This window comes from Sphingomonas sp. Leaf28 (genome assembly GCF_001421685.1).
Classification (GTDB): Bacteria; Pseudomonadota; Alphaproteobacteria; order Sphingomonadales; family Sphingomonadaceae; genus Sphingomonas; species Sphingomonas aurantiaca.
Window position 1 is genome coordinate 1,021,025 of the sequence record NZ_LMKX01000001.1, and the last position, 57,476, is coordinate 1,078,500.

The window sequence follows — 57,476 nt, forward strand, 5'->3', positions numbered from 1 at the left end:
CCATGATGACCGCGCGCTTGATCCGGTTTTCCAGTTCGCGGACGTTGCCGGGCCAGCCCCAGCCGTCGATCGCCGCGCGCGCGTCGGGAGCAAGACCGGTCACGGCGGGGTTCATCGACGCAGCGTAGCGCGTGACGAAATGACGTGCGAGCAATACCGCATCGCCGGTCCGGTCGGCGAGCGCCGGGATCCGCACGACGATCTCGGCCAGGCGATAATACAGGTCCTCGCGGAACCGCCCGTCGGCGACCATCGCGTCGACATTCTGGTGCGTCGCACAGACGATTCGCGTATCGACCGGGATCGCCTTGCGCCCGCCGACCCGCTCGATCACGCGCTCCTGGAGGAACCGCAACAGCTTGACCTGCAGCGCGAGCGGTACGTCGCCGATCTCGTCGAGGAACAGCGTGCCGCCCGCGGCCTGTTCGATCTTGCCCTCGGTAGTCTTCACCGCGCCGGTGAACGCCCCCTTTTCGTGCCCGAACAATTCGCTCTCGAGCAGGGTCTCGGGAATCGCCGCGCAGTTGATCGCGACGAAATTGCCGCGCGCACGCGGCGAGGCCTGGTGCAGCCCGCGCGCGAGCAGTTCCTTGCCGGTCCCGCTCGCGCCCAGCAGCATCACCGATACGTTGGCAGGCGCGACGCGTTCCAGCGTGCGCGTCACCACGGCCATCTCGGGCGACGCGCTGATCAGACCGCCGAACCCGCCCGAGTCGATCCGCGCGGCAAGACGACGATTCTCCGCCTCCAGCGCGTGGACGTGAAACGCGCGGCTGACGATCAGCCCCAGCGCATCGATATCGATCGGCTTGGCGTAGAAATCCCAGGCCCCGTCGGCGATAGCCTGCAGCGCACTTTCGCGCGCGCCGTGCCCCGAGGCCACGATCACCTTGGTATCGGGCTTCATCGCCAGGATGTCGCGCAGCGTGGCGAAGCCCTCGGTGACGCCGTCGGGATCGGGCGGCAGGCCAAGATCGAGCGTGACGACCGCCGGCTCGTGCGCGCGGATCGCGTCGAGCGCCTGCGTCCGATCGCTGGCGACGACGATCTCATAGCCTTCATACGCCCAGCGCAGCTGCCGCTGGAGCCCGAGATCATCCTCGACGATCAACAGGACGGGGCGGTCCTTGTCGCTCATGCGGCCACCTCCAGCGATGCGACGGCGGGCAGCAGGATGCGGAAGCGCGTGCCCTCGCCTTCGCGGCTGACGACGTCGAGCGCGCCGCCCATCGCATGGACCAGCTGCCGCGCCTCGAACGCGCCGATGCCGAAGCCCGCGGTCTTGGACGACACGAACGGGCGGAACAGCTGGTCGCGTACGAAAGCGGGGCTCATCCCGCAGCCATGATCGATGACGTCGATCGCCACGCGGTCGCCCACGGTCTCGATCGACAGCAGGATGGGATCCTCCGCGCGGCTCGCTTCGACCGCGTTCTGGACGAGCAGGCCGAGCACCTGTTCGAGTCGCGCGGCGTGGCCGAGCGCGCAGGCCGCCGCCCCTTGCGTGACGATCGGATGCTGCGCCCGGCGGGCGGTGGCGACGCGCGCGACGACCGCGGCGACGTCGACCGGCTGGAGCGGCTCGCCGCGGACGGGGCCGTGTTGCGAGAGGCGGGCGAGCAGCGCATTCATGCGATCGGACGAATCCTTGAGCGTGGCGACCATGTCGACGCGGAAATCGGGGTTGTCGGCGTGGCGCTCGGCATTGCGCGCGACCAGGGTCAGCTGGCTGACGAGGTTCTTGATGTCGTGCAGGATGAACGCGAAACGCCGGTTGAACTCGTCGAAGCGCGCGGCATCGGCGAGCGCCGCGTGTGCGCGATCCTCGGCGAGATAGCTTGCCGCCTGCCGCCCGGCGACCCGGAGCAGATCGAAATCCTCCCAGTCGAGCGCGCGGTCGACCGGCGGTCGCGACAGCACGATCGCGCCGACCAGCGCGCCGCCCATCGCGCCACCATGGACCAGCGGGACGATCGCCCACGCGTCCGTGCAGGCGCGCAGCCAGTCGGGAACGCTAGCCATGTCCTCGGGCGGCGCGGTGCCGGCGCGGACCCGGTCGAGCTCGACGATGCGCGCGTCGCTGGCGAGAAAGCTGGCCAGCCGCTCGTCCTGCTGCCCGGAGGCGTCGGCGCAATCCCAGTTCCAGGTCGCCCCCGGTCCGAGCGATGCACCGTCGGGCACCAGCAACAGGCCGCCCGGCGAATCGGTCAGGTCCGCGATCGACTTCACGACGCGCGCCTGGAGCGAATCGGCGCCGGCACCCGGCTTGCCCAGCGTGTCGGTGAAGCGCTGCCATTCCGCGCGATAATCATAGCGGTGGCGGAAGAGATGCTTGGCGACCTTCACCTTGGTCCAGGCGCGCAGCCACGGGGTCGACAGCAGCGTCAGCACGCCCGCGGTCGCGCCGAACACGATCGCGGTCTGCGCGACGCGGACATAGGGACCGGCATAGGTGGCGGCGATGCTGGTCGCGAGCGCGGTCAGTCCGGCGTACAGGATCAACGCCACCGCGGAGAGAGCGCGGACCGCGATCGGCCGCGACAGCGCGATCGTCCAGTCGCCGCTGCGGTGCACGGCGACCACCAGCAGCGCCGCGACCCCGGTCATGATCACGCCGCGCACGACGATCGACACACCAATCCAGCGCATCTCGAAATAGATGCCGGCCGCGACGATCAGGTCGATGCTCCACATCGCCGCGAGCGCGAGCACGACCAGCCGGACGCCGCCGCGCGACGGGGGCGCCGCCTGGTAGAGGTGATGGACGAGCACCAGGCCACTGACCGCGCTCATCATCAGGAAGACGGTGCGCGCCGATTCGACCGCGGCCAGCGCATCGGCGTCGAGCCCCATCCGGCCTGCGACCGCGAGCAGCGCGGCGGTCCCGGCGAGCGCCATCACGACGAAATACACGGCCCCCAGCGCATAATTGCCCGCGCGATCGCGCCGGACGAGCGCGAGCATGAAGCCGAGCCACGCGATGTCGCGCACGCTCGCGACGATCCGGGTCGCGACGTCTCGCGAGTCGATCCCCGCGACCGCAAGCGCCCACAGGCTGGTGATCGCGAGCGCGAGGACGAACGGCGCGTGCGGCCATGGCACGCTCGGCCGCCGCATCTGCGTCAAGGCGAGCGCGCCGAACAGCAGCGCCGCCAGCGCATAGCTCCAGAGCACCAGCGTGGTGATCATGCGCCGCTCATCGCGCGCCGGTCGGCCACAGCACGACGCGCAACGTCTGCAACAGGATCAGCAGGTCGAGGAACGGCGAGTAGTTCTTCGCGTAATACAGGTCGTATTCGAGCTTGTGCCGCGCATCCTCGACCGAGGCGCCGTACGGATAGTTGATCTGCGCCCAGCCGGTGATGCCGGGCTTCACCATGTGCCGCTCGGCATAGAAGGGCAGATGCTCCTCGAGCTGCTCGACGAATTGCGGCCGTTCGGGGCGCGGGCCGACAAAGCTCATCTCGCCCTTCAGCACGGTCCAGGTCTGCGGCAGTTCGTCAATCCGCACTTTGCGGATGAACCGGCCGATCCGCGTGATCCGGGGATCGTCCTCCGCGGCCCACACCGCCTTGCCCGACACCTCGGCGTCCTGCCGCATCGAGCGCAGCTTGAGGATGTCGAACCCCTCGCTATACAGCCCGACGCGGCGCTGGCGGTAGAAGGCCGGCCCCTTCGACTCGAGCTTGATCGCGATCGCGGTGACCAGGATGATCGGCAGCGTGAGCGCCAGCAGCAGCCCACTGGCGATGATGTCGAACGCGCGCTTGAACACGCTCGACAGCATCCGGCTCGAGGCGAACCCGTCGGAGAAGATCAGCCAGGACGGGTTGACGCTCTTGAGATCGATCCGCCCCGTCTCGCGCTCGAGAAAGCTCGATATCTCGCTCACCTGGACGCCGGTGGTACGGACCCGCAGCAGATCCTTCATCGGCAGCGCGTTGCGGCGTTCGTCGAGCGCGAGCACGACCTCGCTCGCATTCTGGTCGACGATATAGGCCGCCAGGTTGGGAATGGCGCCGCGCGGCACCGCCCCCTGCACGACCGGCTCGGCCTCGCCCATCAGGACGAATTCGGCGACGACGAAGTTGACGCCGGGCTGTTCGGACAGCGCCTGGATCCGCGACGCGCGCACGCCCGCGCCCAGCACGACGATCCGCCGCTTGAACGTCTCCCCGCCCAGCGTCTTGCCGAGCAGCGCGCGGACCGACACCAGCAGCACGGTCGCGATGACGGTCGAGTAGAGAAGGTTCGAGCGCCACAGAGCGAGCGGCGGCACCAGGAAGAAGATCAGCGAGAGCACCATCACGCCGATCGACAGCGCGACCGCGAGCCGCGCGGCGGCAAAGCGCAGCGACAGGAACGAGGCCACGCCATACGCGCCGACCGCAACCAGCGACACCTGCAGGGCGATCGCGAACGTGATCAGCTGCGCGATCCGCGTCTGGATCGGCGCGACGGTCATGCCGATCTGGTGCGCGCGGACGACCCAGCCAATCTCTGCAGACGTGATGAGCAGCACCAGATCGACAAGACCGAGCATCAGGACCACATGAGGCACATAGTGCTTGAAGAGCCGTATCATCGTCCGTTTTTCCCGACGCCACTCTGTAAAATCTACCGACGCTAACGAACGTCTGGCAGCAATTCCCCAAAAAAGCCTGAAGAGCGCGCAACCGGTTGGGGCCCTCGACGATTGCGATCCTGGCTCGGGCACTATAGCGCGACCGTGGCAGGAGGCTTCATGACCGCACGTACGATCGTTCCCGTTATACTTTCAGGTGGTTCCGGCACGCGCCTGTGGCCGATGTCGCGGCCAGAGATGCCCAAGCAGATGCTGGCACTGACGGCAAACGAGACGATGCTGCAACTGACCGCGGGCCGCACGCAGGGCGAACGCTTTGCCGCGCCGATCGTCGTGGCGAATGCGCGCCATGCGGACCTGGTCGAGCAACAGCTTGCCGATGCGGGCGCGATCCCCCAGGCGCTCATCCTCGAGCCCGCGGGCCGCAACACCGCGCCCGCGATCGCGCTGGCCGCGATTGCCGCAGGCGGTGGCGGCGACGCGCTGCTGGTGATGCCGTCCGACCATGTGATCGACGACGTCCCCGCCTTCCACGCCGCGATCGAGGCGGCGATGCCGCTGGTGTCGCAGGGCTGGCTGGTCACGTTCGGGATCGCGCCGGATTCGCCCGAGATCGGCTATGGCTGGATCCAGATCGGCGACGCGCTCCAGCCCGGCGTCCACCGTGTCGCGCGGTTCGTCGAAAAGCCGCCGCTCGACAAGGCGGAGTCGATGTTGGCCAGTGGGGATCATGCGTGGAACGGCGGCATGTTCCTTTTCCAGGCGGATGCGTATCTGGAGGCGCTCGCGCAGTTCGATCCGGGCATCCTGGTCGCGACTCGCGAGGCGATGGACAAGGCGCGCACCGAGGGCACGCGAATCTATCCCGATGCGACGGCGTTCGCCACGTCGCCCGACGCGTCGATCGATTATGCGGTCATGGAAAAGGCCGAGCGCGTCGCCGTCGTGCCCGTCGCGATGGGCTGGAACGACGTCGGCAGCTGGGACGCGCTGCACGCGATCAGCGCGCGCGACGAGGTCGGCAACGCGCATCGCAGCGAAGGCGACGGCAATGTGCTCGCGATCGACACGCGGCAATGCTTCGTCCGGAGCGACGGGATCCGCGTCTCGCTGGTCGGGGTCGAGGACCTGATCGTGGTGGCGAGCGGCAACGACGTGCTGATCATGCCGCGCGGCCGCAGCCAGGAGGTCAAGAAGCTGATTGAGGCGATGAAGAACGACGCGGCGAAGAAGGACGCGCAGGCCCGCTAGGGCGGCGACATGCCCGGACGCACAGGCGATCCGGGCACCGCCTACTTGGCGTTGCGGCGAACCCTTGGCACGCGCGACAGGTGAGTCAGCAGCGTCGGGATATCGTCGGTGATCATCGTGTCCGTCGGCGTCTGCCAGGACGAACGCAACGTTTCGCCGACATCCTGCAAGCGGGCGCCGGCGTCACGTTTTGCTGTTTCGTTCTGCACTTCGACCTCGACTACGCATACGAAACCCGGCGGGTCCCTCGGGGGGGTAGGGACGCCGCCGGGCTCCCATCTCTAACCGATGATAATCGCTGTGGTTCCGGAGGAACGCAGGTTCCGACGATGCAGCGCACGAAATTAGCCTGCGCCCCGGCTCTGGCGATCCGTGCGGCGATAGGCTTAGATGCGTGACAAGTTCACGGGAGAGTTTTCGTCATGGATCGTCGCCAGTTCCTCGCATCGGGCGGCGTTGCCGCGCTTGCCACCAGTTTCCTCCCCTCTTCCGCGTTCGCGCAAGGCAGCAGCGACACCGCGCTCAACGCCGACTTCGAGCGGATCTTCCAGGCCAGCGTGGCACGGTCGCCCGAGCTCGCGACCTCGCTGGGGCTCGACAAGGGACCGCTCGCGCGCCTGAAGAGCCAGTTGTCGCCGCGCACGCCCGACCGGCGCGCACGTGACGTCGCCGAGACCAAGTCGGCGCTGGCGACGCTCGCCCGCTACGACGGCGCCGGCCTGTCGCCGGCGGCCAGGCTGAACCTCGAAGTGGTGCGCTATTCGCTGACCACGCAGATCGCCGCGCCCGAGAAGTTCGGCATGGACAGCCCGATCCGCCCCTATCGGATCTTTCAGCAGGGCGGCGCCTATTTCCAGGTCCCCGACTTTCTCAACACCGCGCACACGATCGCCGCGACGCCCGATGCCGAAGCGTATCTGGCGCGGCTCGACCAGTTCGGCACCGTGCTCGACCAGGAAAGCGCGATGCAGCAGGCCGAGGCGGCGCGCGGCCTGCTCGCGCCGGGCTGGTCGCTCGACCTGACGCTCGGCCAGATGCGCAAGCTGCGCAGCCAGCCGGCGGCGACGTCGAGCATCGTCCAGTCGCTCGTCAAGCGTGCCGCCGCCAAGGGCCTCACCGGCGACTGGCAGGCGCGCGCGACGGCGATCGTCGACCAGAAGGTCTATCCCGCGCTCGATCGCCAGATCGCGCTGATGGAGCAGCTGAAGCCGACCACCAGGCCCGGCGACGGCATCTGGCGCGTGCCGAACGGCGACGCGATCTATGCGATGGCGCTGAACCAGGCGACGACCACGACGATGAGCCCCGACGAGGTCCATCGCATCGGCCTGGCGCAGGTCGCCGAGATCACCGGGCAGCTCGACACGATCCTCAAGTCGCAGGGCTATACGACCGGCACCGTCGGCGAGCGGCTCGCCAAGCTGAACGTCATGCCCGATCAGCTCTATGCGAACACCGCAGCGGGCCGGACCGAATTGATCGGCGGGCTGAACGACGGCATCAAGGCGATGTACGCCAAGCTGCCCCAGGCCTTTTCGCAAGTTCCGACGCAGCCGCTCGAGATTCGTGCGGTGCCGGTCGAGATCGAGGACGGTGCGGCCAACGGCTATTACAACCGAGCCTCGCTCGATGGCAGCCGCCCGGCGATCTACTTCGTCAATCTGAAGGACGTCGGCGACTGGCCGAAATACACGCTGCCGTCGCTGACCTATCACGAGGGCGTGCCCGGGCATCACCTGCAGATCAGCCTGGCACAGGAATCGAAGGACATTCCGACGCTGCGCAAGATCGGCTTCTTCTCGGCCTATTCCGAAGGCTGGGCGCTGTATGCGGAGCAGCTCGCCGACGAACTGGGCGCCTATGCGTCGCCGCTCGAACGCGCAGGCTATCTCCAGTCCTTCCTGTTCCGCGCGACCCGGCTGGTGGTCGACACCGGCATCCATGCCAAGCGGTGGAGCCGCGAGAAGGCGACCGACTATATGGTCGCGACGACCGGCTTCGCACGGCCGCGGACGCAGCGTGAGGTGGAGCGCTATTGCACGCAGGCCGGGCAGGCCTGCAGCTACAAGGTCGGCCACATGGCGTGGACGCGCGCACGGGTGAAGGCGAAGGCCGCACTCGGCGACCGGTTCGACCTCAAGCAGTTCCACGACATCCTCAAGGAAGGCGCGATGCCGCTCACGATCCTCGAACGCCGCGTGGACGAGCGGATCGCCGCGTTGAAGACGCGGGGGTAATCTCGCCGATCCTCCCCCGCCAGGGGGAGGTGGCACCGAAGGTGACGGAGGGGGAGGACACGGAACGCCCGTCGCCCTTTCCTCTCCCCCCGTCTGGCAAGCACCAGCCACCTCCCCCTGGCGGGGGCGGATGCGTGGGTTACTTGCCCGTGCGATTCAGCGTCTGGGGCGCGACCTGCACCTTTACCGTCTGCACGACATCCGCCGCCGACGTAGCCAGCATCACGCTGTACTCGCCGCCTGCGATACGCCACCCGCCGCTCGCCACGTCGAACGTCGCGAGCAGGCGCGGGTCGATCGTGACCGACAGCGTCTGCTCCGTGCCCGGTGCGAGATCGACCTTGCGGAACGCGCCCAGTCGCTTCGGCGCTTCCCAACCCGCGCCCGATACATAGACCTGCGCGACCGCCTTGCCTTGCAGCGCGCCGGTGTTCTTCACCGTGAACGCGGCCTTGATCCCCTTCCCCTCCGCCGCGGCGGTCAGCCCGCTCATCGCGAAACTGGTGTAGGAAAGCCCGTAGCCGAACGGGAACAGCGGCTTGGCGCCGGTCTTGTCGAACCATTTATAGCCGACCGCCGCACCCTCGATGTCGTAATTGCCCATCGGGTGCGAATCGCGGTCGAGCTTGGGATCGCCCTCCAGCACCGGCCGCGGCGTCTGCGCGAGCGATGCGGGGAAGGTAGCGGGCAGATGACCCGACGGATTGACCTCGCCGGTCAGCACGCGCGCGATCGCCTCGCCGCCTGCCGTGCCCGGATACCACGCCTCCAGCACCGCGCCGACCTTGCCCAGCCACGGCATGACCACCGGGCCGCCGGTTTCGAGGACCACGACGGTCCTCTTGTTGGCGCGCGCGACTGCATCGATCAGCGCGTTCTGGCCATCGGGCAGGTTGAGATCGGGCACGTCGATCGACTCGCCGGTCCATTGCTCGCCGAACACGACGACGACGTCTGCCTTGCGCGCAGCGGCCGCCGCCGCCTTCACGTCCTTGCCGTCGAGATAGGTCACGGTCGCGCCGGTCCGCGCCTGCAACGCCTTCATCGGCGAGGAGGCGTGATAGGTCTTGGGGCCGGGGAAACCGCTCGGGAAGGCGTCGGGCACGACCAGCCCGTTGGTCGGTGCGTTGTGCGAATAGACCTGGCTCGAGCCGCCACCCGACAGCACGCCGACATCGGCATGTGCGCCGATCAGCAGGATCGACTTGGCGGTCTTGGCGATCGGCAACAGCCCGGCGGTGGCCTTGAGCAGGACGATGCCCTCCTCCGCGTCCGCGCGCGTGACGGCGGCGTGCGCGCTATAGTCGATCTTGGTCGCCTGGTCGCCGGTCACGACGGTGTCGAACGCGCCGACCGAGACCATGCCCCACAGCACGCGCCGTGCCATGTCGGTCGCGCGCGCCTCGCTGACATGGCCGTTGTTGACCGCCTCGCGCAGTGCATCGGCGAAGTAGGCGGAGCGATCGAACGCCCAGCCCGATTGCTGGTCCAGCCCGGCATTGGCCGCCTCGCTGGTCGAATGCGTCGCGCCCCAATCGGACATGACATAGCCCTTGAAGCCCCAGTCGCGCTTCAGGACTGTATTGAGCAGCCAGTCGTTCTCGCACGCATAATGGCCGTTCACGCGGTTGTACGAACACATTACCGATCCAGGCTGGCCGACCTCGTTGGCGATCTCGAATGCGAGCAGGTCGGACTGACGCGCGGCCTGTTCGCCGATCTTGTGATCAATGTTGTTGCGGTTCGTCTCCTGCCCGTTGAACGCGTAATGCTTCATCGTCGAGACGACGTGCTGCGACTGGATCCCCTTGATCTCATGCCCGGTGATGATTCCGGCCAGCAATGGATCCTCGCCGCCATATTCGAAATTGCGACCGTTTCGTGTCTCACGCGTAAGATTCATCCCGCCCGCGAGCTGCACGTTGAAGCCCGACAGGAACGCCTCCCGGCCGATCATCGCGCCGCCTGCCTGTGCGAGCTCGGGGTTCCAGGTCGCCGCGGTCGCGATGCCCGACGGCAGCGAGGTGCGCAGGCGCGGCGTCGGTCCGCGCTGGCTGGCGACGCCGACGCCGGCATCGGTCTGCCACTGGTTGGGGATGCCGAGCCGCGGGATGCCGGGCACGATCCCCGCGGAGGCGGGCAGCCCGTCCTTGGGATAGACCCAGTTCTTGATCGGCGTCTTCAGCCAGTCGGCGTTGGTCGCGAAGTAACCGAAGGTCAGCTGCAGCTTCTCGTCGAGCGTCATCGCCTGCAACAGCAACTCGACGCGGGCGTCCGCGCCGAGTGCAGTATTCATCCACGGCCGCGCCTTCGGCACCTCGGTCCGCGCGGCCGCTGCACCGGGCGCGTTGTTGGTCGTCTGCGCGGCGGCGGGCGATACGGCCACGACACCCATCGCGACCGATCCCGCAAGGAGATGGGCGAGAATGGCCTTGGGGCGAGATGCGATCATGAAACTCTCTCTTCTGGACTGACGTGTACGCGGGATACGGTCTGCCGCGCCCGTCGCCTAGTGTTGTCGTCTTGTCCCGGCCGACACAACGACCTGCAAAGTCATCGATCCGGGATATCTTCTTTGATCTAAAGCAATTGCGCGACCGTTTTCGACAATGCGCGGGACAATCCATGTACGATTTTACAAAATTTACAGCATAATTGCTAAACCAGCGGTTGAACCCAGTCCTGCAAATCGTTACGGCGCCCGGATTAAATGGAGTTGATCATGGCCGAAGATACCACAGACCTGAGCGCCGTCGAACTTGCGACCGAGCTGACGATTGCTTGGTTGGGAAATCCCAATACGCGGAGTTCGGCCGAAGACGTTCCTGCCTTTTTGGGCAAGATGCATGACACGGTCGCCGCGCTGTTGGGCGCTACCACGGAAGCACCGCCGGTCGAAGCAGCGACCGAATACACGCCTGCCGTTTCGGCGCGAAAGTCGCTGGCGTCGAAGGATCACATCATCTCGATGATCGACGGCAAGTCGTACAAGACCTTGCGCCGTCACCTGGCGACGCACGGCATGACGCCTGCCGAGTATCGCGAACGCTATGGCCTGAAGCCCGACTACCCGATGGTCGCCGAGAATTATTCGGAGAGCCGCCGCGCGATGGCCAAGAAGATCGGCCTGGGTCGCAAGCCCGGCGCACGCGCGACCGACGCGGCGCCAGCGCCCGCACCGACCCCGCGCAAGCGCAAGACGGATACCGCCGCCGCCGAATAAGCGCGCGCGTATCGGCTACGAAAAAGGGCCCGGCGCTGCGACGCGCCGGGCCCTTTTTCATGGTCGCATCAGTGAGGCTTATTTGCCGAAGAGTCCGCGGCGGTAGAGCAAGGTGATCGCCACACGCCGGTTTCGCGGATCTTCGGGATTCTTGACGATCAGCGGCTCGCGGTCCGCGACGCCTTCGATGCGTTCGAAGCGCGCTTCGGGCGTCCCCCCCGACAGCAGCCGGCGGCGAGTCGCCTCCGCGCGCCCCGACGACAGCATCCAGTTGTTCATCGCGCGCGGATCGCCGTAGGGCACGCTGTCGGTGTGGCCGCGGATCATGATCGGGTTCTGCATCCCCTTGATCGTCGTCGCGATCATGCCGATCAGGTCGGCTGCCTGCGTGTCGAGCGCGGTGGTGCCGAGCGCGAACATCGAATAATCCGCATCGTCGACGAGATCGATCCGCATCCCCTCGAGCGTGGGCACGAAACGGACATGGCTGGCGAGCCGCGACAGGTTTGCCGACGCGGTGATCTGGCGCAGCACGCGCTTGCGCATTGCCTCGAAGTTCTTGCGATCCTCCTCGGCGAGCGCTTGGCGGTTCCGCAGCGAGCCCTTGTCGCCGGTCCCGGTCGCCGGACCGCCCTGCCCCGCATCGGGGATGGCGATCTGCGGCAGGTTCGCCTGCCCCGAGCGCGGCCCGATCCTGCTCTTGTCGAGGATCGATTCGCCGCCGAACAGCCCGCCCCCGCCAATGCCCAGCGACCGCGTGTTGAGGATCGTCGGCGCGAAATAGTCGGCGATGCCCTTGCGCTGCTTCTCGGTCGTCGCACCGACGATCCAAAGCAGCAGGAAGAACGCCATCATCGCGGTGACGAAATCGGCATAGGCGACCTTCCAGGCGCCGCCATGATGGCCGCCATGCCCCTCGATATAGATCTTCTTGACGATGATCTTGGGCGGCTGGTTGGTGCCGTGCGGTGCGCGCGCCATGCTATCTGCCGCCCGCGCTACTTGCCACGCAGCCCGTCAAAGACTTCGGCGAAGCCCGGCTGGTTCTTGTGCGCGATGCCCGAGCGTGCAGCCTCGATCACCAGCGGCTGCGGGTGGCCGTGGAGCGAGGCGATGATGATCTGCTTGACGACATCGTAGATCGACGCGTCGGCATCGAGCACTTGCTTCAGCCGGTTCGCGAGCGGCGCGACGATGCCGTAAGCGAGCAGCACGCCCATGAACGTGCCGACCAGCGCCGAGCCGATCATCGCGCCCAGGATCGAGGGCGGCTTGTCGATCGACCCCATCGTCTTCACTACGCCGAGCACCGCCGCGACGATGCCGAGCGCGGGCAGCGCGTCGGCGAGGCTGGCGAGCGTGCCGTGCGCAGCCTCCTCCTCGTGATGATGCGTCTTGATCGAGTGATCCATGACTTCCTCGACCGCGTGGACGTCGAGCGTACCCGACGACACCACGACGAGGCGCAGCGTGTCGGCGATCAGGTTGACCAGCGCCTTGTCCTTGAGCAGCTTCGGATATTCGGCGAACACCGCGGAGGATTGCGGATCCTCGACATGCGGCTCGAGCGCGATCGGACCGTCCGTCCGCAGCATCTTCATAAGCTTGCTGACGAGGAAGATGACGTCGAGATAATCCTGCTTCTTGTATTTCGGGCCCTTGAAGACCTTGCCGAGGCCGGCGCCGAGCCCTTTGAGTTCCTTGCCAGAATTGCCGATGATCAGCGCGCCCGCAGCGGCGCCGCCGATGATCAGCATTTCGTGCGGGATCGCCTCCAGGACGGGACCGAGCGCGCCGCCGGTGAACGCGAACCCACCGAACACCATGACGAGAAGGACGACGATGCCGATGACCGGAAACATGGTGCTGGAAAATCCCTCTGGGCCGACGACGGTAGGTGTGTAGCCAGAGAATTAACCGGATTTCGTAGCCAACCCGTTACCACGGCGTGGCGCACGGCAAAAAAACTCTGCGGATCAGGGCCTCAGCGCAGGTAATCGAACAGCGACAGGGCAGACAGCTTCGTGAAGCTCGCCTGCGTGGCGGACAGGATCGTCATCGTCTTCTGCAACTCGATCACCGTGTTCGTGATATCGGTATCCTCGAGCCCCGACCGGGTCGCCTCGCGGTCCGTGCCGACATCCTTGAGCCGCGACGTCTCGAGATCGACTCGCGCCGCGCGTGCACCGAGCGACGCCTGGACGCTCGTCACCTGATCCGATGCCGCCTTCACGTCGGCGAGCGACGTATCGAGCGACCCCGGCTTGAAATCGTCCGACTGCAACGCGGTCGCGATCGCCGACAGCATCGCGAGCGTGTTGGTGCCCCCCTCGATGCTGCCATCCGCCTTGGTCTTGCCGCCGACCGTCAGGATCCGCGCCGCGGTCTCGTTCGCCTGAACGCTCTGGCCATCGCCGATCGGGATTCCCGAGACCGGCTTGGCGGCCAGCGCGAAGCTGCCGTCGGTCGCGACCGCGGCGGCGCCGTCGCCGCCACCGAACAACGCCTGTCCGCGCGCGTCCTTGGCATTGGCGATCGCCGTCAACGACGAGACGATCCCCGCAATCTGTTCGCCGATCGCCTTGCGGTCGGCCGCGTTGAGCGTGCCGCTCTTGGCCTGCGTCACCAGCGTCGTCACGGTCTGCAGCTGATCGGTCATCGCGGTGAGGCTGGTATCGCCCTGCTGCAGCACCGATTCCGCGGTGCCGAGATTGGCGGTGTACGTCTTGTCGTTCGCGGTATCGCGCGCGAGCCCCTGCAACCGCTGATACGCCACACTGTCGTCCGACGGCGCGGTAAACCGCTTGGTGCTCGAGATCTGCGTCTGGAGCAACTCGGCCTTGCTGCCGAGCGAGGCCAGCTTGCTCGCGCTGCGATCATAGAAGAGGCTGGTGGCGATCTGCATGGGCGTTACCGTAGATCGAGGATGGTCTGGAGCGTATCGCGTGCGGTCTGGATGACCCGGCTCGACGCCTGATAGGCCTGCTGGAACCGCAGCAGATCGACCGCTTCGCTATCGAGATCGACACCCGACGCGGCCGCCAGCGCACTGACAGCACCGTCGCGGATCGCGCTCTGCGCATCGGCGACGGTTTTGCGCTGCTCCAGTGCGGCGGCGTTCCCGGCGATCAGATTGGTCGTGCGAGTCTCGAACGCGCCACTGCCGCGGACGGCCTGCAACGCCGACAGGTTCGACGAATCGCGGACCCCGCCCGTCGCGCCCGCCGCGGCGATGCCGCGCGGATCGGTCAGCGCGACCGAGATGTCGGTCGCCGTTTCCCCGGTCGCGAACAGCGCGGTCCCGGCCTTGCCGTCGAGATCCCGCCCCTGCATCTGTACCGCGTTGACCTGCGCGGTGAAATCGCTGGCGATCGTGTTCAGCCCTGCGCGCGCCGACGCGATGCGCTGCGCACCGTCGGCGAACCCCGCGAGCGTGCCACCCGATGGCGAGAGCACCGATGCCTCGCCGCCGCGCGTCACCGCAAACTGCACCGCGCCGTCGTCGTTGCGCGCGAACGAGACCTGCCCGCTGTCCGTGCCGACGACGAAAACCGCCCCCGACGCGCCACCAAGACGCACGGTCGCGCGCCCGAGATCATCGAACGCGGTATTGACGTCGGTGAGCGTGCTCATCTGTTCGAGCACCTGGTCGCGCTGGTCTGCCAGCTGCGCCGCGCTCGACGAACCAGGCTGCGCGCGCGCGAGGCCGTCGTTGATCTTGGCAAGCGTGGTGCCGAGCGCGTTGAGCGACTGGGCACCTTGCGACGCCGACGCATCAAGCTCGCTTGCGGCGGCATCGAGCGCCTTGCCCGTCGCGGTGAAGGCCGCCGCGGCGGTGCTCGCGGTTTCGAGCATGGCGGCCCGCGCCGGGACGGAGGTCGGGTCGGCGGACAGCGCCTGCGCCGCGCCGAAGAAACTGGTCAGCCGGTCGCCCAGCTTGTTGTCGCCGAGCGATGATTCGATCCGGCTCATCCAGGTGACGCTGGTCTCGGTCTTGGCCAGATCGGTGCCGGCGCTGCGCACCGCCTGCGCGCGATAGGCGTCCGCGCTCCGTGCAATCCCACTGACCGCGACGCCGCTGCCGGTCGATACGCTCCGCGCGCTGACCCCGCCACTGATCGAACCGACCTCGCCAAGCGTGGTCGTCCGCCGGGTATAGCCCGCGGTACCAGTGTTCGCGATGTTCTCCGACACCGTGGACAACGCGGTCTGATACGCGCGGACGCCCGACGCGCCGATCGAGAGGAGATCGCTCATGGCGACGGGTCTGTCGCCGCCGGGTTAATATCCGATTGAGATTTGCTGAGAAAATCGGTCATCGCCTTGCCGATACCGAGCGGCGTGTGCTCGGCCATCGACTTGGCGACCAGCCCGTCCTGCATATCGGTGAAGGTGTCGATCGCCTTCGAATCGAACAGCGGGTCGGCGAGTTTGGCCTGGCGCATGCTTTTCAGCATCATGCCGGTGAAGACCGCCTCGAACTGCTTGCCCGCCTTGTCGAGATTGTCCTTCGACTTGAGCCGGCTCGTATCGGTCGAGATTCCCGTCGTGGCTGCGGGTGCCGAGATCGGGCTCACAGGACGATCAGCTCGGCCTTGAGCGCGCCGGCTTCCTTCAGCGCCTCGAGGATCGCGACCAGGTCGGCGGGCGAGGCGCCGATCGCGTTGACCGCCTTGACGATGTCGGCGAGCTTGGGGCCGGGTGCGAGCAGGAACATCGGGCGACGCTCCTCCTCGACTGCGACCGCGCTGTTGGGCGTGACGACGGTCTGGCCGCCGCTGAACGGAGCCGGCTGGCTGACCTGCGGCTTCTCATCGATCCGCACGGTCATCTTGCCGTGCGTGATCGCCGCGGGGCCGACACGGACTGCCGAGTTGATGACGACGGTGCCGGTGCGCGCGTTGACGATGACTTTGGCGGAGGGCTCGGCGGAGACGACGTCGAGATTCTCGATCGTCGACATCAGCGTCGCGCGGACGTCGGCACCGATCGGTGCGCGCACCGCGACGGAGACTGCGTCGATCGCCTGCGCACTGCCGAAGCCCAATTTCGAATTAATCGCACCCGCGACGTTCTGCGCGGTCGTGAAGTCGGCGCGCGCGAGGTTGAAGGTGAGCGTCGGCGCGCTGTCGAACCCGGTGGCGACCGCGCGCTCGACGGTGGCGCCTTCGGGAATGCGTCCGGTCGAAGGGACGTTGACGACGATCTTGGAGCCATCCGCGCCTTCGGCACCAAGCCCGCCGACCGCCAGATTGCCCTGCGCCATCGCGTAGATCTGGTTGTCTGCCCCCAGCAGCGGAGTCATGATCAGGCTGCCGCCACGCAGCGACTTGGCCTTGCCCATCGATGCGACGGTGATGTCGAGCCGCTGGCCGGGCTTGGCGAAGGGCGGCAGTTCGGCGGTGATCATCACGACCGCCGCGTTCTTCATGCCGGGGTTCGCGGCCGCGGGCAGCTGCAGGCCGAAGCGCGACGCGACCGCTTTGAGCGACTGGACGGTATATTCGAGATTGTCGTCACCGGTGCCGGGCAGGCCGACGACGATGCCGTAGCCGGTCAGCTGGTTCGACCGGATCCCCTGGAACCCGCCCAGATCCTTGATCCGGTCGGCAGACGCCGGCGCGGCGATCAGCAGCGATGCGAGAAGGGCGAGCAGGAAGCGCATGGTCACGGCCTTAGAACGGGCTGACGACGGAGAAGAAGCGGCTGAGCCACCCCTGGCGGCCGGCGCGGGCGACGTCGCCCTTGCCGGTGTACGAGATCTGCGCATCGGCCACGCGAGTCGACAGCACGCGGTTGTCGCGGTCGACATCGGCGGTGCGGACCAGCCCCTTGATCTTCAGGAACTCGTCGCCGCGGTTGAGCGTCACGCGCTTCTGCCCCTGCACGAGCATCGTGCCGTTGGGATAGACCGCGGCGACCGTCACGCTGACTTCGCCCGACAGAGAGTTCGCCTGGTCGGCGGCGCCGGTGCCGTTGAAGGTGCGGCCGCCGCTGAGCGTCGCATCGGTCTTGCTGAACAGGTTGAGCGCGCCGGTGGTCGGCGGCGTGATGCTGCCCGACCCATTGCTGTCGAGCTTCGAGCCCGACGACTTCGACGCGGCGGTCCGCTCGACCAGCACGATCGTCAGCGGATCGCCGACTTTGCGTGCACGCCAGCCTTCGTAGAGCGCCGCATAGCCGTCCTGCGCCTGGAAGATCGAGCCCGTTGCGACGACTGGCACCGGCTGGATCGGCAAGGGCCGCGCCACCGAGAAATCCTCGGCCGGTGTCTTCTTGCCGAAGATGCTCGCGTCGGCCGGCGACGGGGTGAGCCCGGCGGCGACGAGCGCACCGGCGACGGTGGCCAGCGCGATCTCGATCCAGTGATCGCCGATCCGCGACAGGCCGACGCGCAAGGAAGTGGATGCCTCAGATGCCATGGTGCAGATCAGACGTTCTGGTTGATGTATTTGAGCATGTCGTCAGTCGCCGAGATCATCTTCGAATTGACCTCATAGGCGCGCTGCGTCTCGATCATGTCGACGAGTTCCTCGACGACGTTGACGTTCGACGCCTCGAGCATGCCCTGCTTGATGTTGCCGCGGCCGTCCTGGCCTGCGACGCCGACATTAGCCGCGCCGCTCGCCGCGGTCTCGACGAGGTAATTGTCGCCGGTCGCCTGGAGCCCTGCGCCGTTAGGGAAGTTCGCGACCTGGATCTGGCCGATCTGCGACGCCTCGGTCTGGCCGGGGATAGTCGCGGACACGGTACCGTCGGAGCCGATCGTGATCGCGGTCGTGCCCTCGGGCACGGTGATGCCGGGCTGTACTTGATAGCCTTCGCTGGTGACCAACAGGCCTTCGGCCGAGCGCGAGAAATTACCCGCACGCGTATAGCCGAGCGTGCCGCCGGGCATCTGCACCTGGAAATAGCCGTCGCCGTCGAGCGCGAGATCGAGGCTGTTGCCCGTCGTCTGCATCGCGCCCTGCGTATCGATCCGCGCGGTGCCCTGGATCTTCACGCCGGTGCCGAGGTTGAGCCCGGTCGCGTATTTGGTCTCGGACGTGCTCTGCGCGCCCGGCGTCGTGACGGTCTGGTAGGCCAGCGTCTCGAACGCCGCACGGTCCTTCTTGAAGCCCGTGGTGTTCACGTTGGCGAGGTTGTTCGAGATGACTCGCATGCGCATGTCCTGGGCGTCGAGCCCGGTGCGCGCGATATGCATGGCGGCGGATGACATCGTTCCGTTCCTTCTAGCTCGGCAGGCGCATCAGCGATGCACCGCTTTCATCCATGTCCTTGGCGGATTTCATCATGTTCGCCTGGACTTCGTAGCTGCGCTGGTTCTCGATCATGTCGACCAGCGCCTGGGTCATGTTGACGTTCGATCCCTCGATCGCGCCGCCCTGCACCTTGGCGTCGAGATCCTCGGGCAGAGTCCCCCCACCGCGGACGCGGAGCAGGTTGTCGAGCCCCTTGACCGTGTCCGATCCCTTGGTGTCGGCCAGCTTCAGCTTGTCGATCACCTGCGGGTTCTGCGCGTCGCCGCCCTGCGGGATGATCGAGATCGTCCCGTCGCCGGCGATCGTCAGCGACTGGTAGGGCGGCAAGGTGATCGGCCCCCCCGAGCCGATCACCGGATGCCCGTCGCCGGTCTGGAGCACGCCCGACGGTGCGACCTCCAGGTCGCCGCGGCGGGTATAGGCCTCCGACCCGTCCGACGCCTGCACCGCGAGCCACGCGGTCGTGCCGGTGATCGCGACGTCGAGCGGACGCCCGGTCAGCTGGATCGCGCCGGGTGCGCGATCGGCATCCGTCACCTCTTCGCCGGTCGGCGCGCGCGCCTCGATCGTGGTGCCGTCGCCCTTCAGGTTCAGCCGGTCGAACACCACGCGATCGGCGCGGAACCCGGTCGTCGACGCGTTCGCCATGTTGTTGGCGATCGCCGCCTGCGCCGCCATGTGCGCGCGCAGGCCCGTCGCCGCGGTGTAGACCAGCTTGTCCATTCAGGTTCCCCCCGCCTTGCTGTCGATCAGCTGCGGATGTTGAAGATGGTCTGCGAAATCTGGCTCGCGGTATCGAGCGCCTTCGAGTTCGCCTGGAAGTTGCGCTGTGCCGCGATCAGGCTGACCAGCTCCTCGGTGATGTCGACGTTGGACCGCTCGATCATCCCCGATGTGAGGTTGCCGAGGCCCTTCTGCCCCGCGGATCCCGCGACCGGGACGCCCGAGACGCCGGTCGACGCCCAGCCGCTGTCGCCGATCTGGCGCAGACCCGACGGGTTCGAGAAGTTGACGAGCGCCACCTGGCCCAGCGCCCGGACGTCGCCGTTCGAGAAGCTCGCCTTGACGACGCCCGCATCGTCGACGGTCACGCCCTGCAACTGGCCGACCGCAAGGCCGTCCTGCGTCTGCTTGGCGACCTTGAACGGCGCGGAGGTCTGCGTGCTCGCGGTCAGATCAAGGCTGATCGCCTGCGCGGACCCGCCCGCCGTGGTGATCGAGTCGAACGTGGTCTTGGTCGTCGGGCCGGTCAGCGCACCTTTGCTGTCGAACTGCAGCTTCACATTGTCGCTGCCACCCGCACCGGCACCCACGGTCATCTTCTGCTCGCCGACATAGCTGTAGACCGACCAGGTGGCGGTCAGATCGGCGGCGGCGCCCGCGGTGGTCGGGGTCGGCGCGGTGTCGCGCACATAATAGCTCGTCATCGTCATCGGGTTGCCCTCGGCATCGAAGACGGACGTGGTCGTCGCCTGATTGTAGGACGACACGTCGAAGCGATCGAACGGCGTCTTGGCCGGCACCGCGGTCTGCGCGTTCAGGTTGACGCCGAGCGTGACGTCCTGTGTCGCCTTGACGGTGCCGCTGGTCGCGGGCAGCGTGAGGTTCTTCAGCGAGCCCATGCTCGCCTGGACGAGGTTGCCCGAGCCGTCGACCGGATAGACCTGGAGGAAGTTGCCGTTCGCATCGGTCACGTTGTTGTTCGCGTCGACCAGGAACGAGCCGTTGCGCGTGTAGTTGACCGTCGCCGAGCTGGGATCGGGCTTGACCGCGAAGAAGCCGTCACCCGACACTGCTAGATCGAGCGCGTTCGCCGACTGGAGCAGGTTGCCCTGGCCGAACTGCTGGCGATTGCCCTTGACCATGACGCCCGACCCGATCTGCTGCGACGGGGCGACCGTGACGCTCGACGCGATCACGTCGGCGAAATCGGTGCGGCTCTTCTTGAAACCGTTGGTCGAGACGTTCGCTAGATTGTGCGAGATCGTCGCCATTTCGGACTGCGATGCCTGGAGACCGGAAAGCGAAGTGTAGAAGGACATGGGTTAAACTCCTTGAAATCGAGGGGTGCGATCAGCCGATCTGGCGGACTGCGCTGACCGGCACTTCGCCGATCCCGGGAAGGGTGAGGATGGCGGACCCGGTGGTGGTCGAGACCGACTGGACGGGCGCCCAGACCAGGCTGGCGGCGGCGACCGAGGCGCCGCCATTCTGCGCGTCGATGCTGACCTTGAACGGGCCGGTGCCGGCGTCGGCCCCGGTGCTGTCCTTGCCGTCCCAATCGTAACCGACGGTCCCCTTGGCGTGCGCGCCGAGCTGCATCGTCTTGATCGCCACGCCGTTCGCATCGCTGATCGTGACGTTGACGCTGGTCACCGCGCTGGGGAGTTCGACCGATCCCGCAATCCCGCCGGTGTTGCGCCCATAAGCGGTCGATCCTTCGGTCAGCACGGTCTTGCCGACATAGGCCATCGCGTCGCTCGCGCTGGTCGCGCCCAGCTTGTCGGAGATCGACTTCATCGTCGTGTTCATCTCGGAGATGCCGGCGAGGCTGGAGAACTGCGCCATCTGCGCAACCATCTGCGTGTTGTCGACCGGGTTGAACGGATCCTGGTTCTGCATCTGCGCAGTCATCAGCTTCAGGAAATCATTCTGGTTCAGCGACGACGAATTCGACGTGGTGGTCGTGGTGGCCGCCGACGTCGTGGTGCGCTTGATGCCGAGACTGTTCAGCGTGGAATCGAAGGAGGTTGCCATGATCAGCGGCCTAGCTTGAGGGTATCGATGATGAGCGACTTCGCGGTGTTCATCACTTCGATGTTGTTCTGGTAGCTGCGCGCGGTCTCCATCATGTCGACCATCTCGCGGGTTTCATCGACCGCCGCCTCGAAGATGTTGCCATCCTTGTCGGCCATCGGATTGTCGGGATCGTAGCGCTTGGTCGGCGCATCGCCCGCGGTGACGACCCGCTCGACATCGACCGTCGACATGCCGCTGGCCGCGTCGAAGCTGGTGCGGAACACCGGCTTCATCGTCTTGTACGCGGTCTCCGCCGAGCCGGTGGTCCCGCCGGCATTGGCGAGGTTCGACGCGGTGGTGTTCATCCGGACGAGCTGCGCGGACATCGCGCGCCCTGCCACCTGGAAGATCGTCATGGGCTGATTGGACATCTTATTCCCCCTTCAGCGCGCGCGTGATCTGGCCGATCCGCCCGTTCAGGAACGACAAGGTCGTCTGATACTGGACGGCGTTCTCGGCAAACGCAGTCTGCTCCTGGCTCAGCTCGACGGTGTTGCCATCCATCGAGGTCTGAGTCGGCACGCGGTATTTGGTGGCGGCGCCGGTGCCGCCGTCATACTCGACCGATGCGAGCGCCGACTGGAAATCGATGTCGCGGGCCTTGAAGCCGGGCGTCGACGCGTTGGCGATGTTCGACGCCAGCACACCCATGCGCTGCGAGCGCACCTCGAGTGCTGCCCCATGAACTCCGAAAAGCGTGTCGCCTGACACAAGCCCGTCTCCTGGCGCACCATTGCGCAACCGATCATAAGCAATGGGCGTGCCAGTTTCCCCGGCGAGGGCGCAGGATGGCGATTTGCCGGGCGGCGGCAGGTGGGCGGCAAGCCGGGCGGCAACGGATTGCCGGTGCGGCAGGGGTGGGCGGCAAGGGGGTTGCCGCTTGGTGGGTTCAGGGTCGCAGACGGAACTGCGGGCCCTCGCCACCACGATGTTTCCCCGAGAAGGCGGGGACCGCTGGTTACGTCCACTACCCCGGCGAAGGCCGGGGTCCAATTGGGGAACGTTGCTGACGGAGGATGCGCTTCGTTACTGCGACCTTCCCAATTGGGCCCCGGCCTTCGCCGGGGTGGTGCTGATAAGACAGGCTAGTGCCTTCAGCGGCTGGCGCCGCACGATCTGGCCCATCCCTTGCATCACCCCACGCACATGATCACGCTCGCCCAACTGCTCGACCCCGCAGCGCTCGCCATCGTCGGCGGCGGTACCGCGCTCGCCATCGTCCTGCGCACCCCGTTTCGCGATCTGGGCCACGCGCTCGCCGCGGTGACTACGCTCGGCCGCGGCCGGTTCGACGCGGAGCCACTGCTCCAGCAGATCACCGCGCTGGCGCGCATCGCCAAGCGGCACGGCGTGATGGCGCTCGATCGCTCGGTTATCGCCGACGCCGATGTCGCCGCGGGGATCGCCGCGATCGTCGATGGCGCCTCGGCAACCGATGTCGCGACGCTCGTCCAGCACCGGCGTCGCGCGCGGATCGAGCGCCACGTCGCCGCCGCCGATGTATGGGCGGGGGCGGCCGAAGTCGCGCCGGCGATGGGCATGGTCGGCACGCTGATCGGCCTTGCGCAGATGTTCGCGACGATGAGCGATCCCGGCGCGATCGGCGGCGCGATGGCGGTGGCGTTGCTCGCCACGCTGTACGGCGCGCTGTTCGCAAACCTGCTCTTCATGCCGATCGCCAACCGGCTGCGCGCGCAAGGCCGCAACGAGGCGTTCGAACGCGCGCGGATCGAAGCGCCGCTCGTGGCACTCGCCGAACGCGAGACGCCGCGCGGCTATGTCGCCCCTACGCTGGCCCCGACCTTGGCAACGGTCGCATGACCGCCAGCGACTATCCCGACACGCCGACCGGCAAGCCGCTCTGGCTGATCACGCTTGCCGACCTCGCCTTGCTGCTGGTCGGCTTCCTCGTGCTGCTCCAGGCGAGCCAGCATATCGGCGGCAAGGATCTCGCCAAGGCTATCCGCCAGGGCTTTGGCGCGAACGATGCCGAGCCTGCGCCGATGCCCGTCGCCGCCGCCGGGATCCTGGATTTCGCACCCGGCTCGGCGATCCTGCCGACCACGCCCAGTGCGCTGGTCGCCTGGGCGCGCGAGGCCGCCCGCGATCCGCGCGTGATGCTGACCGTCACCGGATCAACCGACGGAACCCCCGTCGATATCGACCGCGCCACCGGCAGTCCCGCGATCCTGGCCGCGGACCGCGCGCGCACCGTCGCCGCAGCGCTGGCCGCGGTCGCGCCGTCGCGCGTCGCGATCGTCACCGCCACCAAACCCGGCCGCCGTGCCGCGATCGTCTCCGTCGCCTTTGTCGGCGAACCCGAAAAGGGCCAGATCCAGAGGATTCCGCAATGATCATCCCGTTCCTGCTCATCGCCGCCAGCTTCCAGGATACCGCCGCGCTCGACCGTTCGGTGGCCGCCTTTACCGGTCGCCCGACGGGTGCCGAAGGCGGTGCGCGGACGCCGGTCGACGCGCGGTTGCGGCTCGCGACGTGTTCGACGGTGTCGCTGTCCTGGCGCACCGAACAGCATGACGCGGTCGTCGTTTCGTGCGCGGGGCCGGCGTGGCGGATCTTCGTGCCCGTGATCCGGCCGGCCAACGCCCCCGCGGCGATCGCACCCGCGTTCGCCCCCGTCGCCAAGGTGGCGCCGGTCATCAAGCGCGGCGATCCGATCGTGATCGAGGCGGGAACCGAGGGCTTTTCGATCAGCCGCGAGGGCGTCGCGATGGGCGATGCCGCACCTGGCGGCCGGTTCATGGTCAAGGTCGACGACACGCGGACACCGGTCCAGGCGATCGCCGTGGAGGCGGGTCGCGCGACCCTGCCCGGCTGGTCCAACTAAAATCTGCCAAACAGATTAATTTTGCTAAAGCTTTTCGCGATGCGGCCGTTTCTCCTGATGTCAGCGCAAACCAGAGGATGCGGACATGGTGGACTCAATCGGTGCGAAGCCGTCAGTAGCAGGAGATCGCTCCGTCGCGCGTATCGCCGCCGCGACGCCGACGACGGCCGTGCAGACGCCCGTACAGCCGCAAGCGACACCCGCGTCGAGCCAGCCTTCGGTCCTGTCGGACTCGCTGGCGCTGGCGAAGACGATGGCATCGGCGCCCCCGGTCAACGAATCGCGCGTCGCCGAGATCAAGAAGGCGATCGCCAGCAACACCTTTCCGATCCTTCCCGCGACCATCGCCGACCGGCTGATGGCGCTCAAGCTCTCGTGGAAATCCAATGAAACGGCGTGATGCCCTGATCCGCGTGATCGACGCGCTCCATGCCGAGATCGCCGCGCTGAAATCGAACGACGTCGCCAGCCTCGAGCGCGCGACCGCCGACAAGCTCGCCGGGATCGAACAGGTCGCGTTGCTGGGCACCGGCCCCGCAGGCCCCGACATCCGCGAGCTCGCGGACGAGGCGAACCGGCTCAACGAGACGTGCCGCATCTATACCAACCTGATGGCGGCAAATGTTCGCCGCCGCCTGCAAACGCTGACCGGCGACGGTGCCGTTGCCGGTTATCGGCCGGGGTTGAGGGCGGCGTACGCGTAAGCCACACGTTCGACCTCCGTCATCCTGACAAAAGTCAGGACCCAGAGTAACAGAGCACCGTCCTTCACGGCCCTGGGTCCTGATTTTCATCAGGATGACGACATTCTCAGTCGTCAACCGTGCAATTGGCACGCACCTTGCTGAGCACCCCCTGAATCAGGGGCACCGCACACGGGCATGACCGTCAATTCTATCACTACCGGCCGGATCCAGTCCGCGATCGCGCTTGCGAGCAGCAAGACGGGCGTGGATTTCGACTATCTGCTGGGCCAGGCGAAGCTCGAAAGCGGGCTCAACGCCAACGCCAAGGCGGGCACGTCGAGCGCGTCGGGCCTCTATCAGTTCATCGAGCAGAGCTGGCTCTCGGTCGTCAAGAAGCACGGCGCGGAGCACGGGCTGGGCTGGGCCGCGAACAGCATCGGCACCTCCTCCAGCGGCCGGCTGTCAGTCGGTGACGCCGGCACCAAGGCGGCGATCCTCGCGCTGCGCAAAGATCCGGGCGCTGCCTCGCTGATGGCGGCCGAATATGCGTCGGACAACAAGGCGTCGCTCGAAGGCTCGCTGAACCGTCCGGCGTCGGGCACCGACCTCTACATGGCGCACTTCATGGGCCTGGGCGGCGCGACCAAGTTCCTCAAGACGATGCAGGCCAACCCGCAGGCGAGCGGCGCCGCGCTGTTCCCCGCCGCCGCGCGCGCCAACCACAACGTCTTCTACGACTCGAACAACCAGCCGCGCACGCTGTCGGCGATCTACGACCGGTTTGCCGACAAGCTCGGCGGCGCGGCGGCGGGCGCGAGTGCGACCGCAACGCCCACCAACTACGCGTCGCAGGCGCTCGACATGGACGGCACCACGGTCGTCACCGGCAGCAACGAAAGCGCCGACGACGCGCTCGCCTGGGCCACCACCGCAATGAACAAGTTCACCGGCAAGACGACGCAGGCCGCCGCCAGCATCCTGCGGCCGACGCCCGACACCGCGCGCCTCGCCTATATGATGCTCGCACGGTTGGGCGGCTAAGCGATGAACCGCCTGCTCTCCAGCGCGCGCGCGTCCGTCCTGCCGCTCGCGATCCTGATGCTCGTGCTCGTCATGGTCGTGCCGATCCCGGCGTTCATGCTCGACATCTTCTTTGTCGCGAATATCGCGATCAGCCTCGCCGTGCTGATGGTCGCGCTTAACGCGCAGAAGCCGCTCGACTTCTCCGCCTTCCCGACCGTGCTGCTGTTCGCCACGCTGTTCCGCCTCGGCCTCAACGTCGCGTCGACGCGTATCGTGCTGGTCCATGGCCATGAGGGCGAGAGCGCGGCGGGCCACGTCATCGAGGCGTTCGGCACTTTCCTGATCGGCGGCGATTACGTCGTCGGCATCTTCGTCTTCGCGATCCTGATGATCATCAACATGATCGTCGTCACCAAGGGCGCCGGCCGCGTCTCCGAGGTCAGCGCGCGCTTCACGCTCGATGCGCTGCCGGGCAAGCAGATGGCGATCGACGCCGATCTCAACGCGGGGCTCATCACGCCCGACGAGGCCAAGGCGCGCCGCGTCGAAGTCTCGACCGAGGCCGATTTCTACGGCTCGATGGACGGCTCGTCGAAGTTCGTGAAGGGCGACGCGGTCGCCGCCATGCTGATCCTCGCCGCCAACATCATCGGCGGGCTGATCCTCGGGCCCGTAAGCCACGGCATGTCGATCGCCGACGCCGCGCACAATTACATCCTGCTCGCGATCGGCGACGCGCTCGTCGCGCAGCTGCCCTCGCTGATGCTGTCGATTGCCGCCGCCTCGATCGTGACGCGCGTCACCTCGGACAAGGATCTCGCCGGCCAGATCGGCGGCCAGTTCGGCAGCCCCCGCACCTGGACGCCCGTCGCGGTCATCCTCGCGCTGCTCGGCATCCTGCCCGGCATGCCGCACATGGTGATCCTGCCCGCCGCCGCCATTGCCGGGTTCGCCGCGTGGAAGCTGCGCCAGATCGAGCGCCGCCCTGCCCCGGTCGTGATCGTGCCCGTCGAGACGATCGACCAGTCGAAGATCGGCTGGGAGGAAGTCACCGACGGGATGCAGGTCAATCTCGACATCGGTTACGGCCTGGTGCCGCTCGCCGACGAACGTCGCGGCTCGCCGCTGATGGGCCGGATCACCGGCGTTCGTCGCCAGCTGTCGAAGGAACTGGGCTTCGTCGTTCCGCAGGTGCGCGTCCGCGACGACATCAATTTGGCGCCGTACGTCTACCGCATCCTCGTCAACGGCGTGGTCGTCGGCGAGGACACGGTGTCGCCCGACGAAATGCTCGCGCTCGACACCGGGCAGGCTTACGGCGACCTCTTCGGCAAGAAGGTGAAGGACCCGACCTTCGGGCTCGACGCGACCTGGGTCGATGCGAGCGACGCGGATGCCGCGACGGGTGCCGGCTATCTCGTGGTCGATCCCGGCACCGTGATGGCGACGCATCTGAACCATCTGCTCGGCCAGAACGCCGCCGACCTGCTCGGCCAGGACGAGGTGCAGGCGCTGCTCGACGGCCTGAAGGAACGCGCCGCACAGCTGGTGGCCGCACTCGCGCCGCTGCCGATCACCACGCTGACGCAGGTGCTCAAGGGCCTGCTCGCGGAGAATGTGCCGCTCAAGGAATTCCGCCGCATCGCCGGCGCCATCGCGGTGGCCGCGCAGCGTACGCAGGACGCCGAGGAGCTCATCGAGACGATCCGTCCCGAGCTCGGCGCGCTCATCATCCAGAAACTGTGCGGCGTGCGCGAACCGCTGCGCGTCATGACGTTGGAGGGTCAATTGGAAGGTCTGCTCGGCCAGGCGATGCGCGCCGATCAATCGCGCCGCCACGTCATCGAACCCGATCTCGGCCGCCGCATCGTCGAGGCGCTGCAACGCGCCGCCGGGCCGCTGATCGCCGAGGCGAAGCCGTTCGCGCTGGTCGTCCAGCCGTCGATCCGGATCGCGATCCGCAAGCTGGTCAAGACCTGCCTGCCCGACACGCCGGTTCTGTCGTTCTTCGAAGTGCCCGAAGAAAAGGCGGTCGAGGTCGTCGCGGTCATCGGCGCCTCGCAACAGGCGTTGGCGGCATGAGCGCGCTTCCGCTGCGTGACGCCTTCGCGGACGCCCAACCCCTGACCTATCGCCCGCATCAACGCCCCGGCGGCGACGCGAACCAGCTGGTGAAGCAGCACCTTCCGCTCGTCCGCCGGATCGCCTGGCATGTGCATGGCAGCATGAGCAGCAGCGTCGAGGTCGAGGACCTGATCCAGGTCGGGCTGGTCGCGCTAGTCGAGGCCGCCGCGAACTTCGACGAGCGCGGCATGCCGTTCAAGACCTACCTGATTACGCGCCTGCGCGGCAGCATGATCGACGAACTCCGCCGCCAGGCGACATCGACGCGCGGCGCGATGCGTCGCCGCCGCCAATATGCCGACGCGATCTCGACGCTCACCGCCCGCACGGGGAAAGCCCCTGAAGAAGACATGATCGCGCAGCATATCGGCGTCACGATCGAGAAACTGCGGACCGATTATGTCACCGCCGACTCGATCCGCCTCGACTCGATCGACGAGATGTACGCCGACGACCTGCCTTGGTTCGCCGACGACACCCCGGACGCGTTCGAGCAACTCGCCGACAGCGACATGCGCGACGCGCTGATCGCCGCGATCACCGCGCTGCCCGAACGCGAGGCGCAGGTGATCCAGCTCTATTACGTCGAGGAACTCAACCTCGAGGAGATCGGCGAAGTCTTCGGCGTCGGCTCGGCGCGCGTCTGCCAGATCAAGGCGTCCGCGCACGCGAAGCTCAAAAAGGCGCTGGCGCGCGCGGTCTGACCGCGGCGCCGGCGATGTCTGGCTGGATCAGATCTCGGGTTGGATCCGCATGTCGTCGTCGCGGTGGGGCTGCACAACGCGCGTGCGCGGGACGCCGTCGTGGAGAGTCGCGGTGGGCGCCCCCAGCACCATCAGCCGCGCGCGCAGGCTCGCGCGCAGGAAGATCGTCTCCGCGGCGAGGAATCGCCGCGGCGTCGTACCGAGAAACGTCCCGGCATCGCGCAGAAAATGCGACGCGTCGAAATAGCTGCTGTCGATCTTCGAATAATCGCCGAGCCCCTCGTCGCGGATCAGGCCGATGAACGATCGCAGGAACCGCGCGCGGCGCAGCAGCATCTTGGGCGGCATGCCGAAATACCGGGTCGCCACGCGCCGCAGGTCGTGCGTCGGCACCCCCAGGCGGTCGGCGACGTCCTTCATCTCGATCACGCCATCGGTGATCGTCAGCGCGGTGAAGGCCCGGATCATTGGCTCGCGCGGATGCGGGGTCGCGAACAGCGGTGCGAGCATGTCGTCGAGCAACGGCTTGATCGACGCCGGATCGTCGAGGACGTCGAGCCCCTCGCGCAGCCGCTCGGCAAAGTCCGCACCAAGGATCGTACTCAGCGGCACGACGCGATTGTAGAAATCGCCGGCATGACGCTGCGTCATGCGCGCCCAGCCCAGCGCGCTGATCCCGATCCCCACCGCGATCCCGCCATGCGTCACCGTTCGGAACGCACGGCTGGTCGGCCCGTAGAGGCTGACCGCATCGAGCGGCCCGAACCGATGATTGCCGAGCGATACGGTGATCGGGCCGGCATCGAGCACGATCGATATCATCGGCGGCGACGGCAGATACCAGTTGACCATCGCGGCACGGTCTTCTGCCGCATAGATTGCGTAGCCGGTGATGCATTCGGCGAGCGTTCGGTCGGGGGCTTCGTAGCGGACGTGAAGCCCGGCCGGCATTTCGATCACTGACGCGGCGGCACCGCGAGACTGCGTTGCACCGCCAAATTGTTCTGCCTTCATTCTCCAGACCTTAACATAGGGTATAGTGCCTTATAATGCACGGTTCGCACGGGGCCCCGCGACTGCCAATATGGCATGCGGGTCAGGCCCCTGCCGGCAAGGCTTGGTTAGGATAGGGCTATCGTTGATAGCCGGCCTTATCGCCACGGGATTGCAATCGTCATCGTCTTGAGCCCCCTCGTTCGGCTTATGCCGCAGATGCGAAAGATTAGCTACGCTATCGTTGCGTCGCGTATATTTCCACGGCCCCACCACCCAACCGCTTGACTTTACATAGCAAGATTTTGCGGCATCGTCGCAAGACCAGCTGTTTGAGCGGCACGCGCCCGCATGTTGCCTAGTGTGACGGAGGGGTATCAGAAGCCCGCGACGGCAAGCTGCCGTCGGAGGTTTAGCCGTTCGCGTTCGGAAATCGGCGGGAGGGCATGCGCGGGCTTGCCCTTGCGCAGCCGCGCGCGGTCGGACTCCGCCGGTTCGACGCGGCGCACGCGCACCGCGGCAGAACCGGTGGCGGCGACGCCGAGCCCCGCCGCGGCCGCTCGCGACAGGTCGATGATCCGCGCGCGTCCCGAAAACGGGCCGCGATCGTTGATCCGCACGAGGATCCGCTGCCCGGTATCGAGCGCGGTGACCTCGACATAGGTCGGCAGGGGCAGCGTGGTATGTGCGGCGGTGATCCAGTCCGCGCGGAAGCGTTCGCCGCTGGCGGTGCGGTTCCCCGATTCCGATCCGTACCAGCTGGCATAGCCAAGCACGTCATAGCCGGGGTCGGCGACCGGCACATAGGTCTTGCCCTTGACGCGATACGCGGCGCCGAGTGCGACGGGCGCGTCGCTCACCGGCCGGAACGCGCCACCGGCGCATCCCGTCAGCGCGACTGCCAGTCCTGCGACCAGGAGAGCGGGTCTTGAAACCATCATGTCGGATCCTGTCGGCACGCTGGCTGACGTGAAGCGCGCGGCATACGCGTCATCGCCGTTGATAGAAGATATGCGAATCCACCGTCGCGACCTTGACGAGCGAGGCGCGCCAATAGGGCACCATCCAGTCGGTGTGATAATGGGTGGCGCGGCCCACCGGCGCATAGACATAGCCGGCGAGCGCGCGACGCGCGGCGCGTCTGGCCTGCTCCCACCCCTCATGTTCGGGCCTGCGCGTCACAGAGCCGTCGCATGAAAACGAGAACTGGCACCCGGTCTTGCGCGTCGCGCCCTGATACACGACGCCGCACACGGTCTTGGGAAATCCCGCCGCACCGACGCGGTTGAGAACGACCTGGATCACCGCGCGCTGCCCGTCGCGATCCTCGCCGGCTTCATAGAGTGCCACCGTCGCGAGGCATTCGGTCGCCTGTTCGCGCGCCGCAGGGCCGCCCTTGAACCGGAACCGCGCCGCCGCCCGGCGTTTCGCGGTTACGACCGGCACCCGTGCGTTGGACGCGCGCGCCTCCGCCATCGTCAGGCGTTGCGGGCGTCGCGGATCGAGCGTTGCGGCAGGCCATGGCAGATCGGTCAGCGACCCGAAGATCGCCGCCACCACGACCGCGACACCGAGCAGCAGCAGCCAATGCTCCGACGACGGACGCCGCGGCGCTCCCCCGCCCCGTATGCGCGATACCGAGGATTGAGCGCGTCGCTTCGTCATGCCGCCCCCGTATCGGGGAAAAGGGGCATTGGGGGAAGAGCGTTCGGACCGGGCGGCTGGCCTCGGCGCGCGTGTCACCGGGATCGTTGCGGCGTTCTCTGCAAGGCGAAGCGCATTACCGCCAGGTTCGGGGTCAGCGTTGGCGCTTGATGAGGATGGGGCGTTCGCCGCTGATCGTCGCCTTGAAGCCGCCAAAGCCCGACTGCTTGACGATGATGGCGGTGCCGGGACGCGGTTGGACCTTGAGCGGCTCGATCGTTTCCCAGACGGTGTTGTTCGCCAGCTGCAGCGAGAACCGCGCATAGCTCGACGGCTTCGCGCTCGTGATGGTCGTCCGGACCTCGGTGACCTTGGTCAGCCGGTCCGCCTCGCCGCCGTCCAGGGGACTCTGCGCGGCGTCCGCAAGTCCGAACCGCTGCCGCCTGTGCTCGATCACCTTGCCGCGATCGAGCGCCAGCAGGCTGCCTGATTTACGCGCACTCGCGATTTGCGTCGCAGCGGCATCGAAGCAGGCCAGCCTGGCGGCATCCGCGACAATGCCCTGACAATTCGCGAGCGTGTCCAACGTCTTGGACGAATCTGCCCCCGATTGGCCGTTCGCCGCCCCGCCAAAGACGAGCCCCGTCCCCAAAAGCACGGGCACGGAGAACCGGATGAGCTTCAAAAGACGCATGTGACAACCCCTGTAGCCGCCCGCCGGGCGTTTGTGTCCCCCCGGTGTCCTCAGCGATATTATGTTGCGGTAATGTCACGCTAGCGACGCAAACGAAACAGCGAAAGGGCCGAATCGATTATATGCGTTGCAGAGCGCCACGATCGGTCGATAATTCTCGGCATGACCGGAAATTCTCCGGTGTTGATGCACGGTCAAACGCCGGCACATTAAGGGGCCAATATGAAATCTGCTGCGCGCACTCACCTGCTTGCGACCACGCTGCTCATGGGAGCGGCATCGCTCGCCACACCGGCGTTCGCGCAGGTCCAGGGTGACACTTCGGGCATTCGCGCCGGCGGCGCGACTGCGACTCCAGCCACCACCCCGGGCGCCAACGCGCAGGGCGAAGTCGGCATGACGACGTCGGAAGCTGCACCGACCACCGAGAACAGCCAGGGCGACATCGTCGTCACCGGCTCGCTGATCAAGAATCCGGCGCTGATCGCTTCGTCGCCGGTCCAGGTCATCGGTCAGGAGGAAATCCAGCTCCGCCAGTCGAACACCGCAGAAGACATCCTGCGCACGCTGCCCGGCGCGGTACCGAGCATCGGTTCGGCCGTGAACAACGGCAACGGCGGCGCGTCCTATGTCGATCTTCGCGGCCTTGGCTCGTTCCGCAACGTCGTCCTGATGGACGGCAACCGGATCGCCCCCTCGGGTCTGGCCGGACGCGTTGATCTTAACAACATCCCGCTCGCGTTGGTCGAGCGTGTCGATACGCTGACCGGCGGTGCTGCAACGACCTACGGTGCCGACGCGGTATCCGGCGTCGTGAACTTCATAACGCGTTCGGACTTTTCCGGCCTAGACGCGTCGGTGTCGAACCAGATCACCGAGCGCGGTGACGGCTCCTACTTCCGTGGCGACATCACGATCGGCGCAAACTTCGACGACGGCCGCGGCAACGCGGTGTTCTCGGTCGGTTACCAGCAGTCCGACGCAGTCTATCAAGGCGAGCGCGACTATTCGATTCAGAACTACGACTCGTTCTCGGGCGCAACCAGCGGCTCGGGTACGACCACCCCGTCGGTGTTTACGCTCGGCGGTCGCCGTCAGATCAACCCGACTACGGGTGCCCTGACCACGCCGGTCGTTCCGTTCAACTTCAACCCCTACAACATCTTCCAGACGCCGTTCGAGCGGTTCAACATGTATGGCGCCGGTCATTACGACGTCTCGGACACGGTTGAGGTCTATACCCGCGGTTTATTCTCGAAGAACACGGTCGAGACGATTGTCGCCCCATCCGGCGTGTTTGGTTCGCAAGTCGTGATCCCGCTGTCGAACCCTTATCTGCCGGCAGCAGCGCGTAACCAGTTCTGTGCGGCATCGAACATTACCCAGGCACAGTGCGATCTTGCTGCTACAGCAAGCCCAACGGTCACCGTCGGTGGCGTCACAACGGCGAACCCGAACTTCCGCACGATCACGACCAATCTCTCGCGTCGCACGACCGAAGCCGGGCCGCGCATTTCGAACTTCCAGACCACGATTTTCGATTATCGCGCAGGCGTAAAGGTCAATCTTACCGACGGTCTCAAGCTGGACGTGTCGGGCGGTTATGGCGAGTCGGAGAACACGCAGACGCTCCAGGGCTACGTCCTGACCTCGCGCGTCCGCTCGGCTCTGTACGCGACCAACACCACGACCTGCCTTAGCGGCGCACCGCTCGGCGCGTCGATCACTGCAGGGTCGGGCTGCGTCCCACTCAACGTCTTCGGCGCTGACGGGTCGATCGCCGCCAATCAAATCCCGTACATCACGGGTGAAAGCACTACAACGATCCGCACCTCGCTTGCACAGGCACGCGCGGTGCTCAACGGCGACTTCGGTTTCGCATCGCCGTTTGCGACCGACTCGATCGGCTTTGCTGCGGGTGCCGAATATCGCAAATATCGCGCGTCGCAGCGGTCCGATACCTTGGCACAGACGTCAGGCGAACTCGGTGGTGCAGGCGGCGCCGCTCCCAACATCGATGGTGGCTACGAAGTCAGCGAAGGTTTCGGCGAACTCATTGCACCGCTCGTCCAGGATCGTCCTTTCTTCCAGAGCCTTACGCTCGAAGCCGGTGTACGCTACTCGCACTACAAGGTCTTCACCGCGTCCGCACCGACCTTCAACACGACGACCTACAAGGCTGGCGGTAGCTGGGAGCCCGCAAACGGTCTGAAGTTCCGCGGCATGTACCAGCGTGCGGTACGTGCGCCGAACATCAGCGAACTGTTCGCACCACCCGTTTCGGGGCTGACCAACCTGTCGACGGATCCGTGCGCTTCATTCAACGATCGTGGCGAACGCATCGCGCCGACGCCAACCGGCAACCTTGCAGCGATCTGCGTCGCGCAAGGCGCGCCAGCTTCGCAGCTTGGGCTGATCCAGACCCCGACGTCCGGGCAGGCAGTGGCAACCAGTGGGGGCAATCCAAACCTGCGCCCTGAAAAGTCGGACAGCATCACCGCGGGCGTCGTCATTCAGCCGCAGCAATTCCTCCCCGGGTTCTCGGTTACCGTCGACTATTACAACATCAAAATTAAGCGAGCGATCACCACCCCGACGCCAGACGACATCATCAATGCATGCTTCGTAACGGCTCCCACGGCCACCAGCGCAGCGTGCACAGCGATCCGGCGTGAGCCGGTGACGGGCGCACTCTCGGGTGACCAGTCGGTCTTCACGGGTCTGCCGCAGCCATTGTCGAACCTAGGCATGCTCAAGACGGACGGCATTGATCTCGGCGTCAATTATCGGACCCGTTTGGTCGACAATGTGAAACTCGCGCTGTCGTTCACCGGCAACTACACGCATGATTCGAAGTTCCAGGCGACGCCCACGTCGGTCAATCGTGAATGCACCGGCTACTATTCGGTCAACTGCGCATCGATTCAGCCAAAGTTCTCGTGGACATCACGCGCGACATTCTCGTTCTTCGACAATGTCGATCTCTCCGTCCTTTGGCGCCATGTCGACAAGGTGCGATACGAACCCCTCGCGATCACTTCGGCAGCGACCACTCCATTCTCAGGCGCGGTTCGTGGTGGTCAGCTGAATGGTAACACGTATAACTTCGGACGTATTCCCAGCTATGATTACATCGATCTGACCGCTCGGATCGGGGTTGCTGAGAACTTCGACTTCACGATCACTGCGCAGAACCTGTTTGACAAGCAGCCGCCGATCGTCGGATCGACCGTCGGATCGACGTTGTACAACAGTGGCAACACCTACCCGTCGACGTACGACGCGCTGGGTCGTCGCTTCGCGGTTGGTGCGCGGTTGCACTTCTAGGTTCTCAAAAGATCTACCGGGAGGGCGGCTCTTCGGAGCCGCCCTTTTTTTGGTCGGCCGAGACGATTAAACGTCAATGACTAGGGCGCACGGGTGCCACGTAAAATGCGAACGTCGGCGGTACGATACCGAACACATCGCTTGGTTAAGCAATGGCCGACAGCGTCAGCACAAAATAGTCCCGCCTTGCAAACGCTCCGGCGCGTGACTGCAGACGTAGCGAACGCTGGTACGTCAGGAAGTCCGCCAGCCCTATAGGCTAGTACCGGACATAGGGGCATCGACCCGGCAAAAGCTTGGTTAGATCAGCCCAGCAGTGGCGCCGGCGGATCCATCGCGACGCCCGCATTGCGCGCGACAGCGTGTGCCCAGGCCAGCACCTTGTCTAGCTCTTCGGCGTGAAGGACCGCGCCGTCGCTGCGGTCGCGATCGCGATCCGCTGCCTGATATGCGGTGCCGTCCTTGGCGTTGCGGCCGAACGCTTTGCTCTGCGCGAGCGCGTCAATCGTCGCGGCGTCCGCCGACAGTCCGAACAGGGCGCAGATCGCCGCAAGCGCTTGTCGCGGTGCCGCAAGCAGCGTCTCGCTTTGCAGCGACCGGACTCGCCCGGGAAACCGCGTAGCCAGCCCGGCAAACAGATCCGCTTGGACGATCCAGCCTACCGCCGCCACCTGAAGATCGGTCAGACGGAAATAGTCGTCCGGCGCAAAACCCAAGTCGACGATCCCGTCGGCGAGCTGCTTGGCGAGCAACTCGCGCACCCACAGCCGCCCCCACATGCCCTTACGCGCGATCGACGTCAGATAGACGGGCAACGGGGCATATAGGAGGATCGCCCGCGCATTGGGACGCATCGACAGCATGGCGGGCGCCAGTGCATTGACGACGTTGGACGGTTTTATCACCACCGCCTCCCCCGGCACATACGGGCGCGCCAGCAGCGTCAACGCGCTGTCCAGCACGTCGCCCACGCGCGCAGGATCGCCGCCGCGGTGCCGCCATCCGACCAGATCGTTGAGGATGACGGGCTCTTTCAACGTCGAGGCCACCCCGACATGGTCGAGCGCCTGCGCCAGCAACGTCGAGCAACAATAGGCCGAGTGAAAGACGAAATGCACCGGATCGCGCCGCTGCACGGCATCACACGCCAGCTTGCGCGACACGATCACCGGCTGCGCTGCGGACGGCAGATGCTCGTCGGTCAGGAAGGTCGCCGCGGCACGCGCCGCGCGGTCCGCGTCGATCAGGTGGACCGCGTCGTGATCGGGATCATAACGATGCGCCAACCACCGGGAATCGGCGGTTTTCGCCGCGTCTGTTGCTGCGGCCCGATCGACGGGCAGGGGAAAACGCGGCGGAATGCTCATCGCGTGGGGATCGCATATTGGTGGGAGTATCGCCACGCGAAAGACTGTCGCAAAATCGGCCAGTTTGCGATTGTGCGCGGCTGCGAATCGATCATGATACGGGTTCGAATCAGGCGTTAAGGTGGGACATTGATGGGACATTTCGTCATCGGTTTGGCGCTTTTGGGCATGGCCGGCGCGCAGGCGCCGCAACAATCCGCCCCCGCGCCGCAAGGCGGCGCGACGCCTGCCGCCGAACGCAAGATCTGCAAGCGGTCCGCACCCTCCGGCTCGCTGATCGAAACGCGGCGCGAGTGCCATACGCGGCAGGAATGGGATCAGATCGCGCAGAATGCGCGCGCCACGGGGCAGGACATGGTGAGCCGCGCCTCCGCCGGCACGCAGCCGTAACCGCACGCGCAGTCGATGACGAACAGCACCGCAGAGCGGTCCATGGATATGCTGCTGCGCGACGCCGATCGGGCGCAACGCGCCGGGGACCGAGCGAGCGCGACCGCGGCGTTCGAGGCGATCCTGTCGCGCAAGCCCGATCATCCCGTAGCGTTGAACGCGGTTGGGATGGCGGCGCTGGGGCGCGACGACCGGCGTGCCGCGACCTATTTCACGCGCGCGGCCGCCGCCGATCCGACCGCCGCGCCGCTGTGGATGAACCTGGCGAGCGCGCATCGTGGCCTTGGCGATGCCGATGCGGAACGCGCCGCGCTGGAGCGAGCACTGGCGCTGGACCAGCGCAACCTGATGGCGAACGTCCGGATCGCGGAGCTGTTCGAGCGGACCGCGGACATGTCGGCCGCCGCATTTCGCTGGGGTGGCGTCGCAACGGTCATCCAGGCGATGCCCGACCGCCCGCCCGCGCTCGACCAGTTGCTGGCGCGCGCGACGGACCGGATCGCGGTGCTGAGCCAAGCGCTGTCCGACGATGTCGATACGGCGATGCAGCCGCTGCGCACCGCCGCGGCGGCGGGGCAGCAAGCTCGGTTCGATGCGTGTATCGATGCCATGCTGGGTCGCCGGAGGATCTATGCCCCCGCGCCGCACGGGCTGCACTTTCCATTCCTGCCCGCCGACGAATTCTTCGCGCGCGACCATTTCGACTGGCTCGCGCAACTCGAAGCCGCGACGCCTGCGATCCTGGCGGAACTGCAAACGCTGCTGGCGGACACTGCGCCGGATTTCACCCCCTATGTCACGATGATGCCGGGCACGCCGCCCAATTTGTGGAGCGCGCTCGATCACTCGGCGGATTGGAGCGTCCAGTATCTCTGGCGCTACGGCGTGCGGAACGACCAGCTATGTGCCCGGTGCCCGCAAACCGCGGCGATCCTCGATAGCCTGCCGCTCGCCGATATCCCCGGACGGGCCCCGACCGCGTTTTTCTCGATCCTGAAACCAGGGACGCACCTGCCGCCGCATACCGGGGTCAGCAACATCCGGTCGATCGTCCATCTGCCGTTGATCGTCCCCGATCGCTGCGCGTTCCGCGTCGGCGGTTAAACGCGCGAATGGCGTGTGGGCGAGGCCTTCGTGTTCGACGACACGATCGAGCACGAGGCGTGGAACGACAGCGACTCGATCCGCGCCGTCCTGATCATCGACGTGTGGAACCCGTATCTCACCGAGGTCGAACGAACGATGCTGCGCCATCTGTTCGGCGCGCTCGGGACGCGGCTGGGGGACAACGGGCAGATTGTCGACTGATCAGGTCGGTACGGCGTCAGCGCTCGTGACGCTGGCCCGACCGGGCGAAAGCCAAGGGTTATTCCCGCTAAACCTTAGCCAAGGTCGGTCGAGGCTCAGTCGACCATGCGCTTGGCTTGAACGTTGGCCCAAATCGCTTTGTGCTCGGCCTTGGCGTACATGTACCGAGCGCGGTCTGGCGACGCCCGTGCCATCTCGTCCCGCAGTTCGGGGAACATGGCGTAGACTTGCCGTGCGCGTTCCTCGCGCTGTCTGCGCATCGTCGGCGTGATGCCGTCGCTTGCCGCCGCAAAGCCCAAAGCCTGAGGGGAAATCCCTTGATAGGCAGCGAACTGGGAAGACGTAGATCCCGGGGCGATGTAGGGGCCGGATACGATGAATTGCGCAGACGATGCGCTCCCGCAGGCAAGCAGTCCGAGAATCATGATGCGTTTCATGGCCGTTCTCCTCAATCCACCAACCGACGGGCCAAGGATAGGTTTCCGGGCGCCAGCAGATTGGCAAGATCTGTTTTTCAGACGTGACACAAAACCATCGATCGGCCCGAGCCACAACGCGCAATTGATGACGACAGCTCTGACGACGATCGTTCAAGCGCCGACCAAGGACTATATCCGATCGATCCACCCGCTTCAGCCGGTATCGACGGCGGCCCCCTGATACGTGTCGATCGCCTCGAAGATGTCAGTCAGCGCGGCGCGTTCGTCGGGCGTCAGTTCGGGACGCCAAATCTCGAACAACAGGACGACCCGGGTTTCCTGACCGCGGTTCCACGCCTCATGCTCGAACGAGTCGTCGAAGATCAGCATTTCGCCTGTCTTCCAGTGGCGGGTCTCCGCGCCGACGCGCAGCCCGCAGCCGTCCGGCGCGATCAGCGGGAGGTGACAGATGAGGCGCGTGTTGAGCATCCCGTGATGCGGGCGGATATGCGTGCCGGGCTTGAGCCGCGAGAAGATCGCCATCGGCGAACGCCCGGCGATGACCGGGATCGGCGCGGACACCAGAGCCGCCATCGTCTGCGGACATAGCGACGCATTGGGTTCGACCGGCGCACCGCCCTGCCACAACTGGAACGCGCTCCAGCTCGGATCGTCGAGCAACGGGTTCGCGGGCGCCGGACGATCGGGCATGGACTGGACATAGGGCGCAAATCCGTCGTCGGTCGCGAGCACCCGGTCGAGTTCCGCGCATATCGCGGCGGTCGAGCCCTCCATCGCTGCGACCCATGCGAACTCCTCGCGCTCGAAAAAGGCGCGCTGCGCGAGCCCGGGGAAATAGAACATCGACGGCTGTTGCAGATAAAGCTCGGTCCGCCCCGCCATCAGATCGAGCGCGTGCTGCGTTCGCGCGCTGTGCTTGCCCGTCGCGCCACGCGTGCCGACCAGGATCTGGTCGAGATGCTCGGTGAAGCGCCTCGCGACCTCAGCCAGAAACGTCTCGCCCGCGCGCAGCATCGGAACGAGCATGGCCGGGACGGTCGTCCCGGCTTGCGCCGCGACGTTGAGCGCGGTGCGGTAGAAGGATTGCGCGGCGCGATCGTCGCCGCGCCGGACCTTGAGCGCCGCCATCGTCAGCAGCGCGGCGAGATGACGCGGCTCGACCGCAAGGAACTTCACGAGCGCGGCATCCGCCTCCTCGTCGCGTCCGAGCGCCTGGGCGGCCTGGGCGATCAGGAACCACGGCGCGGGGATACCGGACGCGCCGTCCTGCAACAGCAGCAGCTTGTCATATGCCGTCGCCGCATTGCCGTTGCGCAGCGCGGCCATGCCCTCGCGGGCGAGCAGTTCGGCTTGGGATCTGGTCAGGGGCATGGCGTCTCACACTGCGTATCGGCGGCACCGTAGCGGTTCGGCCGGACAGGGACCATCGCGATCCGCGGCGGCGAGGCGACCGCGCTCTCCGTCCGCACCTCGACAGCATCCTGCGGGCTCACCACATGGCGATCGAGGAGTGCGTTCATGCCCACCTATTCCAAGACCGAAGACGCCATCGCCGCGCTGACCCCCGAACAATATCGGGTGACGCAGGAGAATGCGACCGAACGCCCCGGCACCGGTGCGCTGCTCCACACCAAGGCGCCGGGGATCTATGTCGACATCGTCTCGGGCGAGCCGCTGTTCGCGAGTACCGACAAATATGAATCGGGCTGCGGCTGGCCCAGCTTTACGCGGCCGATCGCGCCGGACACCGTCACGTCGAAGCGCGACTGGTCGATGTTGATTCCGCGTACCGAAATTCGCTCGGCGCAGGGCGACAGCCATCTGGGGCATGTCTTCAAGGATGGTCCGCGCAGCCGCGGCGGGCTGCGCTATTGCATCAATTCGGCGGCGTTGCGCTTCGTGCCGCGCGCCGAGATGGCCGCGCAAGGCTATGCCGCATATCTCGACCAGGTCGAGGACGCGCCGAGCCGGACCGAGCGTGCGGTGCTGGCCGGCGGGTGCTTCTGGGGGATGCAGGATCTGATCCGCGCGCTGCCCGGAATCGTGTCGACGCGCGTCGGCTATTCGGGCGGCGAGGTCGCCAACGCGACGTACCGCCATCACGGCAACCATGCCGAGGCGATCGAGATCGTCTTCGATTCCACGCGGACCGACTTCCGGACGCTGCTCGAATTCTTCTTCCAGATCCACGATCCGACCACGGTCAACCGCCAGGGCAATGATCGCGGCGCCAGCTATCGGTCCGCGATCTTCTATACCGACGCCGAGCAGAAGGCGGTGGCGCAGGACACGATCGCCGATGTCGAGGCGTCGGGGTTGTGGCCGGGCAAGGTCGTCACCGAACTCTCCCCGGTCGGCGATTTCTGGGAGGCCGAGCCCGAGCATCAGGATTATCTCGAGCGCAAGCCGAACGGCTATACCTGCCATTTCGTCCGCCCGAACTGGAAACTGCCGCGCCGCGCCGAAGCGGCGTGAGCGCGGATCGGGGCCGGTAACGACCACCCCGCCCCGCCCCGCTGCCGCCGTGGCAGGGCACGTGCCGACGTCGTCAAAACGTATAGGCGAGCCCGAGCGTGCCCAGCCATTGGTCGCGCGCGCCGGCGATGGCGACGAGCGGACTGCGCGCGATGTCGCCCTCGATGCGCCCATAGGTGCCGCCGCCGACGACCTTGACGCCGTGCAGCAGGTCGCCGGTCAGCGAATAGCTGCCGATCACGCCGAGCGTCCAGTTCTTGAGGCCACCATGCGCGGTATATACCGGCAGTCCGCTGGCTGCGCTCTGCGCCGCAGACACGCTGTAATAGGTCCGCGCATAGCCGCGCTCGACGATGTCGGCGGACGCGAACACGCCGATCGCGGCCTTGCGCGACAGCGGCGTGACATAGGTGATGCCCGGGCTCCAGATCCCGCTGTCATGGACGCCGCTCACGTCGTGGCGATAGCCGAGCGTCACCGACAGCGTGTCGTACGCGCTGGTCAGGACGCCGGTCTTGCCGAGCCCGACATAGCCACCGAGCTCGACCGCCGTGCCGCGCTTGCCGAGCGCGCGGACGCGCAGGTCGTCGATGCTGCCGGACGAACTCCGGGTGAAATTGAGCTGCGCGATCGGTCCGGCCTGGACATCCCACACCGGTCCCGGCGCGGTCTTGACGAGATCGACGCTCAACTGGTTGCCCGCGAGCACGAAGCCATAGCCCTTGATCGTCCCGATCGCGGCGGGGGCGGGCGTGATCCGATAGTCGTTCGAGCCTTCGTAATCGGGCAATGCCGCGACGCCGACGCCGACCGTGACGGTATCGCGGTACGGATCGGCGGGGCCGTCCTGCGCGCGGACGGGGATCGCGCTGAACGCGGTCAAGGTGCTGCCGAGCATGAGGGCCCGGGTACGGATAGGGAGCATCGATTAGGTCCTTCTTTAGAAAAATGAGGCGCGCGGCGCGCCGTTAGCCGCCGAGCGCACGCTGGAGCTGGATGTGCGCGAGCAGCGCGGCGACGCGCTGGCGCACCGCGGCGCGCTCCGCCGACAGCGCGGCCCGGCGTGCGTCGAGCACCGGCAGCGCGCCGATATCGCCGCGCGCATAGCGGGCCTGGACCATCGCGACCGTCTGCTGCCGCGCCTGCAGGTCGCGGCTCGACAGGCTGGTCCGCTCGGCGGCGGCGCGGGTCGCGGACAGCGCGTCGTCGACTTCGCGCCACGCGGTGATGACGGTCTGGCGATAGGCGAGCGCGGCGGCGCGCTCCTCCGAGCGGCGCAGGTCGAGTTGCCGCTGCAACCGCCCGCCCGAGAAAATCGGCAGCGACAGGCCCGGGCCGATGCTCGTGCTGCGCGCATCCCAGCCGAAATCGACAAGGTTCAGCACGTCGATATCGAACAGCCCGGTCAGGCTGATCTTCGGATAGAAATCGGCGGTGGCGACGCCGATCTGCGCGGTCGCCGCATGCAGCCGCGCCTCGGCCTCGATGATGTCGGGGCGTGTTCGCGCGACCTCGGAGGGTATGCGCACCGCGCTGGCCGGGAGGGGGCGCGGCGGTGGTGCCACGCTGCGATCGAACGGGGCGGTGTCGGGGGTGTCGCCGACCAGCACCGCCAGCGCGCGCGTCGCGCTTGCCGCCTGTTGGTCGAGGTCGACGGCATCGCCGCGCAAGCTTCGCACCGTTTCCTCGGCTGCGGCAAGATCGATCGGCGTGGCGAGCCCGCGGGCCAGCAGCGCGCGCGCGATCGCGGCGTTCTGCTCGGCGATCGCGGCGCCCGCCTGCGCGATGCGGCGCTCGTCCCACAGGCCGCGCAGCTGGACATAGGTGCGCGCCACCTCGGCCTCGACGGACAGCCGCACGCCGCGCGCGGCGGCGTCGCTTGCGTCGACCGAGGCCGCGGCCGCCTCCGCCTGGCGACGATGGCCGCCCCACAGATCGAGCTCCCAGCTTGCGCCGATTCCGACGCTGTAGAGATCGAAGTCGACGCCCTTTGGCGGCGTGCTCGTCGGGGTGACGCCGAGCACCGTCTGCGTGACCGACGCGATGCCCGCCGTCCCGACCCGCTCGCGGCTGTAGCCGGCCTGACCCTCGACCTGCGGCGCACCCGCGGCCCGTGCCTGCCCGCGCTCGATCCGCGCGGCGGTGAGCCGCTCGATCGCCGCGGCGATGTCGGGATTCGCCGATGCCGCGCGTGCCTCGAGCGAGTCGAGCACCGGATCGCCGAAGCTGCGCCACCAGCGTGTGTCGCTCGGTGCCTGGGCGGCAGGCGCGGTCTGCCAGACCGGCGGCAGGATCGCGGCCGGTCGCGTGAAGTTGGGGCCGACCGTGCAGCCGGCCAGCGCGGCGGCGAGCATCAGCGGCAATACCCGCGAAAGCTTCGGATCATGCATGTCGGTCGTCCTGATGGATGGGGCGGGCGGGGCGATCGAAGGCGAGCACGTAGAGTGCGGGCAACGCGACCAGCGTGAGGATCGTCGCGCCGATCAGGCCACCGATCATCACGATCGCCATCGGCCCCCAGAAGATGTTGAAACACAGCGGAATGAACGCCAGCACCGCCGCGAGCGCGGTCAGCACGACCGGGCGCGAGCGGCCGATCGTGGCGGCTCGAATCGCCGCGTGCAGGTCCATCCCCTCGGCCTGGTTGTGCTGCACCTGATCGACCAGGATGATCGAATTGCGCATGATCATGCCGGCGAGCGCGATCAGCCCGAGCAACGCGACGAACCCGAACGGCGCGCCGGTCACGACCAGCGCCACCACCGCGCCGATCACGCCGAGGGGGGCGGTGGCCAGGACCAGCAGCGTGCGGCCGATGCTCTGCAACTGGATCATCAGCAGTAGGAGCATCAGACCGAGCGTGATCGGCAGCAGCCGGTAGATCGCGTCGTTGGCCTTGGCGGCAAGCTCGCCATCTCCGCCGTCCTCGATCCGGTAGCCGGCGGGCAGCGCCTTGGCGATCGCCGCGACGCGCGACTTCGCCGCCGCGACCACGTCGGCGGCCTGGACGTCGCCGGTCATGTCCGCCTGCACGGTGATGCACAGCGCACCGTCGCGCGTCCAGACGATCGGCTGTTCGGTGGTCACGCCGAGCCGCGCGACCTGGCCGAGCGGGACCGGACCATGCGGCGTCGTCACCACCATGTCCGCGAGCCGCCCGGGATCGCTGCGATCCGCCGCCGTGCCGCGCACGACGATGCCGATCCGCTTGGTGCCGCGCAGCACGTCGCCCGCGGGCTGGCCCGACAGCATCGTCGCGACATTCCCCGCCAGCGTCGCGCGATCGAGCCCGAGCCGCGCTGCGCGGTCGTCGTCGGGATCGAGTCGCATCGCGACCGAGGGCGTCCCCCAGTCCGCCTGCACCGCGGTCGTTCCCGGCGTCGCCCGCAACACCGCCTCGATCCGCGCGGACACCGTCCGCAACACCGCCGGATCGGGACCGATCACGCGATATTGCACGGGGAAGCCCGCACTCGGCCCGAGCGACAGGCGACGGATGTGGAGCTTCGCCTCGGGCGACGCGTGGTTCGCGAGCAGCCGCGTGATGACGCGTTCGCGCGCGTCGAGATCGCGCGCGACCAGCACCATCGTCGCGGTCGCGGGATCGGGCAGAGTCGGGCCGTAGGGCAGGTAGAAGCGCGGCGCGCCCTGGCCGATATAGCTGTCGAGCTGCGCGACATCGCGGTCCTTGGCCACGCTCGCTTCGAGCCGTTTCACCGCGGCGGAGGTCGCGGACAGCGAGGCGCCCGGCCTCAGGCTGACGTCGACGATGATCTCGGGACGGTCGGAAATCGGAAAGAATTGCTGCCGGACCAGCATCGCGCCCGCGAGACTCGCGACCAGCAGCGCCGCGGTCACGGCCACCACCGTCCTGCGCCGCGCCATGCACGCATCGACCACATTGCGCAGCCGGCGATAGACCGGCGTGTCGTACATCGCCGCGGCATCGTGCTGTGCGCTCGCCTCGGGCAGCAGCCGCACGCCCAGATACGGCGTGAACACCACCGCGACGACCCAGCTCACCAGCAGCGCAGAGCCGGTCACCCAGAAGATGCCGCCGGCATATTCGCTGGTCGTCGACTGGGCGAAACCGACCGGCAGGAAGCCGACGATCGTCAGCAGCGTCCCCGTCAGCATCGGGAACGCAGTGTGCGTCCAGGCATAGGCGGCGGCATCGGCCCGCGTCGCGCCGCGCTCGCGCTGCACGACCATCGCCTCGACGCTGATGATCGCATCGTCGACGAGCAGGCCGAGCGACAGGATCAACGCGCCGAGCGAGATACGCTCGAGCCCGATCCCGGTCGCGCCCATGAACAGCGCGACGATCGCCAGCGTCAGCGGCACCGACAGGGCGACGACGACGCCGGTCCGCCACCCGAGCGTCACGAAGGCGACGAGCAGCACCACCGACAAGGCGCAGAAGAACTTGATGAGGAACGCGTCGACCGCCTCGCGGATATTCTGGCTCTGGTCCTCGACCTGGGTCATCGTGACCCCGGCGGGCAACGTCCGGCCGAACGCGGTGGCGACTTCCGACAATTGCTTGCCGAATCCGAGACCGTCGGCGCCCGGCGTCATCGCGATCGCCAGCACGACGGCAGGCTTGGCCGCATGGCGGACCAGCCCGTCCGGCGGATCGGCATAGCCGTTGCTGACCGTGCCGAGGTCACCGACCTTCGCGGTGCCCGCCGCAGCAGACACGGCGGTGTTCTCGACCGCATCGATGCCGTCGACGGCGCTGCCGATGCGAACGGGGACGCGCATCGATCGCTCGACCACGCCCGCGGGCGCGACGCTGCTCCGTTTGGCGAGTGCCTGCACGACGGTGTCGGGCGACAGCCCCATCGCGGCGAGCCTGCGCGAGTCGAGATCGACGAACAGCCGGCGCGGCACCTCGCCGGTGATCTGCACCTTGCCCGCGCCGGGGATGCGCAGCATCGCGTCGCGCGCCTGCTCGGCCAGCGCCACGAGCCGCGCATTGTCCGCGCCGGTCAGCGTGAAGACATAGCCGTACACGTCCGCATAATCGTCGTCGGCAGCGACCGACGCGCCCGCGGGCAAAGCAGGCTCGATATCCTTCAGCTGCTTACGCACCCGTTGCCAGATCAGCGGGACGCGGTCCTTCGGCGCGCCATCCGTCAGCGACACGCGGATCGCGCAGCGGCCGTCGCCGCAATAGGTCTGGAGGAAATCGAGGTTTTCGGTCGCCCGCAGCCGGCGTTCGATCGGATCGGCGACCTGCGCGCGCATCTGCGCAGGGCTCGCACCCGGCCAGGACGCGGCGACGATCATCTCCTTCAGCGTGAAGGTGGGATCTTCATCGCGCCCGAGCGTGAAGAACTGCGCGGCGCCCGCGGCGAACAGCAGCGCGATCAGGAACCCGACGAGCGCGGGGTGACGGATCGCCCAGCGCGACACATTGAAGCGGTCCATCGCTCAGTTGCCGCCTGTAACGAGGCCGGCCATGACGACGTGCTGCCCTTCGGACAGCGTGTCGCCACCGCTCGCGACGATCCGCTGGCCATCGGGCAGGCCGGAGACGATCGCATCGTCGCCACGCAGATCGACGAGGTGGACGGGCTGGCGATGCACCCGGTCGCCGCTCGTCGACAGCGACCAGACGTGCGGCTGGGGCCCTTCCGCGCCAAGCGCGGTCAGCGGCACGCGGATCGTCGCCTTGGGATCCGCCATCCGCAGCGTGACGGTCGCCGACCCGTTGAACGGGATCTGCGCGACGTCGCCGAGCACCGTGAACCGCGCGGTCCGCAGCCGCAGCGCGCCATCCGCCGCGGGTTCCACCAGCCGCAACCGTGCCTCGGCGATCAGACCCGGCGCGGACCAGAAGCTCGCATCCGCCATCGTCCCGCGCGTCACCCGCACGCGTTCGGGCAGCTGCACCTCGATTTCGGGGCCGCCCGCGGCGAGGCGGACGATGGTGGTGCCCGCACCGACGACGGTGCCGGAGTCGGCGGCGCGTTCGGTCACGACGCCGTCCTCGGGCGCGACCAGTACCGAGTCCGCGAGCGTCGCGCGGCTGCGGTCGAATGCGGCATGCGCTGCGTCGCGCTTGGCCGCGGCGGCGGTCGCGGTCAGCGCGCGGTCGCGGACATCCGCCGCGGACAGCGCGCCGATCCCGTCCAGCCCGGTCGCGCGCCTGGCGGCCTCGCTTGCCCGCGTCGCTTCGGCAGTCGCGGCCGCGAGTTCGGCGCGTGCCTGCCCGCTATCGGCGACCGCTTCGGTACGCGAGAGCCGGGCGAGAACCTGCCCGGCGCGGACATGGTCGCCGACCTGCACGGTCAAAGCGAGCACGCGGCCGCCGGTCCTGAAACCGAGCGCGATATCGCGGCGCGGGCGCAAGATGCCGTCGAACGTGGAGGTCTGTCCGCCCGCATGGTGGATCGTGACGACATCGACCAGCGTGGCGTCGGACCGGGGCGATGCGACGGGCTCTGACGAGCAGCCAGCGCAGGATAACAGGGTCAAACCGGCGGCAATCAGCCCGGTCGTCGAGTGGAGAATCTTCGGCATCGTCGCGTCCCGTTGGTGAACGCGGATCGCCCTGCCGATTCGTGGCCGTCCCGGCCTGCCAGTCCTCGAAATCGACCGGTCGTTTTCGAAAACGACCGGGGTTCAGGCGTGGCTAGTTTTCGAGATGCCGCCGTCGGAACGCGCTCGGGGTCTCGCCGAGCCGTTCCTTGAACACGCGGTTGAACATCACCAGGCTGCCGAACCCCGCATCCATCGCGATCGTCAGGATGGGCACGTCGGCCTGCGCCGGGTCGGCCAGCGCGCTGCGGACTTCGGCGATCCGGTGCTCGTTGAGGTAATCGCTGACGTTGCGATAGCCGAGCCCGCCATTGATATGGCGGCGCACGCGATATTCGGGCGTCTCCACGCGGGCGGCAATCGTGCCGATCGTCAGCTCGGGATCGCGATACGCGCGGTCCTGCGTCATCATCCGGGCAAGGCTCTGGCCGAGCGCTGCGTCGAGCGGTTCGGGCGACGTGACCGCCTCTGGAACGGTATCGTCCCCGGTCGCCCGGGGAAGCGCGGTCGGAAACGCCTCCGGATGCCGCAATCCGAAGAGCAGCGCGGTGATGACGAACGCGCCCATGAACAGCCCGGCCGCGGACGCCATGCCCGACAGCGCGAGTTCGTCGGTCGCGCGGCCGACGATCTCGCTGCCCAGCAGCCACAGGATGATCAGCCCGACCGATACAACGAAGACCGTTCGCGCCTGCCGGCGAGGCTCGACCAGGTCGCCCTGTCGATTGCGCCACGCCAGCCACTGCGCATGGATCGCAAACGCCATCCCGGCCAGATAGACCGCGATATCCAGCCCGCGGATCGGCGCTGCAAGCCCGCGCCCCTGCAATCCGGCGTACAGCGTGCAGCCCAGAAACGCCGCCGCCAGCGCCATGTCGACCGGCTTGGGGCGAAACGCATCGTCGAACCAGGCGCGCGCGAACAGCCAGAACAAGGGAATGGCGGCGCTCGCGCTCAGGTCCAGCAGCGGATCGATTGCGGTCGGCGCATGCGGCAAGCCTGCCAGCGTCCCCACCACCGTGCACAGCGTCAGCGCCAGCCCGAACCGGCTCGGCAGAGACGCCGGCGCGCGCGCGAACACCACCGCCGCCAGCATCAGCAAGCCGATCGCCCCGCCGCGCAACAGGAGGTCGACCTGCGCGATCACGGCTGACGACGGGGCGTGGGATCGATCATCGCTGGCGAAAACCATGATGCCGTGGGTATGTCCAGCCGGACCGCATCCGCACCGGTCGACAATGGTCTTCGTGCCGGTACAAGGGCGTTGGCGAACACGGCCGCCTGCAAGGTGGTCGACGGCGTTCAAGGAGGAGCACAGGATGCCAATCGAGCAGGCGGCGCAGGCCATATCGCCGGCAACGACCGATCCGGCCGCGTCGATGACGCCGCGCAAGGCCTTTGTCGGCGAGCTGATCTCGGAGGCGGTCGCGATCTGCATCGTGATGACGTTCGGCCTGTCGGTCGCCGCGATGTACACGCTGTATGATCCAAGCCCGTACAAGACCGCCTATTGGGGGGTCTGCATGACCTGGGGAATGGCGGTGTCGATCTCGATCTACGTCACCGGCGCCGTCTCGGGGACGCATGCCAATCCGGGCGTCACGCTGGCGCTCGCGCTGTATCGCGGGTTTCCGTGGAAGAAGGTCCTGCCCTATTGGTGCGCGCAGCTCGTCGGCGCGTTCCTCGGCGCGGCGATCGTCTATGCGCTGTATTACAACGTGATCGATCACTTCAACGCGACGCAGAATCTCACGCGGGCGGGCGGCGGCGCAGCCGGTGTGTTCTTCACCGCGCCGGGTCTCGCGGTGACGACGATGAAGGGCTTCATCGACGAGATCATCCTGACCGCGATCCTGGTCTTCGGCATCTTCGCGATCACCGACGAGTTCAACACGATGGCACCGCAGGCCAATTTCGGCGCGATCGTGATCGGCCTGCTGGTCGCGGTCATCGGCGCGTCGATGGGGTATCTGGAGGCCTGGGCGATCAACCCCGCGCGGGATCTCGGCCCCCGCACCTTCGCCTGGCTGATGGGATGGGACACGTCCGCGTTTCCCGGCGTCGGCAATTACTGGTGGGCGCCGATCGCCGGCCCGCTGATCGGCGCGATCATCGGCGGCGGCGTGCAACACCTGCTGATCCGGCCTTTCCTGCCGCGCGACACGCCTGTCGCCGGCCCACAATAACTCGAGGACTGACCCTGTGAACGAGACCATCATCCTGGCGATCGACCAAGGGACGACGTCGACCCGCAGCATGACGTTCGGCACCGACGGCGTGCCCCGCCAGACCGTACGCCGCGAATTCGCGCAGCATTATCCGCAGTCGGGCTGGGTCGAGCATGATCCCGAGGACATCTGGCGCGATACCGTCGCGACGCTGAAAGAGGCCGCCGAGGCGGACGGCGGCACCGTCGCCGCGATCGGCATCACCAACCAGCGCGAGACGGTGGTGGTGTGGGACCGCAAGACCGGCAAGCCCGTCCACAACGCGATCGTCTGGCAGGATCGCCGCACCGCCAAGCTGTGCGCGCAACTGAAGGCGGACGGCAACGAACCGCTGGTGCGCGAGCGGACCGGGTTGATCCTCGACCCCTATTTCTCGGGCACCAAGCTCAAATGGATCCTCGACGAGGTCGAGGGCGTGCGCGCGCGTGCCGAGCGCGGCGAGCTCGCCTTCGGGACGATCGACAGCTTCCTGCTGTGGCGGCTGACCGGCGGCAAGGTCCATGCGACCGACGCGTCCAACGCCTCGCGCACCCTGCTGTTCGACATCCACAAGGGCGCCTGGGACCAGGACATGCTGCGGATGCTCGACATCCCCGAAAGCCTGCTGCCCGAGGTGAAGGACAACAGCACGATCTTCGGCGAAACCACCGCGGACCTGCTCGGCAAGCCCGTCCCGATCGGCGGCATGGCGGGCGACCAGCAGGCCGCCGTCGTCGGCCAGGCCTGTTTCCAGCGCGGCGATGCGAAATCGACCTACGGCACCGGCTGCTTCGTGCTGCTCAACACCGGCGAGGAGGCGGTGACGAGCAAGAACGGCATGCTGACCACGATCGCCTATCAGCTCGACGGCAAGATCACCTATGCGCTGGAGGGCTCGATCTTCGTCGCGGGTGCGGCGGTAAAGTGGCTGCGCGACGGGCTGGGGCTGATCAACCGTGCGGCCGACACGCACGACATGTCGACCAAGCTGGACGGCAATGGCGGCGTCTACATGGTGCCGGCGTTTGTCGGCCTCGGTGCGCCGCACTGGGATCCTGACGCGCGCGCGAGCATCACCGGCCTCACCTTCGCGGCGACCGGATCGCACATCGCGCGCGCCGCGCTCGAATCGGTCGCGTACCAGACCGCCGACCTGATGAACGCGATGGTCGCCGACGGCGCGCGCGATGCCCGCCAGATTCGCGTCGATGGCGGGATGGCGGCGAACGACTGGTTCTGCCAGTTCCTCGCCGACATGCTCGACACCGACGTGGTGCGCCCGGCCAATATCGAGACGACCGCGGCGGGCGCTGCATTCCTGGCCGGCATGGCGGTGGGGATCTGGAACGGTCCCGACGATATCGCCGCCACCTGGAAGGAAGACCGCATCTTCACGCCGGCGATGACCCGCGATGCACGCGCCAGCCTGATGGACGGGTGGCAGGATGCCGTCGACCGGACGAGTTCGCGGAAAAAGCCCTGACGCTGCCCGTCCGGTAGCGCTGTGAAACGCGCGGCGCGCCCGCTAAGGACCGCCGCAGGATCAAGCATTCGGTTGAACAGATGGCCCGCAAGCATTCGAAACACGGCCCGTACGAGGATCCGGAGAGCACCGCGGAGGAGCCGGTGGCCGTGGTCGCGTGCTGGCTGTGCGGCCGGCCGACCGGCAAGACCATCGTCTGGCACCATCCCGTTCCCAAGAGCCGGGGCGGTCGCGATGTCGTCCCCATGCACCCGATCTGCCAGCAGACGCTGACCGCCAATTTCACAAATTCGGAGCTGCAGCGTCACGCGATGGATGTGGATAGCCTGCTGGCCAACCCCGCGGTGCGCAAGTTCGTCGACTGGGTGGCGAACAAGGATCCCGACTTCACCGCGACGACGACCAAGAAACAGCGCTGACGATCGTCGCGACGCACGGCATAGCCAATTTCAGGACTCCGCTGGGTAGCGGTTGGCTTGGCGGCTAAACCGTCGTGATGACGGAGCGCGCACGCCAAGCGGATGACGACCTCGGGACGGTTGAACCTGCCTTGCTCCACTGCGTTGAGGAACGATCTTTCCCAGCGAGTTTCACCAATGACCGATCGCCCGCGCATCATCTGCCACATGACCTCGTCCATCGACGGCGGCCTGCATCCCAGCCGCTATACCGACAGCCCCGACGGGACGGTGAAGGACTGGACGCGCGCCTATGAAGCGCTTCACGATCGCCTCGGTGCGGACGGCTGGATCGTCGGGCGGGTCACCATGGCGGAGATGGCAAAGGGAGAGCCGCAGCCACCGCGCGATGCGAGCGGCGTCGAACGGCCGTTCCTGTTCCAGGCCCGCGACGCCGCGGCCTTTGCGATCGCACCAGACCGGTCGGGCAAGCTGCACTTTTCCAAGCCCGATATCGGCGGCGATCATGTGGTCGTGCTGCTGGGCGGCGACGTCGACGACGCGCACCTCGCCGAACTCGCCGCGAACGGCGTTTCCTACCTCGTCTCCTCCACCACAGAAATCGATCTTGCCGATGCGCTCGCAACGCTGCGTCGCGAGCTGGAGATCGAGACGTTGCTGCTCGAAGGCGGGGCCGGCCTTAACGGCGCCTTCCTGGCTGCAGGGCTGGTCGACGAACTCAGCATCGTCGTCGCGCCGGCGCTGGACGGCGGCGATGACTCGCAGCGAATCGTCGCCGCCGGCGACGGGCTGAAGGGCAAGGTGACGCTGTCGCTGCTCGGCTGCGAACCGCTGGATGGCGGCGCGGTGCACCTGCGCTATGCGGTAAGCGCGCCCGACTGACTGTTTGGCGCCCGCGAAAGGCCGTGACGCGGCACCGTAACAAACGCCGGTGACGGGGCGGGCGGCATTGCGCTATGCAGCGCGCAGGGATCGCCAAAAAGGGCTGTCCGTAACGGACGCGCGCGGATGACACGAACCGAAGGCCTGCCCTTTTTCGACGGCATCGTCGCCTGGTCGATTGATCATCCGCTGCCGCGGCTCACCCGCTATCTGGCCTGCACGCTGCTGATCGTGACGGTTGCGCTGCTGCGCAGCCTGTTCGTCACGTCGCTCGTGCCGTGGCTGCTGTTCATCCCGGCGATCCTGCTGATCGGGCTGACACTTGCCGAAGCGCCCGCGCTCTATGCCAGCGTGCTGGCGATGGCGCTCGCGGCGTGGTCGATCGGAAGCCCGTCGGTGGAGCTATGGCTGACGGGGCCGCAATGGGCGGGGTCGTTCATGTTCCTGCTGGTCGCGGTCGGTGTGTCGCTGCTGGCGGGCGAACTGCGCGCCGGGGTGCGGCGGACGCGGCAGCTCGCCACCGACCTGGCGGAACGCGCCGCGTTCCTGTCGGGTGTGCTGGCCAGCTCGACCGACTGCATCAAGGTCCTCGACCTTGGCGGCAACCTGACCTTCATGAGCGAGGGCGGCATGAAGGTCATGGAGATCGGCGACTTCAACGCCGTGCAGGGCTGCCCCTGGCCCGATTTCTGGCAGGGCAACGGCAATGCCGACGCGGTCGCCGCGTTGGCGGCAGCGCGCGCGGGGCGGCCCAGCCATTTCGTCGGCAAGGCCGACACGTTCGCGGGCACGCCCAAATGGTGGGATGTGTCGGTGTCGCCGATCCTGGGCCTTGACGGCGCACCCGACCGGATTCTGGCCGTATCCCGCGACACGACCGAACTGATGGTCGCGCAGGAGCAGCAGCGCCTGCTGAACGGCGAGCTCGGCCACCGGCTCAAGAACGTGCTCGCGCTGGTACAGTCGATCGCCAACCAGACGTTCCGCAAGGCGGACAGCGTCGAACTCGCCACGGCCATCTTCTCCGAACGCCTCGTCGCGCTGGGCAAGGCAACCGACATCCTGACCGCGACCGCATGGCAGAAGGCGACGTTGCGCGACGTCGCCACGGCGGGCCTCACCTCGATCGATGGCCTCCGGGATCGTGTCACGCTCGACGGCCCCGATATCGAGCTGGGGCCACAGCTCGCGCTCGCGCTGACGCTGGCGCTGCACGAGCTGACGACCAATGCGTGCAAATATGGCGCGCTGTCGAACGAGACCGGGATGGTGACGATCGCGTGGGCCTGCGAGCAGGACCCCGATGCGGACGAGCGCCGCTTCACGTTCCTGTGGCAGGAACAGGGTGGCCCGTTGGTGTTTCCGCCGACTCGCCAGGGTTTCGGCTCGAGGATGATCGAACGCTCGCTCCGCTCTTATTTCCACGGCGAAACGTCGCTGGAATTCCATCCGGCCGGCGTCGTGTTCCGGATCGACGCGCCGCTACCGAAGATCGGCGCGGTCGTAGGGGCGTAGGGGCCACCGGTCGTTCGCCGACGCATGGTGTTTGCGTCGCGCGCGTCTTAGGCTGGGCGCATGGATCAGCTTCTCCGGCGCGCGCGCACTCCGTTCATTATGCTGGCGCTGCTGACGACGGCGCCCAGCCCGCCGCCGACCGAGCCGGCACGGTGGGAAGCGCAGGCCGCGCGCGTCACCATCACGCGCGACGAATGGGGCATCCCGCATATCCGCGGGACGTCGGACGCCGACGCTGTGTTCGGCCTGATCTACGCGCAGGCCGAGGACGATTTTCCCCGGATCGAGGCCAATTACCTAACCGCGCTCGGCCGTACCGCGGAAGCCGAGGGCGAGGAGGCGATCTGGGCCGACCTGCGCCAGCGGCTGTTCGTCGACCCTGAAGACCTCAAAGTGCAGTACGCGGCCAGTCCCGCCTGGTTGCGCACGCTGATGCAGGCCTGGGCGGACGGGCTGAACTATTATCTGGCGACGCACCCGCAGACCAGGCCCCGGGTCCTGACGCGCTTCGAGCCGTGGATGGCGCTCAGCTTCACCGAAGGGAGCATCGGCGGCGATATCGAGCGGATCTCGCTGAGCGACCTGAAGACCTTCTACGGCACGCCCACCCCGCCGACGCCGGAGGAGCTGGGCATGGTGCCGCGCGAGCCGTCGGGATCGAACGGCATCGCGATCGCCCCGCAGCTGACCGCGAACCGCCACGCGCTGCTGCTCATCAACCCGCACACCAGCTTCTACTTCCGCTCCGAAGCGCAGATGACCAGCGCCGAAGGCCTCGACGCCTATGGCGCGAGCACCTGGGGCCAGTTCTTCATCTATCAGGGCTTCAACGCCAAGGCGGGCTGGATGCATACCTCCTCGACCGTCGACAATATCGACGAGTTCGCCGAGCGGATCGTGCGGCGTGGGCAGGGCTATGCGTATCGCTATGGCGCAGAGCAGCGGCCGGTCGGGACACGGTCCGTGACGTTGCGCTTTCGCAAGGCCGACGGGACGTCGGGGGCGCGGCGCTTCACCACCTATCGCACGCATCACGGCCCGATCGTCGCGATGAAGGCGGGACGCTGGATCGCCACCGCGCTGATGTGGAAGCCCGTCCCCGCGCTCGAGCAAAGCTATCTGCGGACCAAGGCGACCGACCTGGCCAGCTATCTGGCGGTCGCCGAGCGCAAGGCGAACTCGTCCAACGACACGGTGTTCGCCGACAGCAAGGGCGAGATCGCGTTCCTGATGCCGCAGTTCATGCCGATCCGCAGCGACCGGTTCGACCATACCCGACCCGTCGACGGCAGCGATCCGGCGACCGACTGGCACGGCCTGCACAGCCTTGCCAGCCTGCCGAGCGTCGCGGCCCCGCGCACCGGCTGGGTCCACAACACCAACGACTGGCCCTGGAGCGCGGCCGGACCGGACAGCGCCAGGGCCAAGGACTATCCGCGCTACATGGACCAGGTCGGCGGCAATGCGCGCGGCGTGCATGCCGACTTGCTGCTGACGGGCAAGCGCGGCTGGACGCCCGACACGCTGCGGGACGCGGCGTTCGATTCCTACCTGCCCGCCTTTGCGCAGCTGCTGCCCGGCCTCGTCGCGGCGTGGGACTCCCTGCCCGCCCGCGATCCGCGCCGGACGAAACTCGCGGCCCCGATCGCGCTGTTGAAGCGATGGGATCACCGCTGGGGCCAGGACTCCGCTGCGACCAGCCTCGCGGTGGTCTGGGGCGACCATCTGTGCCGCGAGGTCGGCAGTTTCGCGCAGGCCGAGCGGATGAACGTCCCCGACTATATCGCCACGCGCGTCGGCGCCGACGCGAAGCTCGGCGCGCTGTCTGCGGCGGTCGAGCGGCTGACGAAGGACTTTGGCGGCTGGCAGGTGCCGTGGGGCAAGATCAACCGGTTCCAGCGGCTCGACGATTCGATCGCGCCGCATTTCGACGACGCGAAACCGTCCATCCCCGTGCCCTTCACCTCGGCGCAATGGGGCAGCCTGGCCTCGTTCGGCGCAAAGACCTGGCCCGGCACGACGCGCTATTACGGCACCAGCGGCAACAGCTTCGTCGCGATCGTCGAATTCGGCCCGCGCGTGAAGGCGATGGCGGTGATGGCGGGCGGCCAGAGTGGCGACACCACGTCGCGCCACTTCGCCGACCAGACCGCCCGCTATGCGGCAGGACAGCTCCGCCCGGTCTATTTCTATCCCGAGGACCTGAAGGGGCATATCGAACGAAGCTATCGTCCGGGACGCTAGGCCGGTTTCAGCCGTCGTCGCGTGCCTCCACGATCGGGCGGTGGCCCCGCACCCGCCGCGAAAGCGCGAAACTCGCGCCTGCCTACATGATTCGCGGCGTGAAGGGGGTCGGCATCCGAACCGCCGGCCATCGCGCGCGTGGATCGACGGAAGAATAGTCTGGTAGATGACCGACTGGCCTCAGCAACGGGGCCGGACGGCCCGTTGACTCCGGCCCGCACTCTGTCAGACTTTCCGCAGAGCAGAGCGATGGAGGCGGTGATGTCCCTAGCGGCGGTGGTGATGGCGTGGATCGCGTGGGTTCCGCTCGATGCGATCCCGACCCCGACCCCGACCGCGGACGGCAGCCCGAACCTGCTTTTCGTCGCGCGCCATTACCCGCCGCAGTCGCTGGCCCGCGGAGAAGAGGGCGCGGTCGATTTTCAGGTCGTAATCGAGCCGTCGGGTCGGATCCGCAGTTGCGTCGTGACGCGAAGCAGCGGCTTTGCGGCGCTCGATACCGCGACCTGCGACCTGATGATCGAGAATGCGCGCTTCCAGGCGGTCGCCGATCCGAACGGACGGCGCATCGTCTCTCGCCATGCGGGGACGCTGACCTGGACCTTGCCGGCGGGCGCGCTGCGTCCAGCGGTCGCGCCCGTTCCCGCTAAGGTGGCGGTCGCGGAGGAGGTCATCTGCCGGCGCCGGTTGAAGCCGGATTCGAACTATATCGTGACCAAGCTGTGCCTGACCCGCACCGACTGGGACCGCACGGCCGAATATGGTCGGATGCAGACGAACTGGTACCAAGGCAATGGCTTCGT

51 protein-coding genes and 1 pseudogene (2 of these 52 running past the window's edge) are annotated in these 57,476 nt (G+C 67.2%); 22 read left to right on the plus strand and 30 right to left on the minus strand.

The window, feature by feature from the left end; translation table 11 throughout:
* The 3 genes in view from prsR to ASE79_RS04745 are tightly spaced (at most 7 nt apart) and all read right to left on the minus strand, a layout consistent with a single transcriptional unit that may run on beyond the window.
* Positions 1-1,138, minus strand: the 5' portion of a protein-coding gene (prsR, locus tag ASE79_RS04735) for a PEP-CTERM-box response regulator transcription factor (RefSeq protein WP_056412341.1). 221 nt of this gene lie to the left of the window's left edge; the window shows 1,138 of its 1,359 coding nt (coding positions 1-1,138); the start codon lies at positions 1,136-1,138; its stop codon lies off the left edge, out of view.
* The gene (gene prsK, locus ASE79_RS04740; protein WP_056412344.1) at positions 1,135-3,189 is read right to left on the minus strand and encodes an XrtA/PEP-CTERM system histidine kinase PrsK; all 2,055 of its coding nucleotides are present in this window, start codon (positions 3,187-3,189) and stop codon (positions 1,135-1,137) included. The genes prsR and prsK overlap by 4 nt, the downstream gene beginning before the upstream one ends.
* 7 nt (positions 3,190-3,196) lie before the next feature.
* Positions 3,197-4,585 carry a TIGR03013 family XrtA/PEP-CTERM system glycosyltransferase gene (locus ASE79_RS04745; protein ID WP_056412346.1) on the minus strand — a complete coding sequence of 463 codons (1,389 nt, stop codon included), beginning with the start codon at positions 4,583-4,585 and terminating at the stop codon, positions 3,197-3,199.
* 159 nt (positions 4,586-4,744) lie between these two features.
* Between ASE79_RS04745 and ASE79_RS04750 the strand changes: the two genes are divergently transcribed.
* Both ASE79_RS04750 and ASE79_RS04755 read left to right on the plus strand, forming a co-directional pair.
* A complete protein-coding gene (locus tag ASE79_RS04750; protein ID WP_082445054.1) occupies positions 4,745-5,836 on the plus strand; it encodes a mannose-1-phosphate guanylyltransferase/mannose-6-phosphate isomerase in 1,092 nt (363 codons plus the stop codon).
* A gap of 422 nt (positions 5,837-6,258) precedes the next feature.
* Positions 6,259-8,073: a DUF885 domain-containing protein gene (locus ASE79_RS04755; RefSeq protein WP_056412352.1), complete on the plus strand. Its 1,815-nt coding sequence runs from the start codon at positions 6,259-6,261 to the stop codon at positions 8,071-8,073.
* A 139-nt stretch (positions 8,074-8,212) separates the two neighbouring features.
* Here ASE79_RS04755 and ASE79_RS04760 read toward each other — a convergent pair whose 3' ends face one another.
* Positions 8,213-10,525 (minus strand): glycoside hydrolase family 3 C-terminal domain-containing protein, encoded by a 2,313-nt coding sequence (locus ASE79_RS04760; protein WP_056412355.1) that lies wholly within the window; start codon positions 10,523-10,525, stop codon positions 8,213-8,215.
* Positions 10,526-10,795: 270 nt separating this feature from the next.
* Between ASE79_RS04760 and ASE79_RS04765 the strand changes: the two genes are divergently transcribed.
* Complete coding sequence (locus ASE79_RS04765) at positions 10,796-11,296, plus strand: MucR family transcriptional regulator (RefSeq protein WP_056413410.1); 501 nt, start codon at positions 10,796-10,798, stop codon at positions 11,294-11,296.
* 78 nt (positions 11,297-11,374) lie between these two features.
* On the opposite strand, the gene ASE79_RS04770 is transcribed toward ASE79_RS04765, so the two are convergent.
* From ASE79_RS04770 to ASE79_RS04830, 13 genes are all read right to left on the minus strand, one after another.
* Positions 11,375-12,277: a flagellar motor protein MotB gene (locus tag ASE79_RS04770; protein ID WP_056412358.1), complete on the minus strand. Its 903-nt coding sequence runs from the start codon at positions 12,275-12,277 to the stop codon at positions 11,375-11,377.
* 17 nt (positions 12,278-12,294) lie between these two features.
* The gene (gene motA, locus ASE79_RS04775; RefSeq protein WP_056412361.1) at positions 12,295-13,158 is read right to left on the minus strand and encodes a flagellar motor stator protein MotA; all 864 of its coding nucleotides are present in this window, start codon (positions 13,156-13,158) and stop codon (positions 12,295-12,297) included.
* 122 nt (positions 13,159-13,280) lie between these two features.
* Complete coding sequence (locus ASE79_RS04780; protein ID WP_056412364.1) at positions 13,281-14,201, minus strand: flagellin; 921 nt, start codon at positions 14,199-14,201, stop codon at positions 13,281-13,283.
* A 5-nt stretch (positions 14,202-14,206) separates the two neighbouring features.
* Positions 14,207-15,553: a flagellar hook-associated protein FlgK gene (flgK, locus tag ASE79_RS04785; RefSeq protein ID WP_056412367.1), complete on the minus strand. Its 1,347-nt coding sequence runs from the start codon at positions 15,551-15,553 to the stop codon at positions 14,207-14,209.
* Positions 15,550-15,873 (minus strand): rod-binding protein, encoded by a 324-nt coding sequence (locus ASE79_RS20705; RefSeq protein WP_056412370.1) that lies wholly within the window; start codon positions 15,871-15,873, stop codon positions 15,550-15,552. Before ASE79_RS20705 ends, flgK begins: the two co-directional genes overlap by 4 nt.
* Positions 15,870-16,961, minus strand: a complete 1,092-nt coding sequence (locus tag ASE79_RS04795) for a flagellar basal body P-ring protein FlgI (RefSeq protein WP_056412373.1) — start codon at positions 16,959-16,961, stop codon at positions 15,870-15,872. Before ASE79_RS04795 ends, ASE79_RS20705 begins: the two co-directional genes overlap by 4 nt.
* A 10-nt stretch (positions 16,962-16,971) precedes the next feature.
* Complete coding sequence (locus tag ASE79_RS04800; RefSeq protein ID WP_056412376.1) at positions 16,972-17,718, minus strand: flagellar basal body L-ring protein FlgH; 747 nt, start codon at positions 17,716-17,718, stop codon at positions 16,972-16,974.
* A gap of 8 nt (positions 17,719-17,726) precedes the next feature.
* Positions 17,727-18,515, minus strand: a complete 789-nt coding sequence (gene flgG / locus ASE79_RS04805; RefSeq protein WP_056412379.1) for a flagellar basal-body rod protein FlgG — start codon at positions 18,513-18,515, stop codon at positions 17,727-17,729.
* 13 nt (positions 18,516-18,528) lie between these two features.
* A complete protein-coding gene (flgF, locus tag ASE79_RS04810; protein WP_056412381.1) occupies positions 18,529-19,281 on the minus strand; it encodes a flagellar basal-body rod protein FlgF in 753 nt (250 codons plus the stop codon).
* 26 nt (positions 19,282-19,307) lie between these two features.
* Positions 19,308-20,600 carry a flagellar hook protein FlgE gene (locus ASE79_RS04815; RefSeq protein WP_056412382.1) on the minus strand — a complete coding sequence of 431 codons (1,293 nt, stop codon included), beginning with the start codon at positions 20,598-20,600 and terminating at the stop codon, positions 19,308-19,310.
* 31 nt (positions 20,601-20,631) lie between these two features.
* On the minus strand, positions 20,632-21,315 hold the full coding sequence (locus tag ASE79_RS04820; protein ID WP_056412385.1) for a flagellar hook assembly protein FlgD: 684 nt from the start codon (positions 21,313-21,315) through the stop codon (positions 20,632-20,634).
* Between the two features lie 2 nt (positions 21,316-21,317).
* On the minus strand, positions 21,318-21,728 hold the full coding sequence (gene flgC, locus ASE79_RS04825) for a flagellar basal body rod protein FlgC (protein WP_056412388.1): 411 nt from the start codon (positions 21,726-21,728) through the stop codon (positions 21,318-21,320).
* A 1-nt stretch (position 21,729) separates the two neighbouring features.
* Positions 21,730-22,068 (minus strand): flagellar basal body rod protein FlgB, encoded by a 339-nt coding sequence (locus ASE79_RS04830; RefSeq protein WP_082445055.1) that lies wholly within the window; start codon positions 22,066-22,068, stop codon positions 21,730-21,732.
* 435 nt (positions 22,069-22,503) lie between these two features.
* Between ASE79_RS04830 and ASE79_RS04835 the strand changes: the two genes are divergently transcribed.
* From ASE79_RS04835 to fliA, 8 genes are all read left to right on the plus strand, one after another.
* Positions 22,504-23,178, plus strand: coding sequence for a motility protein A (locus ASE79_RS04835; protein ID WP_082445056.1), 675 nt, complete (start codon positions 22,504-22,506; stop codon positions 23,176-23,178).
* Positions 23,175-23,711 carry a hypothetical protein gene (locus ASE79_RS04840; RefSeq protein WP_056412393.1) on the plus strand — a complete coding sequence of 179 codons (537 nt, stop codon included), beginning with the start codon at positions 23,175-23,177 and terminating at the stop codon, positions 23,709-23,711. Before ASE79_RS04835 ends, ASE79_RS04840 begins: the two co-directional genes overlap by 4 nt.
* Positions 23,708-24,202, plus strand: a complete 495-nt coding sequence (locus tag ASE79_RS04845) for a flagella basal body P-ring formation protein FlgA (protein WP_056412395.1) — start codon at positions 23,708-23,710, stop codon at positions 24,200-24,202. Before ASE79_RS04840 ends, ASE79_RS04845 begins: the two co-directional genes overlap by 4 nt.
* 85 nt (positions 24,203-24,287) lie before the next feature.
* The gene (gene flgM / locus ASE79_RS04850) at positions 24,288-24,602 is read left to right on the plus strand and encodes a flagellar biosynthesis anti-sigma factor FlgM (protein WP_056412397.1); all 315 of its coding nucleotides are present in this window, start codon (positions 24,288-24,290) and stop codon (positions 24,600-24,602) included.
* Complete coding sequence (locus tag ASE79_RS04855) at positions 24,589-24,906, plus strand: hypothetical protein (protein ID WP_056412401.1); 318 nt, start codon at positions 24,589-24,591, stop codon at positions 24,904-24,906. The genes flgM and ASE79_RS04855 overlap by 14 nt, the downstream gene beginning before the upstream one ends.
* Before the next feature lie 177 nt (positions 24,907-25,083).
* Complete coding sequence (locus ASE79_RS04860) at positions 25,084-25,929, plus strand: hypothetical protein (RefSeq protein WP_056412405.1); 846 nt, start codon at positions 25,084-25,086, stop codon at positions 25,927-25,929.
* 3 nt (positions 25,930-25,932) lie between these two features.
* Positions 25,933-27,993 (plus strand): flagellar biosynthesis protein FlhA, encoded by a 2,061-nt coding sequence (gene flhA / locus ASE79_RS04865; RefSeq protein WP_056412406.1) that lies wholly within the window; start codon positions 25,933-25,935, stop codon positions 27,991-27,993.
* The gene (gene fliA / locus ASE79_RS04870) at positions 27,990-28,739 is read left to right on the plus strand and encodes an RNA polymerase sigma factor FliA (RefSeq protein ID WP_056412407.1); all 750 of its coding nucleotides are present in this window, start codon (positions 27,990-27,992) and stop codon (positions 28,737-28,739) included. Before flhA ends, fliA begins: the two co-directional genes overlap by 4 nt.
* A gap of 27 nt (positions 28,740-28,766) precedes the next feature.
* On the opposite strand, the gene ASE79_RS04875 is transcribed toward fliA, so the two are convergent.
* From ASE79_RS04875 to ASE79_RS20710, 4 genes are all read right to left on the minus strand, one after another.
* Complete coding sequence (locus ASE79_RS04875) at positions 28,767-29,753, minus strand: AraC family transcriptional regulator (protein WP_156359510.1); 987 nt, start codon at positions 29,751-29,753, stop codon at positions 28,767-28,769.
* A gap of 356 nt (positions 29,754-30,109) precedes the next feature.
* The gene (locus ASE79_RS04880; protein WP_056412412.1) at positions 30,110-30,673 is read right to left on the minus strand and encodes a septal ring lytic transglycosylase RlpA family protein; all 564 of its coding nucleotides are present in this window, start codon (positions 30,671-30,673) and stop codon (positions 30,110-30,112) included.
* Positions 30,674-30,722: 49 nt separating this feature from the next.
* Positions 30,723-31,397: a cell wall hydrolase gene (locus ASE79_RS04885; RefSeq protein WP_056412415.1), complete on the minus strand. Its 675-nt coding sequence runs from the start codon at positions 31,395-31,397 to the stop codon at positions 30,723-30,725.
* A 133-nt stretch (positions 31,398-31,530) separates the two neighbouring features.
* Positions 31,531-32,070 (minus strand): hypothetical protein, encoded by a 540-nt coding sequence (locus ASE79_RS20710; RefSeq protein WP_056412418.1) that lies wholly within the window; start codon positions 32,068-32,070, stop codon positions 31,531-31,533.
* 222 nt (positions 32,071-32,292) lie between these two features.
* On the opposite strand from ASE79_RS20710, the gene ASE79_RS04895 reads away from it, so the two are divergent.
* A complete protein-coding gene (locus ASE79_RS04895; protein WP_056412422.1) occupies positions 32,293-35,397 on the plus strand; it encodes a TonB-dependent receptor domain-containing protein in 3,105 nt (1,034 codons plus the stop codon).
* A 305-nt stretch (positions 35,398-35,702) separates the two neighbouring features.
* Here ASE79_RS04895 and ASE79_RS04900 read toward each other — a convergent pair whose 3' ends face one another.
* Complete coding sequence (locus ASE79_RS04900; RefSeq protein ID WP_235516744.1) at positions 35,703-36,956, minus strand: hypothetical protein; 1,254 nt, start codon at positions 36,954-36,956, stop codon at positions 35,703-35,705.
* On the opposite strand from ASE79_RS04900, the gene ASE79_RS04905 reads away from it, so the two are divergent.
* Positions 36,933-37,154, plus strand: a complete 222-nt coding sequence (locus tag ASE79_RS04905) for a hypothetical protein (protein WP_235516745.1) — start codon at positions 36,933-36,935, stop codon at positions 37,152-37,154. The genes ASE79_RS04900 and ASE79_RS04905 overlap by 24 nt on opposite strands.
* 255 nt (positions 37,155-37,409) lie before the next feature.
* Positions 37,410-38,462: pseudogene (locus ASE79_RS04910) on the plus strand (aspartyl/asparaginyl beta-hydroxylase domain-containing protein).
* A 95-nt stretch (positions 38,463-38,557) separates the two neighbouring features.
* Here the strand turns inward: ASE79_RS04910 and ASE79_RS04915 are convergent.
* From ASE79_RS04915 to ASE79_RS20715, 3 genes are all read right to left on the minus strand, one after another.
* Positions 38,558-38,899, minus strand: a complete 342-nt coding sequence (locus ASE79_RS04915; protein ID WP_056412430.1) for a hypothetical protein — start codon at positions 38,897-38,899, stop codon at positions 38,558-38,560.
* 195 nt (positions 38,900-39,094) lie between these two features.
* On the minus strand, positions 39,095-40,273 hold the full coding sequence (locus ASE79_RS04920) for an aspartyl/asparaginyl beta-hydroxylase domain-containing protein (RefSeq protein WP_056412433.1): 1,179 nt from the start codon (positions 40,271-40,273) through the stop codon (positions 39,095-39,097).
* Positions 40,264-40,422, minus strand: a complete 159-nt coding sequence (locus ASE79_RS20715; RefSeq protein WP_156359511.1) for a hypothetical protein — start codon at positions 40,420-40,422, stop codon at positions 40,264-40,266. The genes ASE79_RS04920 and ASE79_RS20715 overlap by 10 nt, the downstream gene beginning before the upstream one ends.
* Here ASE79_RS20715 and ASE79_RS20170 point away from each other — a divergent pair.
* Positions 40,421-41,377, plus strand: a complete 957-nt coding sequence (locus tag ASE79_RS20170) for a bifunctional methionine sulfoxide reductase B/A protein (protein WP_082445058.1) — start codon at positions 40,421-40,423, stop codon at positions 41,375-41,377. The genes ASE79_RS20715 and ASE79_RS20170 overlap by 2 nt on opposite strands.
* A 73-nt stretch (positions 41,378-41,450) precedes the next feature.
* Here ASE79_RS20170 and ASE79_RS04930 read toward each other — a convergent pair whose 3' ends face one another.
* The 5 genes from ASE79_RS04930 to ASE79_RS04950 form a co-directional block, all read right to left on the minus strand.
* Positions 41,451-42,275 carry a MipA/OmpV family protein gene (locus ASE79_RS04930; RefSeq protein WP_056412436.1) on the minus strand — a complete coding sequence of 275 codons (825 nt, stop codon included), beginning with the start codon at positions 42,273-42,275 and terminating at the stop codon, positions 41,451-41,453.
* Positions 42,276-42,345: 70 nt separating this feature from the next.
* A complete protein-coding gene (locus ASE79_RS04935) occupies positions 42,346-43,767 on the minus strand; it encodes an efflux transporter outer membrane subunit (protein ID WP_056412438.1) in 1,422 nt (473 codons plus the stop codon).
* Entirely contained in the window at positions 43,760-46,810 is a 3,051-nt protein-coding gene (locus ASE79_RS04940; RefSeq protein ID WP_056412441.1) for an efflux RND transporter permease subunit, read from the minus strand. The genes ASE79_RS04935 and ASE79_RS04940 overlap by 8 nt, the downstream gene beginning before the upstream one ends.
* Before the next feature lie 3 nt (positions 46,811-46,813).
* Entirely contained in the window at positions 46,814-47,905 is a 1,092-nt protein-coding gene (locus ASE79_RS04945; RefSeq protein WP_056412444.1) for an efflux RND transporter periplasmic adaptor subunit, read from the minus strand.
* 112 nt (positions 47,906-48,017) lie between these two features.
* The gene (locus ASE79_RS04950) at positions 48,018-49,070 is read right to left on the minus strand and encodes an AraC family transcriptional regulator (protein ID WP_162236990.1); all 1,053 of its coding nucleotides are present in this window, start codon (positions 49,068-49,070) and stop codon (positions 48,018-48,020) included.
* A 172-nt stretch (positions 49,071-49,242) separates the two neighbouring features.
* Between ASE79_RS04950 and ASE79_RS04955 the strand changes: the two genes are divergently transcribed.
* From ASE79_RS04955 to ASE79_RS04985, 7 genes are all read left to right on the plus strand, one after another.
* Positions 49,243-50,109, plus strand: coding sequence for an MIP/aquaporin family protein (locus tag ASE79_RS04955; RefSeq protein ID WP_235516746.1), 867 nt, complete (start codon positions 49,243-49,245; stop codon positions 50,107-50,109).
* A 16-nt stretch (positions 50,110-50,125) separates the two neighbouring features.
* Positions 50,126-51,613, plus strand: a complete 1,488-nt coding sequence (glpK, locus tag ASE79_RS04960) for a glycerol kinase GlpK (RefSeq protein WP_082445060.1) — start codon at positions 50,126-50,128, stop codon at positions 51,611-51,613.
* A gap of 80 nt (positions 51,614-51,693) precedes the next feature.
* Positions 51,694-52,032 (plus strand): hypothetical protein, encoded by a 339-nt coding sequence (locus ASE79_RS04965; protein WP_056412451.1) that lies wholly within the window; start codon positions 51,694-51,696, stop codon positions 52,030-52,032.
* Positions 52,033-52,209: 177 nt separating this feature from the next.
* Complete coding sequence (locus ASE79_RS04970) at positions 52,210-52,914, plus strand: dihydrofolate reductase family protein (protein WP_056412454.1); 705 nt, start codon at positions 52,210-52,212, stop codon at positions 52,912-52,914.
* Between the two features lie 126 nt (positions 52,915-53,040).
* Positions 53,041-54,429 (plus strand): HWE histidine kinase domain-containing protein, encoded by a 1,389-nt coding sequence (locus tag ASE79_RS04975; protein ID WP_056412457.1) that lies wholly within the window; start codon positions 53,041-53,043, stop codon positions 54,427-54,429.
* Positions 54,430-54,489: 60 nt separating this feature from the next.
* Positions 54,490-56,673 carry a penicillin acylase family protein gene (locus ASE79_RS04980; RefSeq protein ID WP_056412460.1) on the plus strand — a complete coding sequence of 728 codons (2,184 nt, stop codon included), beginning with the start codon at positions 54,490-54,492 and terminating at the stop codon, positions 56,671-56,673.
* A gap of 261 nt (positions 56,674-56,934) precedes the next feature.
* On the plus strand, positions 56,935-57,476 hold the 5' portion of the coding sequence (locus ASE79_RS04985) for an energy transducer TonB (protein WP_162236991.1). It continues 7 nt past the right edge of the window; the window shows 542 of its 549 coding nt (coding positions 1-542); it begins with the start codon at positions 56,935-56,937; the stop codon falls past the right edge of the window.

Coding starts and splice junctions, on each gene's coding strand:
- ASE79_RS04745 (WP_056412346.1), bottom strand. CDS start 4,585: ATGATACGGCTCTTCAAGCACTATGTGCCTCATGTGGTCCTGATGCTC.
- ASE79_RS04915 (WP_056412430.1), bottom strand. CDS start 38,899: ATGAAACGCATCATGATTCTCGGACTGCTTGCCTGCGGGAGCGCATCG.
- flgM (WP_056412397.1), top strand. CDS start 24,288: ATGGTGGACTCAATCGGTGCGAAGCCGTCAGTAGCAGGAGATCGCTCC.
- ASE79_RS04795 (WP_056412373.1), bottom strand. CDS start 16,961: ATGCGCTTCCTGCTCGCCCTTCTCGCATCGCTGCTGATCGCCGCGCCG.
- ASE79_RS04905 (WP_235516745.1), top strand. CDS start 36,933: ATGGCCGGCGCGCAGGCGCCGCAACAATCCGCCCCCGCGCCGCAAGGC.
- ASE79_RS04755 (WP_056412352.1), top strand. CDS start 6,259: ATGGATCGTCGCCAGTTCCTCGCATCGGGCGGCGTTGCCGCGCTTGCC.
- ASE79_RS04880 (WP_056412412.1), bottom strand. CDS start 30,673: ATGATGGTTTCAAGACCCGCTCTCCTGGTCGCAGGACTGGCAGTCGCG.
- ASE79_RS04875 (WP_156359510.1), bottom strand. CDS start 29,753: ATGAAGGCAGAACAATTTGGCGGTGCAACGCAGTCTCGCGGTGCCGCC.
- ASE79_RS04840 (WP_056412393.1), top strand. CDS start 23,175: ATGACCGCCAGCGACTATCCCGACACGCCGACCGGCAAGCCGCTCTGG.
- ASE79_RS04815 (WP_056412382.1), bottom strand. CDS start 20,600: ATGTCCTTCTACACTTCGCTTTCCGGTCTCCAGGCATCGCAGTCCGAA.
- flhA (WP_056412406.1), top strand. CDS start 25,933: ATGAACCGCCTGCTCTCCAGCGCGCGCGCGTCCGTCCTGCCGCTCGCG.
- flgG (WP_056412379.1), bottom strand. CDS start 18,515: ATGTCATCCGCCGCCATGCATATCGCGCGCACCGGGCTCGACGCCCAG.
- ASE79_RS04955 (WP_235516746.1), top strand. CDS start 49,243: ATGCCAATCGAGCAGGCGGCGCAGGCCATATCGCCGGCAACGACCGAT.
- ASE79_RS04935 (WP_056412438.1), bottom strand. CDS start 43,767: ATGCATGATCCGAAGCTTTCGCGGGTATTGCCGCTGATGCTCGCCGCC.
- flgF (WP_056412381.1), bottom strand. CDS start 19,281: ATGGACAAGCTGGTCTACACCGCGGCGACGGGCCTGCGCGCGCACATG.
- ASE79_RS04760 (WP_056412355.1), bottom strand. CDS start 10,525: ATGATCGCATCTCGCCCCAAGGCCATTCTCGCCCATCTCCTTGCGGGA.
- flgK (WP_056412367.1), bottom strand. CDS start 15,553: ATGAGCGATCTCCTCTCGATCGGCGCGTCGGGCGTCCGCGCGTATCAG.
- motA (WP_056412361.1), bottom strand. CDS start 13,158: ATGTTTCCGGTCATCGGCATCGTCGTCCTTCTCGTCATGGTGTTCGGT.
- ASE79_RS04780 (WP_056412364.1), bottom strand. CDS start 14,201: ATGCAGATCGCCACCAGCCTCTTCTATGATCGCAGCGCGAGCAAGCTG.
- ASE79_RS04930 (WP_056412436.1), bottom strand. CDS start 42,275: ATGCTCGGCAGCACCTTGACCGCGTTCAGCGCGATCCCCGTCCGCGCG.
- ASE79_RS04885 (WP_056412415.1), bottom strand. CDS start 31,397: ATGACGAAGCGACGCGCTCAATCCTCGGTATCGCGCATACGGGGCGGG.
- ASE79_RS04970 (WP_056412454.1), top strand. CDS start 52,210: ATGACCGATCGCCCGCGCATCATCTGCCACATGACCTCGTCCATCGAC.
- ASE79_RS04980 (WP_056412460.1), top strand. CDS start 54,490: ATGGATCAGCTTCTCCGGCGCGCGCGCACTCCGTTCATTATGCTGGCG.
- ASE79_RS20710 (WP_056412418.1), bottom strand. CDS start 32,070: ATGCGTCTTTTGAAGCTCATCCGGTTCTCCGTGCCCGTGCTTTTGGGG.
- flgC (WP_056412388.1), bottom strand. CDS start 21,728: ATGTCCAATCAGCCCATGACGATCTTCCAGGTGGCAGGGCGCGCGATG.
- ASE79_RS04920 (WP_056412433.1), bottom strand. CDS start 40,273: ATGCCCCTGACCAGATCCCAAGCCGAACTGCTCGCCCGCGAGGGCATG.
- ASE79_RS04965 (WP_056412451.1), top strand. CDS start 51,694: ATGGCCCGCAAGCATTCGAAACACGGCCCGTACGAGGATCCGGAGAGC.
- prsK (WP_056412344.1), bottom strand. CDS start 3,189: ATGATCACCACGCTGGTGCTCTGGAGCTATGCGCTGGCGGCGCTGCTG.
- ASE79_RS04845 (WP_056412395.1), top strand. CDS start 23,708: ATGATCATCCCGTTCCTGCTCATCGCCGCCAGCTTCCAGGATACCGCC.
- ASE79_RS04800 (WP_056412376.1), bottom strand. CDS start 17,718: ATGGCATCTGAGGCATCCACTTCCTTGCGCGTCGGCCTGTCGCGGATC.
- ASE79_RS20170 (WP_082445058.1), top strand. CDS start 40,421: ATGCCCACCTATTCCAAGACCGAAGACGCCATCGCCGCGCTGACCCCC.
- ASE79_RS04895 (WP_056412422.1), top strand. CDS start 32,293: ATGAAATCTGCTGCGCGCACTCACCTGCTTGCGACCACGCTGCTCATG.
- ASE79_RS04765 (WP_056413410.1), top strand. CDS start 10,796: ATGGCCGAAGATACCACAGACCTGAGCGCCGTCGAACTTGCGACCGAG.
- ASE79_RS04820 (WP_056412385.1), bottom strand. CDS start 21,315: ATGGCAACCTCCTTCGATTCCACGCTGAACAGTCTCGGCATCAAGCGC.
- ASE79_RS04770 (WP_056412358.1), bottom strand. CDS start 12,277: ATGGCGCGCGCACCGCACGGCACCAACCAGCCGCCCAAGATCATCGTC.
- ASE79_RS04835 (WP_082445056.1), top strand. CDS start 22,504: ATGATCACGCTCGCCCAACTGCTCGACCCCGCAGCGCTCGCCATCGTC.
- ASE79_RS04945 (WP_056412444.1), bottom strand. CDS start 47,905: ATGCCGAAGATTCTCCACTCGACGACCGGGCTGATTGCCGCCGGTTTG.
- ASE79_RS04750 (WP_082445054.1), top strand. CDS start 4,745: ATGACCGCACGTACGATCGTTCCCGTTATACTTTCAGGTGGTTCCGGC.
- fliA (WP_056412407.1), top strand. CDS start 27,990: ATGAGCGCGCTTCCGCTGCGTGACGCCTTCGCGGACGCCCAACCCCTG.
- ASE79_RS04860 (WP_056412405.1), top strand. CDS start 25,084: ATGACCGTCAATTCTATCACTACCGGCCGGATCCAGTCCGCGATCGCG.
- ASE79_RS20715 (WP_156359511.1), bottom strand. CDS start 40,422: ATGAACGCACTCCTCGATCGCCATGTGGTGAGCCCGCAGGATGCTGTC.
- ASE79_RS04855 (WP_056412401.1), top strand. CDS start 24,589: ATGAAACGGCGTGATGCCCTGATCCGCGTGATCGACGCGCTCCATGCC.
- ASE79_RS04975 (WP_056412457.1), top strand. CDS start 53,041: ATGACACGAACCGAAGGCCTGCCCTTTTTCGACGGCATCGTCGCCTGG.
- ASE79_RS04940 (WP_056412441.1), bottom strand. CDS start 46,810: ATGGACCGCTTCAATGTGTCGCGCTGGGCGATCCGTCACCCCGCGCTC.